At 70.1% G+C, this 57,671-nt stretch carries 44 protein-coding genes, 1 tRNA gene and 1 pseudogene (2 of these 46 only partly in view); 32 read left to right on the plus strand and 14 right to left on the minus strand.

Features of this window, described 5'->3' with window-relative positions:
- From AC3DE3_RS05160 to AC3DE3_RS05180, 5 genes are all read left to right on the plus strand, one after another.
- A protein-coding gene (locus AC3DE3_RS05160) for a crotonase/enoyl-CoA hydratase family protein (RefSeq protein ID WP_488369214.1) crosses the window boundary here: on the plus strand, positions 1 to 415 show its 3' portion. 386 nt of this gene lie to the left of the window's left edge; the window shows 415 of its 801 coding nt (coding positions 387-801); the start codon falls outside the window, past its left edge; its stop codon occupies positions 413 to 415.
- A 73-nt stretch (positions 416 to 488) separates the two neighbouring features.
- Complete coding sequence (locus AC3DE3_RS05165) at positions 489 to 3,071, plus strand: YbdK family carboxylate-amine ligase (protein WP_488369215.1); 2,583 nt, start codon at positions 489 to 491, stop codon at positions 3,069 to 3,071.
- A 66-nt stretch (positions 3,072 to 3,137) separates the two neighbouring features.
- Complete coding sequence (locus AC3DE3_RS05170) at positions 3,138 to 5,744, plus strand: glutamate-cysteine ligase family protein (protein WP_488369216.1); 2,607 nt, start codon at positions 3,138 to 3,140, stop codon at positions 5,742 to 5,744.
- The gene (locus AC3DE3_RS05175; protein ID WP_488369217.1) at positions 5,737 to 7,626 is read left to right on the plus strand and encodes an alpha/beta hydrolase family protein; all 1,890 of its coding nucleotides are present in this window, start codon (positions 5,737 to 5,739) and stop codon (positions 7,624 to 7,626) included. The genes AC3DE3_RS05170 and AC3DE3_RS05175 overlap by 8 nt, the downstream gene beginning before the upstream one ends.
- Positions 7,604 to 8,791, plus strand: a complete 1,188-nt coding sequence (locus tag AC3DE3_RS05180; protein WP_488369218.1) for a M20 family metallopeptidase — start codon at positions 7,604 to 7,606, stop codon at positions 8,789 to 8,791. The genes AC3DE3_RS05175 and AC3DE3_RS05180 overlap by 23 nt, the downstream gene beginning before the upstream one ends.
- A gap of 340 nt (positions 8,792 to 9,131) precedes the next feature.
- Here the strand turns inward: AC3DE3_RS05180 and selD are convergent, their stop codons facing one another.
- On the minus strand, positions 9,132 to 10,142 hold the full coding sequence (gene selD / locus AC3DE3_RS05185) for a selenide, water dikinase SelD (protein ID WP_488369219.1): 1,011 nt from the start codon (positions 10,140 to 10,142) through the stop codon (positions 9,132 to 9,134).
- Positions 10,143 to 10,213: 71 nt separating this feature from the next.
- Between selD and AC3DE3_RS05190 the strand changes: the two genes are divergently transcribed.
- The 3 genes from AC3DE3_RS05190 to selB all read left to right on the plus strand — a co-directional run bounded on the left by AC3DE3_RS05190 (position 10,214) and on the right by selB (position 13,448).
- Positions 10,214 to 10,309, plus strand: a tRNA-Sec gene (locus AC3DE3_RS05190).
- 113 nt (positions 10,310 to 10,422) lie between these two features.
- Positions 10,423 to 11,685, plus strand: coding sequence for an L-seryl-tRNA(Sec) selenium transferase (selA, locus tag AC3DE3_RS05195; protein ID WP_488369616.1), 1,263 nt, complete (start codon positions 10,423 to 10,425; stop codon positions 11,683 to 11,685).
- Complete coding sequence (gene selB, locus AC3DE3_RS05200) at positions 11,685 to 13,448, plus strand: selenocysteine-specific translation elongation factor (RefSeq protein ID WP_488369220.1); 1,764 nt, start codon at positions 11,685 to 11,687, stop codon at positions 13,446 to 13,448. Before selA ends, selB begins: the two co-directional genes overlap by 1 nt.
- A 55-nt stretch (positions 13,449 to 13,503) precedes the next feature.
- On the opposite strand, the gene nrfD is transcribed toward selB, so the two are convergent.
- From nrfD to fdh, 3 genes are all read right to left on the minus strand, one after another.
- Positions 13,504 to 14,475 (minus strand): NrfD/PsrC family molybdoenzyme membrane anchor subunit, encoded by a 972-nt coding sequence (gene nrfD / locus AC3DE3_RS05205; RefSeq protein WP_488369617.1) that lies wholly within the window; start codon positions 14,473 to 14,475, stop codon positions 13,504 to 13,506.
- Between the two features lie 149 nt (positions 14,476 to 14,624).
- Positions 14,625 to 15,593 (minus strand): 4Fe-4S dicluster domain-containing protein, encoded by a 969-nt coding sequence (locus AC3DE3_RS05210; protein WP_488369221.1) that lies wholly within the window; start codon positions 15,591 to 15,593, stop codon positions 14,625 to 14,627.
- A gap of 3 nt (positions 15,594 to 15,596) precedes the next feature.
- A complete protein-coding gene (fdh, locus tag AC3DE3_RS05215; RefSeq protein WP_488369222.1) occupies positions 15,597 to 18,902 on the minus strand; it encodes a formate dehydrogenase in 3,306 nt (1,101 codons plus the stop codon).
- Between the two features lie 96 nt (positions 18,903 to 18,998).
- Between fdh and AC3DE3_RS05220 the strand changes: the two genes are divergently transcribed.
- Both AC3DE3_RS05220 and AC3DE3_RS05225 read left to right on the plus strand, forming a co-directional pair.
- On the plus strand, positions 18,999 to 20,201 hold the full coding sequence (locus AC3DE3_RS05220; protein ID WP_488369223.1) for a hypothetical protein: 1,203 nt from the start codon (positions 18,999 to 19,001) through the stop codon (positions 20,199 to 20,201).
- Between the two features lie 9 nt (positions 20,202 to 20,210).
- Positions 20,211 to 21,227 carry an iron-containing redox enzyme family protein gene (locus AC3DE3_RS05225; protein WP_488369224.1) on the plus strand — a complete coding sequence of 339 codons (1,017 nt, stop codon included), beginning with the start codon at positions 20,211 to 20,213 and terminating at the stop codon, positions 21,225 to 21,227.
- A 185-nt stretch (positions 21,228 to 21,412) separates the two neighbouring features.
- Here the strand turns inward: AC3DE3_RS05225 and AC3DE3_RS05230 are convergent, their stop codons facing one another.
- From AC3DE3_RS05230 to AC3DE3_RS05250, 5 genes are all read right to left on the minus strand, one after another.
- Positions 21,413 to 21,583, minus strand: coding sequence for a CDGSH iron-sulfur domain-containing protein (locus AC3DE3_RS05230; RefSeq protein WP_260489221.1), 171 nt, complete (start codon positions 21,581 to 21,583; stop codon positions 21,413 to 21,415).
- 34 nt (positions 21,584 to 21,617) lie between these two features.
- On the minus strand, positions 21,618 to 22,286 hold the full coding sequence (locus AC3DE3_RS05235) for a HemK2/MTQ2 family protein methyltransferase (RefSeq protein ID WP_488369225.1): 669 nt from the start codon (positions 22,284 to 22,286) through the stop codon (positions 21,618 to 21,620).
- A 138-nt stretch (positions 22,287 to 22,424) separates the two neighbouring features.
- A complete protein-coding gene (locus AC3DE3_RS05240; protein WP_488369226.1) occupies positions 22,425 to 22,997 on the minus strand; it encodes a hypothetical protein in 573 nt (190 codons plus the stop codon).
- A 21-nt stretch (positions 22,998 to 23,018) separates the two neighbouring features.
- Entirely contained in the window at positions 23,019 to 24,107 is a 1,089-nt protein-coding gene (locus AC3DE3_RS05245) for an inositol-3-phosphate synthase (RefSeq protein WP_488369227.1), read from the minus strand.
- Positions 24,104 to 24,655 (minus strand): PadR family transcriptional regulator, encoded by a 552-nt coding sequence (locus tag AC3DE3_RS05250; RefSeq protein WP_488369228.1) that lies wholly within the window; start codon positions 24,653 to 24,655, stop codon positions 24,104 to 24,106. Before AC3DE3_RS05250 ends, AC3DE3_RS05245 begins: the two co-directional genes overlap by 4 nt.
- Positions 24,656 to 24,942: 287 nt before the next feature.
- On the opposite strand from AC3DE3_RS05250, the gene AC3DE3_RS05255 reads away from it, so the two are divergent.
- The 4 genes from AC3DE3_RS05255 to AC3DE3_RS05270 all read left to right on the plus strand — a co-directional run bounded on the left by AC3DE3_RS05255 (position 24,943) and on the right by AC3DE3_RS05270 (position 29,689).
- On the plus strand, positions 24,943 to 25,341 hold the full coding sequence (locus AC3DE3_RS05255) for a DUF5318 family protein (protein WP_488369618.1): 399 nt from the start codon (positions 24,943 to 24,945) through the stop codon (positions 25,339 to 25,341).
- A gap of 129 nt (positions 25,342 to 25,470) precedes the next feature.
- Positions 25,471 to 27,741, plus strand: a complete 2,271-nt coding sequence (locus tag AC3DE3_RS05260; protein WP_488369229.1) for a transglycosylase domain-containing protein — start codon at positions 25,471 to 25,473, stop codon at positions 27,739 to 27,741.
- Positions 27,742 to 27,833: 92 nt separating this feature from the next.
- Positions 27,834 to 29,501, plus strand: coding sequence for a glycosyltransferase family 87 protein (locus AC3DE3_RS05265; protein WP_488369231.1), 1,668 nt, complete (start codon positions 27,834 to 27,836; stop codon positions 29,499 to 29,501).
- Positions 29,498 to 29,689, plus strand: a complete 192-nt coding sequence (locus AC3DE3_RS05270) for a hypothetical protein (protein ID WP_260486041.1) — start codon at positions 29,498 to 29,500, stop codon at positions 29,687 to 29,689. Before AC3DE3_RS05265 ends, AC3DE3_RS05270 begins: the two co-directional genes overlap by 4 nt.
- 354 nt (positions 29,690 to 30,043) lie before the next feature.
- On the opposite strand, the gene AC3DE3_RS05275 is transcribed toward AC3DE3_RS05270, so the two are convergent.
- Positions 30,044 to 33,898, minus strand: coding sequence for an nSTAND1 domain-containing NTPase (locus tag AC3DE3_RS05275; protein WP_488369232.1), 3,855 nt, complete (start codon positions 33,896 to 33,898; stop codon positions 30,044 to 30,046).
- A 236-nt stretch (positions 33,899 to 34,134) separates the two neighbouring features.
- Between AC3DE3_RS05275 and AC3DE3_RS05280 the strand changes: the two genes are divergently transcribed.
- The 7 genes from AC3DE3_RS05280 (at position 34,135) to AC3DE3_RS05310 (ending at position 40,972) form a co-directional block, all read left to right on the plus strand.
- Positions 34,135 to 34,395, plus strand: coding sequence for a LuxR C-terminal-related transcriptional regulator (locus AC3DE3_RS05280; RefSeq protein ID WP_260486039.1), 261 nt, complete (start codon positions 34,135 to 34,137; stop codon positions 34,393 to 34,395).
- 159 nt (positions 34,396 to 34,554) lie between these two features.
- Positions 34,555 to 34,842, plus strand: coding sequence for a 30S ribosomal protein S6 (gene rpsF / locus AC3DE3_RS05285; protein WP_260486038.1), 288 nt, complete (start codon positions 34,555 to 34,557; stop codon positions 34,840 to 34,842).
- 105 nt (positions 34,843 to 34,947) lie between these two features.
- Positions 34,948 to 35,526 carry a single-stranded DNA-binding protein gene (locus tag AC3DE3_RS05290; RefSeq protein ID WP_260486037.1) on the plus strand — a complete coding sequence of 193 codons (579 nt, stop codon included), beginning with the start codon at positions 34,948 to 34,950 and terminating at the stop codon, positions 35,524 to 35,526.
- Positions 35,527 to 35,642: 116 nt separating this feature from the next.
- Entirely contained in the window at positions 35,643 to 36,095 is a 453-nt protein-coding gene (gene rplI / locus AC3DE3_RS05295) for a 50S ribosomal protein L9 (RefSeq protein WP_260486036.1), read from the plus strand.
- Between the two features lie 517 nt (positions 36,096 to 36,612).
- Positions 36,613 to 38,403: a replicative DNA helicase gene (dnaB, locus tag AC3DE3_RS05300; RefSeq protein WP_488369619.1), complete on the plus strand. Its 1,791-nt coding sequence runs from the start codon at positions 36,613 to 36,615 to the stop codon at positions 38,401 to 38,403.
- A 443-nt stretch (positions 38,404 to 38,846) separates the two neighbouring features.
- Positions 38,847 to 40,039, plus strand: a protein-coding gene (locus tag AC3DE3_RS05305) for an IS3 family transposase (RefSeq protein WP_488369234.1) whose coding sequence is annotated in 2 segments (ribosomal slippage) — positions 38,847 to 39,099 and positions 39,099 to 40,039 — 1,194 coding nt in all. Because the reading frame shifts where the segments join, the coding sequence is not laid out codon by codon here.
- 81 nt (positions 40,040 to 40,120) lie between these two features.
- Complete coding sequence (locus AC3DE3_RS05310; protein WP_488369235.1) at positions 40,121 to 40,972, plus strand: hypothetical protein; 852 nt, start codon at positions 40,121 to 40,123, stop codon at positions 40,970 to 40,972.
- Positions 40,973 to 41,210: 238 nt separating this feature from the next.
- Here AC3DE3_RS05310 and AC3DE3_RS05315 read toward each other — a convergent pair whose 3' ends face one another.
- A complete protein-coding gene (locus AC3DE3_RS05315) occupies positions 41,211 to 41,444 on the minus strand; it encodes a hypothetical protein (RefSeq protein ID WP_488369236.1) in 234 nt (77 codons plus the stop codon).
- 612 nt (positions 41,445 to 42,056) lie between these two features.
- Here AC3DE3_RS05315 and AC3DE3_RS05320 point away from each other — a divergent pair.
- Positions 42,057 to 43,184 carry a uracil-DNA glycosylase family protein gene (locus tag AC3DE3_RS05320; RefSeq protein ID WP_488369237.1) on the plus strand — a complete coding sequence of 376 codons (1,128 nt, stop codon included), beginning with the start codon at positions 42,057 to 42,059 and terminating at the stop codon, positions 43,182 to 43,184.
- 78 nt (positions 43,185 to 43,262) lie between these two features.
- Here the strand turns inward: AC3DE3_RS05320 and AC3DE3_RS05325 are convergent.
- Positions 43,263 to 43,721, minus strand: a pseudogene (locus tag AC3DE3_RS05325) (class I SAM-dependent methyltransferase); the annotation flags it as partial.
- 299 nt (positions 43,722 to 44,020) lie between these two features.
- On the opposite strand from AC3DE3_RS05325, the gene AC3DE3_RS05330 reads away from it, so the two are divergent.
- From AC3DE3_RS05330 to AC3DE3_RS05345, 4 genes are all read left to right on the plus strand, one after another.
- On the plus strand, positions 44,021 to 45,994 hold the full coding sequence (locus tag AC3DE3_RS05330; RefSeq protein ID WP_488369238.1) for a leucine-rich repeat protein: 1,974 nt from the start codon (positions 44,021 to 44,023) through the stop codon (positions 45,992 to 45,994).
- 486 nt (positions 45,995 to 46,480) lie between these two features.
- Positions 46,481 to 47,497, plus strand: a complete 1,017-nt coding sequence (locus AC3DE3_RS05335; protein ID WP_488369239.1) for a magnesium and cobalt transport protein CorA — start codon at positions 46,481 to 46,483, stop codon at positions 47,495 to 47,497.
- An 88-nt stretch (positions 47,498 to 47,585) separates the two neighbouring features.
- The gene (locus tag AC3DE3_RS05340) at positions 47,586 to 48,698 is read left to right on the plus strand and encodes a hypothetical protein (protein WP_488369240.1); all 1,113 of its coding nucleotides are present in this window, start codon (positions 47,586 to 47,588) and stop codon (positions 48,696 to 48,698) included.
- A complete protein-coding gene (locus AC3DE3_RS05345) occupies positions 48,695 to 49,267 on the plus strand; it encodes a GNAT family N-acetyltransferase (protein ID WP_488369241.1) in 573 nt (190 codons plus the stop codon). The genes AC3DE3_RS05340 and AC3DE3_RS05345 overlap by 4 nt, the downstream gene beginning before the upstream one ends.
- Before the next feature lie 46 nt (positions 49,268 to 49,313).
- On the opposite strand, the gene AC3DE3_RS05350 is transcribed toward AC3DE3_RS05345, so the two are convergent.
- Positions 49,314 to 49,946 carry a response regulator gene (locus AC3DE3_RS05350; RefSeq protein WP_488369242.1) on the minus strand — a complete coding sequence of 211 codons (633 nt, stop codon included), beginning with the start codon at positions 49,944 to 49,946 and terminating at the stop codon, positions 49,314 to 49,316.
- Positions 49,943 to 51,256, minus strand: a complete 1,314-nt coding sequence (locus AC3DE3_RS05355; protein WP_488369243.1) for a sensor histidine kinase — start codon at positions 51,254 to 51,256, stop codon at positions 49,943 to 49,945. The genes AC3DE3_RS05350 and AC3DE3_RS05355 overlap by 4 nt, the downstream gene beginning before the upstream one ends.
- 202 nt (positions 51,257 to 51,458) lie before the next feature.
- Between AC3DE3_RS05355 and AC3DE3_RS05360 the strand changes: the two genes are divergently transcribed.
- The 6 genes from AC3DE3_RS05360 to AC3DE3_RS05385 form a co-directional block, all read left to right on the plus strand.
- Positions 51,459 to 52,511 carry an FtsX-like permease family protein gene (locus AC3DE3_RS05360; RefSeq protein ID WP_488369244.1) on the plus strand — a complete coding sequence of 351 codons (1,053 nt, stop codon included), beginning with the start codon at positions 51,459 to 51,461 and terminating at the stop codon, positions 52,509 to 52,511.
- Entirely contained in the window at positions 52,508 to 53,305 is a 798-nt protein-coding gene (locus AC3DE3_RS05365; protein WP_488369245.1) for an ABC transporter ATP-binding protein, read from the plus strand. Before AC3DE3_RS05360 ends, AC3DE3_RS05365 begins: the two co-directional genes overlap by 4 nt.
- Positions 53,306 to 53,336: 31 nt before the next feature.
- Positions 53,337 to 54,026 (plus strand): phosphatase PAP2 family protein, encoded by a 690-nt coding sequence (locus tag AC3DE3_RS05370; RefSeq protein WP_488369246.1) that lies wholly within the window; start codon positions 53,337 to 53,339, stop codon positions 54,024 to 54,026.
- 178 nt (positions 54,027 to 54,204) lie between these two features.
- A complete protein-coding gene (locus AC3DE3_RS05375; protein ID WP_260486027.1) occupies positions 54,205 to 55,596 on the plus strand; it encodes an NAD(P)/FAD-dependent oxidoreductase in 1,392 nt (463 codons plus the stop codon).
- A 134-nt stretch (positions 55,597 to 55,730) separates the two neighbouring features.
- On the plus strand, positions 55,731 to 57,287 hold the full coding sequence (locus AC3DE3_RS05380; RefSeq protein ID WP_488369247.1) for a Mur ligase family protein: 1,557 nt from the start codon (positions 55,731 to 55,733) through the stop codon (positions 57,285 to 57,287).
- A gap of 56 nt (positions 57,288 to 57,343) precedes the next feature.
- On the plus strand, positions 57,344 to 57,671 hold the 5' portion of the coding sequence (locus AC3DE3_RS05385) for a dihydrofolate reductase family protein (protein ID WP_260486024.1). Its footprint extends 236 nt past the window's final position; only the first 328 of its 564 coding nucleotides appear in the window; it begins with the start codon at positions 57,344 to 57,346; its stop codon lies beyond the right edge, outside the window.

Genomic DNA, 57,671 nt, shown 5'->3' on the forward strand with positions numbered 1-57,671 from the left:
CCACGCGGTGTTCGGGCTGCCGGAGGTGCGGCGCGGGCTCATCGCCGCCGCCGGTGGCGCCTTCCGGCTGCCCGCCCAGCTGCCCCACCGGGTCGCGATGGAGATGATGCTCACCGGCGAACCGATCACCGCCGATCGCGCCCTCGACCTCCACCTGATCAACCGGGTCGTCCCGGCCGACCGGCTGCTCGACACGGCCCTCGAACTGGCCGCCACCATCGCGTCGAACGCGCCGCTGGCGGTCCAGGGGACCAAACGGGTCGCGCTCGGGATCACCGACGGCGGGCGACCGGCGGAGGTCGACAGGTGGAAGGTCAGCGACACGGAGATGATCACCGTCATGACCTCCGAGGACGCGGCCGAGGGCCCGCGGGCGTTCGCGGAGAAGCGCGCCCCCGTGTGGAAGGCCCGCTGAACCGGGTCCCGATGAGACCCATCCCACACGGCATCCGGATGTGAACTCCGTCCCGCGGCCCTACATTTCCTTCATGGGAGCAGGGTTGAGGACCATGGTCGTCGAAGAGGACCTGCACGTCCTCGACACGACGAGTCGGGAGCTGGCACCCCGTGCGGCGGAGTTGCTGGCGCGCAGGGGTGGACACGGCGCGGGTGAGGAACTGCGCAACTGCGTCGTCCGCGTCGCGACGGACCCCGCCCGGTCCGCCGCGGAGCTGAGATCGGCCCTGCATGCCGGGCGGGCGGGACTCAACGAGGCGGGGTTCGAGCTCGGGTTGGCGGTGGTGGCCGCCGGGGCCGTCCCGCTCGTGCCCCCGGGATCCGCTCTCGTCGACGAGAGCCCGAGGACGCGGCGACTCCTGGCCGACTACGAGTACCTGGCCCGGGATCAGATCTACTGCGGCGTCCGCATCCGGGTGGAGGCCCGTGATGCCGACGAGGCGGTCTGGGTGTCCTGCCGGGTCTCGCCGTACCTGCCGGTGTTCCTCGCCCTCACGGCGAGCTCGCCCTTCCTGCGGGACGGGTCGGACTCCGGCTACGCGAGCTGCCGGTCGGTGGCCGCCTCGCAGTGGCCCACGGCCGCGCCGGTCGCCGGGGTGTGCTCGGCGGCGGAGTTCGACGAGTTGGTGGCCGACCTCGTGGCGAGCGGGGTGGTGGTCGATGCGTCGATGGTGGGCTTCGGCGTACAGCCCGGGCCGGGTGGACGGACGGTGGAGCTGCAGGTGGGCGACGCCTGCCCCTCCGCCGACGCCACCGTCCTGGCGGCCGCCCTGTTCCGGGCGCTGGTCGAGCGTGAGGCGGCCGCGGTCGCGAACGGCGCCGAGGTCGCCGCCCCGGCCGAGACCAGGCTGCGCGCGGCCCTGTGGCGCGCCGCGCGGTCGGGCCTCGAGGGCGACCTCGTGGACCCCGCCACGTTCCGGGCCCGGCCCGCCGCGGACGTCGTCTCCGACCTGGTGGACTCCCTGACCGACGAGTTGACGCGGTCGGGCGACCTCGACACCGTGTGCACCCTGCTCGACAACGCGCTCTACAACGGCAGCAGTGCGTTCCGTCAGCGTCAGACCCTCCGCCGACGGGGGCACGCCCACGACGTGGTGGACCTGCTCGCGGCGGAGACGGCCGGGGTCAGCGGTCCCCGGTCGGCGGTCCCCGATGCCCACTCGCGGCTGTTCGGCGTCTACGAACCGATCGACGGTCTGGACGCCGACCCCAGCTGGGACGAGGCGGTCGAGGAGGGGGGCTCGCCCCGCCGGTCCTACGGCCCGCTGGTGTCGGCCCTGGAGCGGGCCGGCACCGTGCGGCTCCGGTCGCGACAGGTGACGGCCGAACAGGAGGCCTCGGTCGCCGGGGTGACGTTCCGGGTCACCGGGCAGGAGCGGCCTCAGGCGTTCCCGATGGACTTCGTACCCCGCATCATCTCTCCGGAGGTGTGGCGGATGCTGGCCGCGGGCACCGAACAGCGCGCCCGTGCCCTGGACGCCTTCCTCGACGACATCTACGGGGACCGGGAATTCGTGCGCGCGGGTCACCTGACGCCCGAGTCGCTGGACCGCGCCCCCGGGCACCGCAGCACGGGACGGGTGCAACGACCGGGGCGGACCCGGGCGCACATCTGCGGGATCGACCTGGTGTGCGGCGACGACGGCAAGTGGTTCGTTCTCGAGGACAACGTCCGGGTGCCGTCCGGGATCGCCTTCTCGCACGCGCTGCGGCAGATGACCACCTCGCTGTTCGGCGACCTCACGGAGGGGTTCGACCTGCACACGCCCGACCAGGCGTTCGGCATGATCCGGCAGACGCTCGAGGCGGCCGCGCCACCGGCCGCCGGGGACGACCCGCAGCTCGCGGTGGTCTCCTCCGGTGCGACCGACTCGGCGTGGTTCGAACACCGGCTCATCGCGCAGCGCACCGGCCTGCCCCTGGTCACTCCCGACCGGTTGACCTTCCGTGACGGAATCCTGCACCACCGTGCCGGCCGCGACCTGCACCGGGTGGACGTGATGTACGCCCGGATCGACGAGGACATGCTTCTCAGCTCCCCCGGGGAGGACGGCGTCCCCCTGCGCGACGGGCTGCTCGACGCGCTCGGAGCCGGACGCCTGACGATCGCCAACGCGCTGGGCAACGGGGTGGCCGACGACAAGGCCGTCTACGCCTCCGTCCCCGCCATGATCGACTTCTACCTGGGCGAGACCCCCGTCCTGGACCAGGTCCCCACGTACCTGTGTGCCGACCGGACCCAGCGGGACCTCGTGCTGGACCGGCTCGGCGAACTCGTGGTCAAGCCCATCGACGGGTACGGCGGCCTCGGCATCACCATCGGTCCGGAATGCTCCGAGGCCGAACTCGCCGCCCGCCGGGAGGACCTGCTCACCCGACCGGAGGGGTTCATCGCCCAGGAGGTCGTGCCCCTGTCCACACTGCCCACCTTCGACGGCACCCGGATGCAGCGCCGGCACGTGGACCTGCGCGCGTTCGCCCACGTCCGACGCGAGGGGGGCAGGACCACCGCGCACGCGGTCCCGGCCGGACTCACCCGGGTGGCACCGGCGGGGTCGATGATCGTCAACTCCTCACGTGGGGGCGGCGGCAAGGACACGTGGATCATGCGCTGAGTCCTGGCCCGTCCCGCGGAGCTGCTGCGGGTGCGGGCACGTCCGGGTTCCCTTAGCGTGGGAATGATGACCGACGCACAGCGATGGATCAGAGTCGAAGAGGAACTCCACCTCGTCGACACGAGGAGCCGGCGACCGGTTCGGCGGGCCGCGGACGTGCTCGCCGCTCTCGGCGACACGGGGCAGCGGGGGCAGGAGGGCCACGTCCGGCCGGAGCAACACGGGGCGGTCGTGGTCGCGGACGCGGGCGCCCACACCGGGATCGGCGACCTGGGCGACGCCCTCCGCCGGAACCGGACCCGGCTGGCCGAGGCGGCCAACGGGCTGCGGACCGGGGTGGTCGCGGCCGGGTCCCTGGCCTCGCCCGGCGTGGAGTTCGAACCCGCGCCGCAGGACCCCCACCCCGCGCCGGGCCGCGAGTCCCAGACCCGCGCCTCGGCCGGCTTCCGAGTGGTGGTCGAGACCGCCGACGCCGACGAGGCCCAGTACGCGGCCCGCCGGGTCGCCGCCCTCGCACCGGTGCTGCTGGCACTGTCGGCGAGCTCTCCCTACTGGGCCGACGGCACCGATTCCGGTTACGCCTCCACCCGCTACTTCGAGAGTCAGTGGTCACCCGCGCACCTGCCCGCGTACGCCGCCGACACCGCCGCCGAGGCGCTCGCCTGTGAGGACGAGATCATCGCCACCGGCGTGGTCGCGGGACGGGAGTCGATCGCGGTCGACGTCCGCCCCGCCCGGGACGGGGACGGAATCGAACTCGTGGCCTGCGACTCGTGTAGCACCGTCGACACCCTCGTCGTCGTCGCCGCCCTGTTCCGCGCGGCGGTCGACCGCGCCCTCGCCGCACGGGACGCGGAGCACGACCCGGGAGCCGACCGGTGGGACGGTCCCTCCGACGCCGTCCTGGCGGCGGCGTTCTGGCGCGCCGCACGCTCCGGACTGGAGGGCGACCTGGTGGACGTGGCCACCGGGCGTCCCCGGCCCGCCACCGAGGTGCTCACCGGACTGGTCGACGACCATGTCGACCACCTCCGGGCCGGAGGCGAACTCGACCTGGTGCTGGAGTTGCTCGACGGGGTCCGCGGCGCCGCGACCTCGGCGACCCGCCAGCGCGCGGCGCACCGCCGGCGGGGGCGCCGAAGTGACGTGATCGCCGTCCTGCTCGCGGAGACCGTCGGGCGGATCCGACCCCGGGAGATCAGCGACGACCGGGGGATGCGGAGCATGCTCGCCGCCTATTCGCCGCTCGGCGAGGCGGTGACCGAGGAGGTGCACGACGAGGCGATCGCCGAGGACGGCTCCCCGCGGCCCGAGTACGTGGACGTGCTCAAGGCCGTGTCCGACCTGGGCCCCGACGTCCTGTGCGAGCGCAAGGCGAAGGTGGACGACACCCTGCGCTCCATGGGCATCACGCTGAAGGTGTACGGCAAGGACGAACCTCAGGTCTTCCCGCTGGACTCCGTCCCACGGATCGTCCCGGCCGACCAGTGGGCGCGGATCTCCGCGGGCATCGAGCAGCGGGCCCGCGCGATGGAGATGTTCCTGCGCGACATCTACGGGGCGGGGGAGATCAGCCGGGCCGGCGTGGTCCCCGCCGAGGCGCTCCAGCGGGCCCCCGGGTTCCGGCCCACCGGGCGCGCGGTGCCCGAAGGCGTCCTGCACGCGCCGGTGTGCGGCGTGGACCTGGTCTCCACGGCACCGGGCGAGTGGATCGTGCTCGAGGACAACCTCCGGATGCCCGGGGGAATGGCGATGGCGGTCGCCCTGCGCGACCGCATCGCGGAGGGCTACCCCGAGTTCGGCGCGCGCTCGGAGGTCCACGACCCCCGCGACGCCCTCGCCATGTTGACCGACACCCTGCGGGCGGCCGCGCCCGAGGGCGTCGACGATCCCATGATCGCCGTGGTGATCGCCGACGACGAACTCGAGGCGTTCGACCTCAACAGCGTCACCGAGGCGGTCGGTGGCACCCTGGTGACCCCCTCGGACCTGGTGTGCGAGGACTCCGGCCTGTGGCGGGTCGAGGGTGGGGAGCGACAAAAGATCGACGTGCTCTACGTCCGTATGGACGAGGAGATGCTGCTGTCCTCCACGGGGGCTGACGGGAGCGCGCTACGCAGTGGCCTGCTGGGGGCGATGGCGGAACACGGTGTCGCCGTGGTCAACGCGCCGGGCAACGGCGCGGCCGACGACAAGGCGATCTACGCGTTGGTCCCGAAGATCATCGACTTCTACCTCGGCGAGAAGCCCCTCATCGGCCAGGTCGACACCTACCTCTGCGCCGACCCGGACCAGCGCCGTCAGGTCCTGGACCGGCTGGGCGAGTTGGTGGTCAAGCCGATCGACGGATACGGCGGGTCGGACATCACCGTGGGTCCGGAGTGCTCGCCCCGCGAGCTCGACGAGCGCCGGGACGAACTGCGCCGCCACGGCGACCGGTTCGTCGCGCAGGAGGTGCAGCCTCTGTCCACGCTGCCGACCTTCGACGGCCGCGAACTGCAGCGTCGACACGTCGACATGCGGGCGTTCGTCATGCTGCGGCACGGCGATGGGGGAGAGATCCTCGCCTCTGCACCGCCCGTCGCACTGACGCGCGTGGCCCCGGCGGGCACCATGGTCGTCAACGCCTCGAGTGGGGGCGGCGGAAAGGACACCTGGATTCACCGTGCGTGACACCACCGAGGTCGAAGTCGAGGTCACCGAGGAGGCGGAGTCCCGGGACATCGCGGGTCCTCCCGACGACGCCGCCGGGGGCCCCACCCAGATCCGCCACACCACCTCCCCCAACCTGTCGCCCGACGGGTCGATGCTGGCATGCGTGGTCACCGAGCGCTCCGGCTACCCGCGCGCCGTCCAACGGCCGCTCGGACCGGGCGGGCTGGACGGTGCCGGGCCGGAACGCGACGTGGTCCTGCCCGTCGACGGTCCGGTGCGCCGCGTCGCGTACTCGCCCAACGGCAGGTGGCTGGCCTGCGAGGTCGCTCCGGACGGCGGTGAACGCGAACGGATCTGGCTGGTCACCACCGACCCCGAGGATCACGCCGTCTATCCCGTCGACACCTCGAGCGACGCCACCGTGCAGATCGTCGGGTGGGACGGCGACCTGCTCGCGGTGACGGCCTTCGACTCCGAGGGCCTGGCCGAGGGCCGACTCGTGGACCCGGAGACTGGGGAGAGCACCGTGGTCGACCGCCGGATGGGCGGCGCACTGGTCCACGCGTGGGACGGTGCCGCGCTGTTCAGGGTGGGCGCTCGCGGGAACCGCGAGCTGCTGCGCATCGTCCCCGACGGCCGGTGGTGGCCCCTGCTGCCCGTCGACACCGGCTCCACCACCGACGCGGGGGTCATCCTCGACGCCGGGGACGCCGACCGCCCCATGCGGATGATCGTGCGCAGCGACCACTCGGCCGACCGGATGGGCCTGCTCGCGGTCGAGGCGGACGAGGACTCCACCGAGTCCTGGCCGGTGGCGTTCCGCACGGACGCCGATCTCGACAAGGTCGAGGTGAGCCTGGACCGCTCGACCGCGGTCCTGTTGTGGAACGTGCGCGGCGGCCTGTCGGAGATCGAGGTCCTCGACCTGCGGCCGGAACGCCCCCGTGTCATCGTCCGGCCGCCGCTGCCCGAGGTCGTGGTGTCGTCCCCGACGCTCACCGCCGACGGCCGGTTGCTCGCGCTCACCGTCCAGAGCCTCGACCAACCTCCCCGCACCGTGATGTACGACGTGGACAACCGCAGGTGGACCGGGCGGCCGCCCGAGCAGCCCGATCCCGCGCCGACACTGGTCGAGTTCCCCGCCCGTGACGGGCTCCAGCTCAGCGGCTGGCTCTACCGGCCCGACATCGGCGACGAACCGGGCCCGACCGTGGTCCACCTCCACGGCGGCCCCGAGGGGCAGTCGCGCCCCGGGTACAACGACATCGCCCGCCGCTACCTCGACATCGGCGTGAACTATTTCCTGCCCAACGTGCGCGGCTCCACCGGCGCGGGGCGTTTCTACAGTCACGCCGACGACCGCTACGGGCGGTTCTCGGCGATCGACGACGTCGAGGACGCCCTGCTGCACCTGATCGACGAGGGCATCGCCGACCCCGGTCGGGCGGTGGTCTCGGGCCGCTCCTACGGCGGCTACCTGGTCAACGCCACCCTGGTCCGTCATCCCGGGAGGTGGTGCGGCGGGATCGCCGCGTGCGGCATGAGCGACCTGCAGACCTTCTACCGCACCACGGAGCCGTGGATCGCCGCGGCCGCGTACCCCAAGTACGGCAACCCGCTCCAGGAACGGGAACTGCTGCGGGAGGCCTCGCCCCTACGGCGGTATCACCACGTCGACGTCCCGATGCTCTTCGTCCACGGCGCGCACGACACCAATGTGCCGCTCAGCGAGACCGATCAGGCCGTGGAGTTCCTGCGCCGGAGTGGCGTACCGGTGGACGTCCTGCTGTTCGAGGACGAAGGTCATGAATTCGTGAAATTGGCCAACCGGCAGCTTCTCGGCGACCGGGTGGTCCAGTTCTGCCAGGAGGTGTTCGATGTTCGGACGCAAGAAGAATGAGACCCCCGACCCGGCCGGGTTCGAGGGCAGGCTCGTGCAGTGGCGGCGGCACATCCACGCCCACCCCGAGCTGTCCTACGAGGAGCGGGAGACGACCGGGTACATCGAGTCGCAGCTCCGGTCGATGGGGCTCGAGCCCGAGCGGTTCGAGGTGGGAACCGGGCTGTGGTGCGACATCGCCGCTGCCGACGGGGCCACGTCGACCGACGTGGTGGCGCTGCGCGCGGACATCGACGCGCTGGCCATGAGCGAGGAGTCCGGCGAGTCCTTCTCCTCCGAGGTCGAGGGCGTCAGCCACTCCTGCGGGCACGACGGCCACACCGCGATGCTGCTGGGCGCCGCCGAGATGCTGGTCGCCGACCCCCCGCCCCGCCCGGTACGGCTGATCTTCCAGCCCGCCGAGGAGACGATGCCCGGTGGCGCCAAGGACTGCGTCGAGGAGGGCGTGGTCAAGGGGGTCGACCGCATCCTCGCTCTGCACTGCGACCCGCACCGCCGGGTCGGCGAGGTGGGTGTGACCGGCGGGGCCATCACGTCCTCCAACGCCAAGATCGGCATCACCGTCCGGTCGGCGGGCGGGCACACCGCGCGTCCGCACGAGACCCAGGACACCGTCTTCACCCTCGCCCAGATCGTCACGGGCGTCACGGGCGTGATCGACCGGCGGATCGACCCGCGGTCGGGCACCGTGCTCACGTGGGCCTCGATCAAGGCCGGCGGGTCCGCGCCCAACGTCATCCCCGACTCGGGCGAGATCTGGGGAACGCTGCGCAGCGCGGACCGGGACGTGTGGGCGACCGTCGAGCCGCTGGTGCGCGAGACCGTCGAGCGGATCGGCGCCCTGTACGGGGCGCGCACCGAGGTCGAGTACATCCAGGGTGTGCCGCCCGTGGTGAACGACGACGAGTGCGCCGATCTCGCCGCGAAGGCGGTCGAATCCGTGCTCGGACCGGACGGGGTGGGCACCGCCGAGCAGTCCAGCGGCGGCGAGGACTTCGCCTGGTACACCGAGGAGATCCCCGGCGTCTACCTGCGGTTGGGCGTGTGGGACGGAGAGTCCGAGGAGACCGACCTGCACCACCCGGGGTTCGTGCTCGACGAGCGCGCGCTGGCCCACGGTGCCCGCATCTTCGACGCGTTCGCCCGCCTCGACCGCAGCGACTGAGCCGGAGGGGCGCGGGTCGGCGGGCGCCGGTGCCCGCCGACTGCGGACGGCGGGCGGCGCCTCGACCGGGCCGCGCCGTGTCGGACCCGCGCAGGTGCTGACCGGTCCGCGCGCTCTTCGGCTTACGCGTCCTGAATGCCCGTTCCGGGCGGGGGTGCGTGCCGTGAATGGTCCATTCCCGGCGCGCAAGTCGGTGACCCCGCACGTCGATACCCCGCACGTCGATGCCGTTGTGGCACCGCGGACGCACTCCGTCCGGCAGCCCCGTCGGCGCCTTCCGGTATCCGCCCGCCTGCGCCCGCCTGCGCCCGTTAGCGCCCGTCAGCGCCCGCCGGCCCCGTCAGCGCACGGTGATGGCCGCGTCGCCGGCGGGCACGAGTTCGCCGATCACGGTGCCCCCCGGGATCTCCCCGGCCACGAGTAGCCCGCCGGAGGTCTGGGCGTCGGCGAGCAGGAGCAGCTCGCCCTCGTCGACCCCGGATGCGAGGTGCGGACGCACCCAGTCGAGGTTGCGTCGGGTCCCGCCGCTGACGAAGCCGTCGGCGAGCGCCTGCCGCGCACCCTCGAGGTAGGGAACGGCGGCAGCATCGATCACCGCGGAGACGCCGCTGGCCCGGGCCATCTTGTACAGGTGACCGAGCAGTCCGAACCCGGTGACGTCCGTGGCGCACTCGACCCCGGCGGCCAGGGCGTCGCGGGAGGCCACGTCGTTGAGTCGGGTCATCGTCTCGACCGCCTCTCGGCTCACCTCGCCGGTGTTCTTGTGCCGACAGTTGAGCATCCCGATCCCCAGTGGCTTGGTGAGCGACAACGGCACCCCGGCCCGGCCCGCGTCGTTGCGCAGGAGCCGGTCGGGGTCCGCCACGCCGGTGACGGCCATGCCGTACTTGGGCTCGGGGTCGTCGACACTGTGTCCGCCGGCCACGTGACAGCCGGCGGCGCCGGCCACCTCCTGCGCACCGCGCAGCACCTGCCCGGCCATCTCGTACGGCAGGACGTCCATCGGCCAGCACAGCAGGTTGATCGCCATGATCGGCGTCCCGCCCATCGCGTACACGTCCGAGAGCGCGTTGGCCGCGGCGATGCGCCCCCAGTCGTACGGGTCGTCGACCACCGGGGTGAAGAAGTCGGCCGTGCTGATGATGGCCCGGCCGCCGGCGATCCGTACCGCCGCCGCGTCGTCGCCGTCGTCGAGACCCACGATGAGCTCCGCGGCGGGATCGCGGACCGGCGCCCCGATGAGGTCCGCGACCACGTTCTCCAGTGCACCGGGCGGGATCTTGCAGGCGCACCCGCCACCGTGGGCGTAGGAGGTGAGCCGGGCGACGGGCGAGATGGGTTCGGTGGCCATGGTCCGACCCTAACGACGCGGCGCCGTTCGGTGGGCGCGGCCGGGGAACACCGCCTAGTCTCGTGGGGCAGGGAGGCGTCCGGGCACCTGGTGGTCCCCGCGGTCTTCAAAACCGACGTGGCCGAGTATCTCGGTCAGGCGGGTTCGATTCCCGTCCGCCTCCGCCACAACCTCACCGGCACCGATCCGAAAAGGGGAACGGAAGATCACCGAGCAGCCACGCGAGGGGTCGGGGGCGCCGTCGCCCGATCCGCGTCGTCTCATCCCGTCCACCGACGTCCTGCTCCGCGATCCCCGCCTCGCCGCGGCGGTCGACGGGCTGGGCCGCGAGCTCGTCAAGGGCGAGATCCGCGACGCCCAGGGCCGCGCCCGCGCGGGACTGCTCGCGGTCGACGGGATCGTCGACGCGGTGCTCGCCGCGCTGCCAAGCGCGCCCGTGACGCTGACGCCCGTCCTCAACGCCAGCGGCGTCCTGCTGCACACCAATCTCGGCCGGGCCCCGCTCTCGGACGCCGCCGTGCGAGCGCTCGCCGAGGCCGCGGGCACCAACGACGTGGAGTTGGACCTGGCGACGGGCCGCCGGGGCAGGCGGGGACGCGGCGCCCTCGACGCACTGCGGGCCGCCGTGCCCACGGCGGGAGACGTCCACGTGGTGAACAACGGCGCGGCCGCCCTGGCGCTCGCCGCGACCGCGCTGGGCGGGCCGGGGCGGACGATCGTCATCGCGCGCGGTGAGATGGTGGAGATCGGCGACGGGTTCCGCCTGCCGGAGCTGCTGGAATCCACGGGCACCCGGTTGCGGGAGGTCGGCACCACCAATCGGGTCAACGCCGAGGACTACTCCCGCGCGATCGACGACACCACGGCGTTCGTCCTCAAGGTCCACCCCTCCAACTTCGTGGTGAGCGGCTTCACCTCGACGGTCCCGCCCGCCGAGCTGCGGGAGCTCGGCGTGCCGCTGGTGGTGGACATCGGGTCGGGGCTGCTCGCACCTCACCCCACGCTGCCGGATGAGCCGGACATGACCACGACGCTGGCGGCGGGCGCCGACCTCGTGACGTCCAGCGGTGACAAGCTCCTCGGGGGCCCGCAGGCCGGGATCATGGCCGGCGACGCCGCGCTCGTGCAGCGCCTGCGCCGCCATCCGCTCGCCCGGGCGCTGCGGGTCGACAAGCTCACGCTGGCCGCCCTCGAGGCGACGCTGCGCGGCCCGCGTCCGCCCGTCGTCGCCGGTCTCGAGGCCGACCCGGCCGAACTGCGGGAGCGTGCCGAGCGGATCGCCGCACGGCTGCGCGCGGCGGGGCTGGACGCGGAGGCCGTCCGATCCGTCGCCGCCGTCGGTGGCGGGGGCGCCCCGGGCGTCGGCCTGCCCAGCGCCGCGGTGTCCCTGCCCGAGCACGTCGCCGAGAGGCTGCGCGCGGGACGCCCCGCCGTCCTGGGACGCGTGACCGACGGCCGGTGCCTCCTTGATCTGCGTGCGGTACCCGAGGGCGACGACGACGAGCTGGGGCGGCTCGTGCTCCGGGCGGAGGCGCTCGCCTGATGTTCGTCGTCGCCACCGCCGGCCACGTCGATCACGGCAAGTCGACCCTCGTCCGTGCGCTGACCGGCGAGGAGCCCGACCGGTGGGTCGAGGAACGCCGCCGCGGTCTGACCATCGACCTGGGCTACGCCTCCACCACCCTCGACGACGGGCGCACGGTCGCGTTCGTCGACGTGCCCGGCCACCGGCGGTTCGTCCCCAACATGCTGGCCGGGATCGGGCCTGTTCCCGCGGTGATGTTCGTCGTGGCCGCCGATGACGGGTGGATGCCGCAGTCCGCCGAACACCTCGACGCGCTCACCGCGCTGCGCGTCGAGCACGGGGTTCTCGTCATCACCCGCAGCGACCTGCTCGATCCCGCCCTGGCGCTCGCCGAGGCCCGCGACGCGATGGCCGGGACCCCGCTCGCGGACGTCCCGGCGGTGTGCGTCTCGGCCGTCACCGGCGCCGGACTGGACACCCTGCGCGCCGAGTTGGCCCGGCTGGGGACGCTGCTGCCGGAGCCCGATCGTGATGCCGACGTCCGGCTGTGGGTGGACCGGTCGTTCACCATCGGCGGCGCCGGCACCGTCGTCACGGGCACACTGCCGGCGGGGACGATCCGGGCCGGCGACGTGCTGGAGCTGGGCCCGAACGGTCCGCAGGTCACGGTTCGTGGACTGCAGTCGCTCGGGCAGCGGCGCGACGAGGTCGCCGCGGTAGCGCGGGTCGCGGTGAACCTGCGTGGGGTCGCGGCGGAGGACATCCCGCGGGGCAGTGCCCTGGTCGCCCCGCGTCGGTGGCGCCCGATCACGACTCTCGACGTGCGCGTCGACGGGCGGACGGACGCGCTGCCGGAGCAGGTGATGCTGCACGTCGGGTCCGCGGCGACGGCCGCGCGCGTGCGGCCCCTCGACGAGGGGCATGCCCGGCTCACCCTCGCCGCCCCGCTGCCGCTGCGGGTGGGGGACCGGCTCATTTTGCGCGAACCGGGCGCCGACCGTATTCCAGCGGGGGCCGTGGTGCTCGATCCGGCGCCGCCACCTCTGCGACGCCGCGGCGCGGCCCGACGTCGGGCGGAGGAGCTCTCGGCGACCCCGGAGAGTCCGGACCTGGCCTCGGAGCTGAGCCGACGCGGGGTGGCCCACGTCGACGACCTGAGAGCCTGGGGGATCACGGTCCCGTCCGTCGACCCGGCGCACCGCGGGTGGCTGATCGACCCGGACCACGTCGCGGCCCTCGCGGAGGCCCTCGTCGGGGCCGTACGTCGACATGACCGGGACGATCCCCTCGATCCCGGCCTGCCGACGGAGGCGGCCCGGCGCACCCTGGGCCTGCCGGATGCCGCCCTGCTCGGGGTCGTCCTCGACCATCCGGCGGCGGCGCCGCTGCGGACGCAGCGAGGTCGGGTCGTCGCAGGCGACGGGCCGGGACTTCCCCGGTCTGTCCGGGCGGCGGCCGAGACCCTGGCCGAGCGGCTCCGGGTCAGGCCGTTCGACGCCCCGACCGCCGACGACCTGGCCGAATTGGGCCTGGGGCCCCGTGAGCTCTCGGCGTGCGAGCGGGCCGGACTCCTCGTCGGCGTGGGGCCCGGGGTGTGGCTGGCCCCGGGCGCGTTCGCCGAGGCCGCGCGCAGGCTCGGGGAACTCCCGCAGCCGTTCACCCCGAGCAGCGCCCGCACCCATCTGGGCACCTCCAGGCGCGTCGTGATGCCGCTGCTGGAGGCGCTCGCCGACCGGGGGCTGAGCCGCCGCGAGGGCGACGACGGGCACGCCATCCTCTGACCGGTTGGCCGGCCGTCGGACCGCGCCGGCCGGCCGCGATCCCGCGTGGGCCCGCTTACCCCTGGTCCGCGTACGCCTGGTCCGCGTAGGCCTCGCCGCCACCGCGGGCGTCGCGCCGCTCCCGCTGCGGGACAACCACGTACTTCGGGTCCTGCGCCGACGCCATACCGGCGTGGAACACCGCCCACCGGGTGCACGCCGACCCCGCCGCCAGGGCGACCCCCGCGGCCGCGGACAGGAGGCGATTGCGTCGTCCGAGCACCGCGCCCGCCGCGCCTGCGACCGTGAGGAGCTGGGCGGCGCGGTGGTACGCCCCGGCCCGGCCTTCGTGGAGCGGCTCCGCGGTGATGCCCATCGACCGTTGCATGATCCGGTCGGCGGTGAGCTCGAGCGCCGCCCCACCCACCGCGAGCCGTCGGGCGGGACCCGTCTCGTGGAGCGGATTGAGCAGCAGGCCCACCCCGCCGGACGCGGCCGCGGCACTGCCGACAAAGACGAACGGCAGCTCCCGCCGCGCCGCACTCCAGCTCGGGAGGGACGTGTCGGTGAGCAGCACCGCCGTGTACGACGCGACCGCCGGAGCCACGAGCGCCGCGACGATGCCGGCCGGTCGCGAGGCGCGGGTGATGAGGTCGGTGGGCAGCCGGCGCGCCAGGCGGGCGGGCAGCAGCGGGACGATCTCCTGTCCCAGCGCCAACCCGGCGAACGGTCCGTACGCGGACAGGATCCAGGTGCCCACGCTCATGGGCGAGGTCAGTTTGAGCACCCGCAGCATGTGGTGGAACCGCTCCGGCCGGCCCAGATCGTTGACCAGGTAGTAGAGACTCCCGGTGATCCCGCCGAACGCGACGATCCGGGCCGAACGGCGTTGGCTGGGCAGACCGGCCAGGTCGGCCCCGGCCGCGAGGAGCGAGGAGCCGCCGGCCAGGCCGCCGAGGAACAGGTACGCCGCGATGTCGTACTCCCACGGCGGTGCCTTGACGATCGGTTTGCCGTAGTAGGAACGGAATTCCGCGCGAGGGACCATCAACTGCTCACGGCCGCCCCGGCCGCGTCGGCGGGTCCGGGTCTGCTGCCCGGGTGCGGGGGAGATGCCCGCCTTGTCGTCGTCGGCTCGGTTGTCGTCGGCTCGGTTGTGGTCGGCCCGGTTGTGGTCGGCCCCGTCGACGCTGCCCATCAGGCCCCGCCCCCCACGGCGAAGGCGGCCACCGCGCCGCCCAACAGGGTCACGGCCGCCAACGCGGCCTGGCGCCACATCGCCCCCACGTGCCGCGTCGTCACCACGGGATCCGGCGGCAACCCGTAGACCTCGGGATCGTCGAGCAGGAGGAAGAACGCGCCCGTGCCGCCGACGCCGTTGTTCGAGTCGTGCCCGTAGAGCTGGGCGTTCGGCTCGCCCGCCTCCACCAGCTGGTCCAGGCGGCCGGCGGCGCGCTCGCGGAGCTCGTCGAGGTCACCGAACTGGATCGACTCCGTGGGGCACGCCTTGGCGCAGGCGGGGGTCTGGCCCTCGGTGAGTCTGTCGTAGCAGAGCGTGCACTTCTGGGCGATGCCCACGGCGGGGTCGCCCGCGGGGCCCGATCGGCGCTCGATCACGCCGTACGGGCACGCGCTCACGCAGTACCCGCAGCCGTTGCAGATGTCGCTCTGCACCACCACGGTGCCGAACTCCGTGTGCATGAGCGCGCCCGTCGGGCAGACGTCCACGCACGCGGCGTGCGTGCAGTGCTTGCACACGTCGGACTCCATGAGCCACCGGAAGTCCGTGGGCTCGCCGGCGTCGGGGGACTCACCGGGCAGGGTAGGGGCCGGCATCCCCAGGTCGACGGGCGCGGACGGCCCGGCGTGCCCGCCCGCCGTGTGCCCGCCCCGCGCCGGGACCTCCTGCTCGATGAACGCCACGTGCCGCCACGTCGACGCGCCCAGTGCCTGGGTGTTGTCGTAGCTCATCCCCGACAGCTCGATGCCGTCCTCGGGGATGAGGTTCCACTCCTTGCACGCCACCTCGCAGGCCTTGCAGCCGATGCACACGCTGGTGTCGGTGAAGAAGCCCTTGCGCGGCGGTGGGTCCGAGTAGCCGTTGTCCTGTGCGGGGTCGATGTCCCCGAAGAAGGACCGCCCGAGATCGGACAAGAAGGCGGACATGGTTCAGCTCTCCGTTCCCGGGTCGGGGGTCACTCCGGCCCGGCGGCGGTACTCCTCGACGAACTCGAGCAGCTCCGGACCGCGTGGGCGACGTCCCGCGACGATGTCACAGCTCGTAGCCTTGGTCGCGGGGATGGACACGTTGGGGTCGAGTTGCTGTGGCAACAGGTCGTTGGCCGGGTCACCGATGCTCACACCGTTGCCACCCCAGTGATAGGGCAGGCCGATCTGGTGCAGGGTCCGGCCGTTGATCTGCAGCGGCGTCATCCGGCGGGTCACCAACACGCGAGCCTCGATCGCGGAGCGGGCGGTCACGATCGTGGCCCACCCGCCGTTGACCAGGCCCCGCTCCCGCGCCAGCTCCGGGCTGATCTCGCAGAAGAACTCCGGCTGCAGCTCGGACAGGTACGGCAGCGTCCGGCTCATCGCGCCCGCCGTGTGGTGCTCGGTCAGGCGGTAGGTGGTGAACACGAACGGGAATACCTCGCTGCCCGGCTGCCCGTGACCCGGCTGGGTCTCGTTGTACCGGCCGGGGCGTATCGCGCGGGCGGGATTGGCGTCGTGACCCGGGTAGATCGGGTTCGCCACGGGCGACTCCGGCGGCTCGTAGTGCGCGGGCAGCGGACCGTCGGCGAGCCCGCGGGGAGCGTAGAGCCACCCCACGCCGTCGTCCTGCATGATGAACGGCTGCGCGCCGCCGATGGCATCCGGACCCACCGCGCCCTCGGGCGGGGTGTAGTCGGGCGACTTGCCGGCCTCGAAGTCGGGCACGTCGTCGCCCACCCATCGGCCGGCGCCGTCGTCCGCGTCGGGGTCCCAGCGGATCAGTGCCTTGCGCTCACTCCACGGCCGGCCCTCCGGATCCGCGGAGGCACGGTTGTAGAGGATGCGGCGGTTCGCCGGCCACGCCCAACCCCACTCCGGGGCCACCGGTCCTTGCTCGTGCCGCGACTTCCGCCGCGCGGCCTGGTTCACGCCGTCGGCGTACACGCCGCAGTAGATCCAGCACCCGCACGCGGTCGAGCCGTCCGGCTTGAGCTGGGTGAACGCCGACAACGGCTCGCCGTCGGGGCCGCGGCCGTTGATCTCGGCGAGGACGGCTTCGGCGTCCGGCTCGTCCACGGTGCCCGGCTCCATGGGGTAGTCCCACGTCAGGTCCAGCAGCGGCCGGTCGCGGGGGTCGGTGGAGTCGGCCAGCTTCTCCTTGAGCCGCCGCCCGAGGTGGTAGTAGAACCACAGCTCGCTGCGCGCGTCACCCGGCGGCTCGACGGCCTGGTGCCGCCACTGGAGCAGCCGCTGGGTGTTGGTGAACGTGCCCTTCTTCTCCACGTGGTTGGCGGCGGGGAAGAAGAACACCTCGGTGCCGATGTCCTCGGTGCGCATCTCGCCGGTCTCGATCTCCGGACCGTTCTTCCAGAAATCGGCGGACTCGATCATGACGAGGTCGCGGACGACCAGCCAGTCGAGATTCGCCAGTCCGGCCCGCTGCATCCGCCCGTTCGCGGTACCCACCGCCGGGTTCTCGCCGACGAGGAAGTAACCGCCCCCGCCCTCGTTGATTTGTCGCTGCACGGTGACGGTCGAGTCGTGCTTGCCCGTGAGTTTGGGCAGGTAGTCGTAGGCGAAGTCGTTGTCCGCGGTCGCCGCGTCCCCCCACCAGGCCTTGAGCAGGCTGACGGTGTAGGAGCGCATGTGGCCCCAGAAGCCCTGCGCCTCGTCGTCGGTACCGATGTAGCTGTCGAGGTCCGGCTGCTCGCCGGCGTTCGGCGTGGGCAGGTACCCCGGCATGAGGTCGTACAGCGTGGGGATGTCGGTCGAGCCCTGGATGCTGGCGTGCCCGCGCAGCGCCATGATGCCGCCGCCGGGCCGGCCGATGTTGCCGAGCAGCAGCTGGAGGATCGCTGCCGTGCGGATGTACTGCACGCCGACGGTGTGCTGGGTCCAGCCCACCGCGTAGCAGAAGGCGGTCGTGCGCTCCCGTCCCGAGTTCTCGGTCAGCGCACGGGCCACGCGCAGGAAGTCCTCCGCGGCGACGCCGCAGGTCCGCTCGACCATCTCCGGCGTGTAGCGACTGAAGTGCCGTTTGAGGATCTGGAACACGCAGTGCGGGTGCTGCAGGGTCTCGTCGCGCGAGGGGTCCTCGGTCGTCGCCGACGCGCGGGCGCCGGCGGCACCGGGGGTCTCGGAGGCCTCGTCCTCGGCGTCGTCGTCATCGCGGCCCTCGTCGGGCATGTCGTTCTGGGCGCCCGCGTACTGCCAGGAGTCGAGGTCGTAGGTCCGGTCGTCGGAGTCGAAGCCGGAGAACAGGCCCGCGAGGTCCTCGGTGTCGAGGAACTCCTCGCCGATGATCGTCGACGCGTTGGTGTAGGCGAGCACGTACTCGGAGAACCATGCGTCGGTGGACAGCACGTGGTTGATCAGCCCGCCGAGGAACGCGATGTCCGACCCGGCGCGGATGGGGACGTGCTGGTCAGCGAGCGCGCTGGTGCGTGTGAACCGGGGATCGACGTGGATGACCGTCGCTCCTCGGCGCTTGGCCTCCATCACCCACTGGAAGCCGACCGGATGCGCCTCGGCCATGTTCGAACCCTGGATGACGATGCAGTCGGCGTTCGCGAGATCCTGCTGGTAGTTCGTGGCACCACCACGCCCGAATGAGGTTCCCAGACCGGGAACGGTGGAGGAGTGTCAAATGCGCGCCTGGTTCTCCACCTCGATGGCGCCGAGCGCCGTGTAGAGCTTCTTCATGAGGTAGTTCTCCTCGTTGTCCAGCGTCGCCCCGCCCAGGCTGGCGAAGCCGCGGGTGCGCCGGACGGTGTCGCCGTTCGAGTCCGTCTCCTCCCAGAACTGCTTCCGGGACTCGAGGACTCGCTCGGCCACCATCTCCATGGCCGTCTCGAGATCGAGTTCCTCCCACTCGGTCGCGTACGGCTTGCGGTGGAGCACCGTGGTGATGCGGTCCGGGTTGGTCACGAGCTGCTTGCTCGCCGATCCCTTCGGGCACAGTCGGCCGCGGGAGATGGGGCTGTTGTCGTCGCCCTCGATCTGGATGACCTTGCCGTCGGAGACGTAGACGTCCTGGGCGCATCCGACCGCGCAGAACGGGCAGACGCTCTTGACCACCTTGTCGGCGGTCGTCGTGCGAGGGGTGATCTCGAGAGAGCGGCGGGAACGGGTCGCGGAGCCGCGACCGAGCAGGTCGTCACCGGTGAACTGTCGCCAGACCGGCCAGTTGAGCGGCGATCCGCGGCGGGCCAGGTCGGGCCGCGACGCCCGCGGACGGCCGGGGTCGGGTTGTCGCTCCGACATCGGCACCTCCCACTCATGCGTCTGACCCATGTAACGCCAGCACGATGACCGTCGCAACCGATTTGGCGAAACCTCCCACGGACGAATGATGGAGGGGTGGACGAGCAGACATCGAACGAACCCGAGATCTGCGCGACCGTCGGTCTCATGGCCGACCCGGGCGTGCCCCGCCGGGTCGCGGTGGCGATCGCGGACGACCTCGCCGACGACCTGATGCGCGAGCTCGGGGGTCGGTGGCGGGTGGAGGTCGATCAGGAGACCCTCCCGCTCGGACCGGACGGCGAGATCCGGCTCACCGAGCACTCCCCGCGACTCCTGCAGCAGCACGACTGGGACTTCGTGCTCTACCTGACAGATCTCGCCACCCGTTCCGACGGGCAACCGCTGCTCTACGACGTGAGCGGCTCGGCCAGTGCGGCGCTGATATGTCTCCCGGTGTTCGGTGCCGTGGGAGTGAAGTCGAAGACCCGCGGACTCGCACTTCGACTGATACGTGCGGGTACCCACCGAGGCGGAATGGGCGCACCCGACACCGTCGGCTTGCCCCCGGCGCGGTGTGGAGGCCTCCTCAACAGGGCCCGGCTGCTGGGGGGCATGGTGCGCAACAACCGGCCCGCCCGGATGATGACGGCGTTGTCCGGCGTCGTGGCCGCCGGAGCGGGGTCCGGCGCGTTCGGCATCTTCTACGGGAGCATCGCCTCCCTCGCGGTGGCGCTGCATCCGCTCCGGTTGCTCCTGATCAGCGTGATGGGCGTGCTCACCCTGGTGGTCTGGCTCATCCTCCGCAACGGCCTGTGGACCCGCCGGGATGACGAGATCACCGCGAGCAGCCGGCGGATGGACAACGCGGCCACGGTCCTGACCGTCGGCACCGGCGTCGGCATCATGTACCTGGGCCTGTTGGCGGCCATGTTCGTGCTGGCGATCGCCGTGGTGGACGCCGGATACCTCGAGACCCAGCTCGGGCGGCCCGTCGCGATTCCGGACTACGTACAGCTGGCCTGGCTTTCCAGTTGTCTCGGCGCCTTCGCCGGCGCGCTCGGGTCCAATTTCGACGACGAGGACGCGGTCCGTGAGGCCACCTACAGCCTGCGCTGGCACGAACGTCGCAAGATGTTCGACAGCTACCAGAGCAACGACAGTGACAGCGAAGAGCAACAGGAACAGGTCCGGATCGAGCGCGAACACGACGACCGCATCGGGAACCGCAGCGACGACGGCGACGAGGGCGGAGACGAGAATCGAGGCCACCGCGGCGTGAGGCCGCACGAGGTGGAGGAGGACCGGCCGAAGGGGTAGACAAGGGGCATGACAGCTGCACCGACCGATGTCGCCCCCGCGCAGGACCCGTCCATGACCACGCCGATGCTCCCCAGCGGTTGTGGACCGCTGTCGGACGCGGTGATCGTGGCGCTCTCGACGGGGCGCACGGACGGCCTGCCACCGGTTCCGGCGGACGCCGACCCGCTCGGGCGCGATTTGCAGCTCGCGTTGTACACCCTGTACGAGCTCCACTACCGGGGCTTCGTCGGTGTCGACCCGGAGCTCGAGTGGGAGCCCGACGTCCTGCGGATGCGCAGGGACCTCGAGCGGCTCTTCCTCGACCACCTTCGTTCGGCGGTCGAACCGGGCGACGACCCCGTCGCCGAGATGGACGCGCTGTCAGTGGAGGCGACCTCCGGCACGGGCCCGTCCTGGTACTTCAAGGACGAGGGCTCCTGGGATCAGATGCGGGAGTACTTCGCCCACCGGTCGCTCTACCACCTCAAGGAGGGCGACCCGCACGCGTTCGCGATCCCGCGGCTCCAGGGCCAGGCCAAGGCGGCGTTCGTGGCGGTCGAGTTCGACGAGTTCGGCGGCGGTCGCGGCGAGCGCGTGCACCAGCAGCTGTGGGCGGACCTCATGAGTGCCGCCGAGTTAGATCCGACCTACCTCGGGTACATCGACAGGGTGTCGGCCGAGACGCTGTCGACGGTGAACCTCATGTCGATGTTCGGGCTCCACCGGTCGCTGCGCGGCGCCGCGATCGGACACTTCGCGGCCATCGAGATCACCTCGTCGCCGGGGTCGGCGCGTCTGGTGGCCGGGTTGCGGCGGATGGGCGCCCCCGAGGAGTGTGTCCACTTCTATGCCGAGCACGTGGAGGCCGACGCGGTCCACGAGCAGGTCATGCGGCACGACGTGGTGGGCGATCTGGTGCGGCGCGAAACGGAGCTGGCCGCCGACGTGGTGTTCGGCATGCGCACGCTGGACTACCTCGACGATCTGGCCGCGGAGAAGATGCTCGCCGCGTGGAAGCGCGGGGAGTCCTCGCTGTTGCCCTGACAGCCTCTCGGCCACCGTCCCGGCGAGCAGCCCGTCCCCACCGCTCCGGAAAATCCGCTACTCCGAGTCGGGATCCGCTATGCGCATTGGAGTAGCAGATCCCGATTCCGAGTAGCGGATTCGCGGCGAGCGGTGAGCGGCGGACGGGCCGGGGCCGGGGCCGGGGGGTTGGGCCGGTGCCGCGCTCAGTCGTCGTCGGGGGACGTCCCGGTCGACCGCACCTTGCGCCGGTGGCTCGTGTCGCACAGCGGGTAGGTCTTGCTGCGTCGACACGTGCACACCGCCACCATGAAGCGGTCCGAGCACACGCGCTCGCCGTCGGGGGTCGTCAGCTCGACCGGGCCCTCGACGAGCATCGGGCCACCGGGCACGATCCGCACCCGCCTGGCGTCAGCGGCGGTCAACGCGGATCACCACCAGCTCCTCCTCACGTCGACCGGGCGCGAGCAGGCCGGCGGCCTCGAGTCGCTCGGCGTATGAGGTCATGACGGGGCCGAAGTCCACGATGCGGGTGGCGACCGGCCGCGCGGTGAATCCGGCCTGCTGGAGTCTGCGGATGGTCTGCGGGGGGTCGGAGAACTCCGAGTGCACGATGAGCATGCTCCCGCCGGGCGCGACGAGGTCCGGGGCGAGATCGCACAGCTGGTCCAACACCACCCGGCCGTTGGCACCGGCGTCCCACGCCCGGTTGGGACCGGTGCCCTCGAGCGGGGCGTCGGAGGGGACGTAGGGCGGATTGGAGACCACCACGTCGAAGGGCCCGGCCCGACGGGCGTCGTCGAGGGTGCCGAGCCGGACGTCCACCCGTACCCCGGCCCGCTCTGCGTTGCGTGTCGCGCACGCCACGGCGGCGGGGGAGATGTCGTAGGCGAGTACCTCCCGCGCGCCCTTGATCGCGGTCTCGATCGCGAGGATGCCGCTGCCTGTACAGATGTCGAGGACACGCTTTCCCGCGACCAGATCGCACTGGTCCAGCGCCTCGCAGATGAGCCAGGAATCGTCCTGGGGCGCGTAGACACCGTCGTCGACCTCGATATGGGCGAACCGGGTCTGGGTCATCGGGGCCTCCGGTTGATCTTCGGGACAGTTGTTGCCCAGTCAATCTGCGCAGCGCCCCACCTGCAACCGGATGAGGCCCCATCGGGTGCCGGGCGGGCTGCCCGGGAAGCGGGCGATGCTGGGGAAGCGGGCGGGCCCCTACTGCCAGTAGAGTCCGCCGGGCACGTCGCCCCCACCGGTGAGGCGGCAGGTGAGCACGGCGCCGTCGACGCCGGTCACCGCGAGACCCTCCTGTGCGCACGGGCCGCCGGGTCGGGCCTGTCCGGTGGCATCCGCGACGGCGCCCCCGCCGGGATCGGCACCGGCGCCGGCCTGCGGCAGCCACAGTGGGCCGGCCCCGCCGGGGTCCTCGGTGCAGAACAGTGCGGACCCGTCCTGAGCCTGCGCGACCTCTCCGAGCATCTGGCAGGGCCCGCCGGTGCCCACGACGTTGGCGGGCAGTTGTGTCGCGGGCGCCGCGGCGACGGGCGGAGCCGGTGCCGGAGGTGCCGAGACGGGCTCCGCGGTGTCGGAGGCCGTCGTGGTGGGAGCCGGGGTCGATGACGACGACGAGGTGCTCGTCCGCGTCGTCGGCGAGGGGACGGTGCCGTCACCGGAGTCCGCGGAACAGGCCCCGAGGACGACACCGGCCGCCATCGCGAGTGCGATGACGGCCGGGGCACGGCGACGCCCGGTGGTGGTCTGGGGGTGGTTCGTCGCTGTGCGGTTCATACGATCCCTCTGCTGCGCTGGTCAGGCCCCGATGATGAAGGCCTCGAGCTCGGCGCGGGCCTTGTCGTCCGCCATCTGCTCCGGCGGCGACTTCATCAGGTACGCCGAGGCTGGCAGGATCGGTCCGCCGATACCGCGGTCCTTGGCGATCTTGGCCGCGCGGACGGCGTCGATGATGATGCCCGCCGAGTTGGGCGAGTCCCACACCTCGAGCTTGTACTCGAGGTTGATCGGGGCGTCACCGAACGCGCGTCCCTCGAGACGAACGTACGCCCACTTGCGGTCGTCGAGCCACTCCACGTAGTCCGAGGGGCCGATGTGGACGTTGCGGTCGTGGATCTTGTCCTTGAGCGATCCCTCGAGGTTGGAGGTCACGGCCTGGGTCTTGGAGACCTTCTTGGACTCCAGGCGGTCGCGCTCGAGCATGTTCTTGAAGTCCATGTTGCCGCCGACGTTGAGCTGGTACGTGCGGTCGAGCGCGACGCCGCGGTCCTCGAACAGCTTGGCCATGACGCGGTGGGTGATGGTGGCGCCGACCTGGCTCTTGATGTCATCGCCGACGATCGGGACGCCGGCGCTGCGGAACTTCTCGGCCCAGACGGGGTCGGACGCGATGAACACGGGCAGGGCGTTGACGAACGCCACGCCGGCGTCGATGCAGCACTGCGCGTAGAACTTGTCGGCCTCCTCCGAGCCGACGGGCAGGTAGCTGACCACGACGTCGACCTCGGCGTCGCGCAGCGCCTGCACCACGTCGACGGGCTCGGCGGCGGACTCCTCGATGGTCTGGCGGTAGTACTTGCCCAGGCCGTCGAGGGTGGGTCCGCGCTGGACGCTCACGCCGGTCGGCGGCACGTCGCACAGCTTCAGGGTGTTGTTCTCGGAGGCGTTGATCGCCTCGGCGAGGTCCATGCCGACCTTCTTGCCGTCCACGTCGAACGCGGCGACGAACTCCACGTCACTCACGTGGTAGTCGCCGAACTTGACGTGCATGAGGCCGGGGACGGTCTGGTCGATCGCGGCGTCTTTGTAGAACTCGACGCCCTGCACGAGCGAGGACGCACAGTTGCCGACGCCGACGATCGCGACGCGCACCTTCTGGTCGGTCATTGGGGTTCTCCTTGTGATGGGTTCTCTGTCCGGATGAGTTCGTTGATCCAGCGCAGCTCGCGCTCGCTGGTCTCCAACCCGAGCAGCGTCAGTTGCCGGGCGTAGCGCAGCTCGGAGGGTCCGGTGCGGGTGGCGGCGTCCCGCTGGCCCTCGCGACGCTCCTCCAGCACCCGGCGCCGTCCCTCGAGCAACCGCACCCGGGCGGGGCCTGGCGTGCGGTCGAAGAACGCGAGGTGGACGCCGAAGCCGTCGTCGGTGAACGACGCCGACGCCGGCTCGTCGAGCAGGGCGGCCAGCGAATCCTTGCCGCGGGTGGTGATGCGGTAGGTCTTCCGGCCGCGTCGCGCGGTGGCGGGCGGGCGCGTCGCGGTGGCGGCCGAGGAGTCCTCGACGATGTCACCCTGCTGCTGGAGGCGGCGCAGAGTGGGATAGAGGGAACCGAAGGACACGGTCCGGACCGTCCCGAGCATCTCCGAGAGCCGCTTGCGCAGCTCGTAGCCGTGCATCGGCCGCTCGTCGAGCAGCCCCAGGATGGCCAGTTCGAGCACTCCGTCTCCCCCTTCCCGCGAGTCGTACCTGCGCGTCGTGCGCCTCGTGTCATGCGACGGACACCGACTGTACACCCGCTGATGTATCAAGCCGATATACCGAGGTGTGGCATCGATCCGACGTCGCGGGCCTCGCCGCGACATCCGCGGGGCTCGGTCCGGCCCGGGCCCGGGACGGGGGCCGTAGGCTGGACTGCGTGGACCAGGCCGACTCCCGCTCCCCGCGACCCGGCCCCCCGCCGGGGCCCGAGGACCCCACCGGCCGTGCGGCGCTCCGGCGTCGACGGGTGGTGGACTTCGCCCTGCGTCGTCGCGGTGTCCTGGGGGGCCTGCGCGAGGGCGCGCTCTCGCTACGCGAGGTGTGCGACGCGGACGTCTACCTCCTGCGCGCCGCCGGTTTCCACGGCGTGGAGACCGAGACTGTCTGCCCGGTCTGCCGCAAGGAGAACCTCACGGAGGTCTCCTGGGTGTTCGGTGACGACCTCGGGACCGCGTCCGGCTCCGCCCGCGGGCAGGACGAGATCGCCCAGCTCGCGCTGACCCACGACGGGTTCACCGTCCACGTGGTTGAAGTCTGCCGGAGCTGCTCCTGGAACCACCTCATCCTCTCCTATGAGGTGGGGCTCACCCCGGGCACCGGAAAGGGCGTGCGACGGGCGGCGCGGGAGCTCCGGCGGCACCACTGACGCCACCGGGAGCGCCCGGCGGGGGCCGGGGAGTACAGAATCCGTCGCGATTTCGTACACAATGGTCGCCAGAGCACCGCAACCGGGGGACTCCCGGGCCAATCGGGTCGGCTCGCAGGAGGGTAGAACATGACGCAGAGTGGCAGGACGAGTCGATCCGCCGACAAGGACCGGGGAACCAACCCGGACCGGCCCGGCTGGGCCCGTCGCCATCCGGTCTGGACGACGGTGATCCTCCTCGCCGTCGTCGTCCTCGTGATCCCCCTGGCCATCGCGGGCGTGATGTACAACCGCACCGAGATCCCGAGCGCGGGCAGCGTCCGCACCGAGCAGATCTCCGAGATCTACTCCAGCGACGGCACCACGATGATCGGCCGCATCGTCCCTCCGGAGGGCAACCGCACGCTCATCGAGCTCGACACGGTGCCGGTGCACGTGCGCAACGCCGTGATCGCCGCCGAGGACCGCAGCTTCTACACCAACGAGGGGTACGACCCCACCGGCATCGGCCGCGCGGTGATCGGGCAGATCACCGGTGAGTCCGGCGCGGGCGGCGGCTCCACCATCACCCAGCAGTACGTCAAGAACACGATGGTCGGCGACGCGCCCACCTACGAGCGCAAGGCCAAAGAGATCATCATCGCGGCCAAGATGACGAACGAGTGGTCCAAGGACCAGATCCTCGAGGCCTACCTCAACACCATCTACTTCGGCCGCGGCGCCTACGGCATCGCCGCCGCCTCCACCGCGTACTTCAACAAGCCGGTCGAGGCCCTCACGATCGAGGAGGGCGCACTGCTGGCCGGTGTCATCCAGTCGCCCTCCGCGCTGGACCCGCTCAACAACCGCCAGGCGGCGGAGGGGCGCTGGAACTACGTCATGGACGGCATGAGGGAGATGGGCGCGATCGACGCCCAGCAGCGTGGAAACGCGGTGTTCCCCCAGGTCGTCGAGGACCCGCAGGCCATCGAGCAGAACGTCGGGGACCCGAGCAACGGGCCCATCCGCCGCCAGGTGCTGGCCGAGCTCGCCCTGGCCGGGATCGACGAGCAGATGCTCAACACCCGCGGGCTGAAGATCACCACGACGATCGACCCCCGGACCCAGGCCGCCGTGGTCGACGCGGCGCGGTCGAACATGCAGGGTGAGAGGCCGGAGAACCGGACCGCCATCGTGTCGATCAACCCCAGGACAGGCGGGGTGATCGGGTACTACGGCGGCGAGGAGGCCGAGGGCTGGGACTACGCCAACGCCCCCCTGCAGACCGGTTCGACGTTCAAGATCTTCGGTGTCGCCGCGGCCCTCGAGCAGGGCATCGGTCTGGGTACCCAGATCTCGTCCGCGCCCGTGACCACGGGCAACGTCACCGTCACCAACGTCAACGGTCAGTCCTGCGGCTCCTGCTCGCTCTCCCAGGCGCTGCTGATGTCGCTCAACACCTCCTTCATCCGGCTCCAGCGGATGCTCGACAACGGCGCGAACGACGTCCGCGACATGGCCCACCGCGTCGGCATCCCCAAGCAGATCCCGGGCCTGCCGTGGGAGACGCTGAGCGAGCAGGGCGAGGATCCCTACGACGGCCTCATCCTGGGCCAGTACCCGATCCGCGTGCGGGACATGGCCACCGGCCTGGCGACCTTCGCCGCTGAGGGCGTCCACCGGCCGACGCACTTCATCGAGAAGGTCGAGACCGCCGACGGCGAGGTGCTCCTGGACAACTCCTCCGTCGAGGGCGAGGAGGTGGTCGACGCCGACGTCGCCAACAACCTCACCTCAGCGATGCAGCCCATCGCCGCCTACTCCAACGGGCACTCACTGGCCGGCGGACGGCCCTCGGCCTCCAAGTCCGGCACCACCCAGCTCGGCGACAGCGGCTACAACAAGGACGCCTGGTTCGTCGGCTACACCCCGTCGATCGCGACCGCCGTGTGGGTCGGCACCGACGACAACCAGCCGCTGCTCAACGCCTGGGGCGGGACGATGTACGGCGCGTCACTTCCCGCCGACATCTGGAAGTCCGCGATGGACGGTGCACTGTCGGGCACGGACTGGGAGAGCTTCCCCGAACCCGGGTACATCGGGGGCCAGGCCGGCGCGTCCCAGTGGGAGTCCTCCGGCAGCAGCTCGGGCACCACGGGTGGGACCGACTCCGGTGACTACACGCCCGAGCCCAGTGCCGCCCCGGCCCCGGTCGAGCCCGCGCCGGCACCCCAGGCGCCCGGGCCGCTCACGCTCCAGGTCCCCGGACTGCCGGAGATCGTCATCCCGGGAGCCGGCGCCCCGGCCCCGGCCCCCGCGCCCGCCCCGGCCCCCGCACCGGAGCCCGCACCGGTCCCCGGTGGCGGCGGCGCCGGAGGAGGCGCCGGTGGAGAGGCCGGGGGAGGCGACGCGGGCGCCTGACGCTCGGTGGTCACGTCGCCCGATGGCTGCCGCCGCCCCGCGCCGAGTGGCGATCGCCGTGGGCCCGGGTGCGAAATGCCGTGGACTAGGGTGTGACCGTGCAGAGTAACGGCCACATCTCCCCGCTGCCACTCGACGACGACCTCCGATCACTGGGGCCGCACGAGCGGGTTCGCCCGGGTGACGGGGCCGCCGAAGAGGCCATCGCGGCGTGGGGCGGGCCGGTCGGTCGGCACGCGGTGGTGGGTCGTCAGCGGGTCTGGACCCCGCTGCGCGTGATCATGTTGTTCGCCGTGATCTTCCTGGCGTTCGGCTTCTTCTCCAAGGCCGCCTGCCTGGAGACCACCCATCCCGGCGACGGCTCGCAGCCGGGCCTCAACTGGGACGGCCGCCAGTACTACAAGGCGTGCTACGCGGATCCGCTGCCGCTGTACTCGGCCGAGGGTTTGAACACCGGTGCCCTCCCGTACAAGTACATGTGGGTCGCCGACAACGGTGAGGTCCGCTACATGGAGTACCCGGTGTTGTCCGGGATGTTCCAGTACGTCACGGCGCAGGCGGCCCAGGCCTGGCACGCCCTCGTCCCCGGCGGCCTCATCGAGGTGGCCAAATACTTCGTCCTGGGCAGCGTCCTGCTCGCGTTCATGTGGATGATCGCCGTGTGGGCCACCTACCTGTCCGCGGGGCGCAGGCCCTGGGACACGCTGATCATGGCGGCCAGCCCGCTCATCATCTTCCAGGCCTTCACCAACTACGACCTCATGGCGGTCGCGTTCGCCTCCGTCGCCCTGTTGCTGTGGGCACGTCGTCGCCCGGTCTGGGCGGGGGTCGTGCTGGGGCTCGGCGTGGCCGCGAAGCTGTACCCGCTGTTCCTGTTCGGCGCCCTGCTCGTGGTGGCACTGCGTCGCAGACGATTCGTCGAGCTGGGCAAGGCGGCCGCGGCGGCGGTGGCGGCCTGGTTGGCGGTGAACCTGCCGGTCATGATCCCGTTCCCCCAGGGCTGGCGTGAGTTCTTCCGCCTCAACTCCGACAGGCCCGCCAATCCCGAGAGCATCTACGCGGTCATCCAGACCCTCACGGGCTGGCAGGGATTCGACGCGGCCCGCGCGGCGAGCGAGGCCCCCGCCACCCTCAACCTGGTGTCGCTGGTGTTGTTCGCGCTCGGCTGCATCGCGGTGCTGGTCATCGGACTCACCGCGCCCGTCACCCCCCGGGTCGCGCAGCTGGCGTTCCTCATCGTGGCGTTCTTCCTGCTCACCAACAAGGTGTGGAGTCCGCAGTACTCGCTCTGGCTGGTGCCCCTCGCGGTGCTCGCCGTTCCCCGCGTGCGGCTCCTGCTGCCGTGGATGGCGTTCGACGCCCTGCTCTGGGTGGCCCACATGTCGTACTTCCACGGTGTGGACAACAAGGGGATCGGCGCGGAGGTCTTCCACCCGCTGGTCGTGGTCCGCGACCTGCTGGTCGTGGCCGTCTGCGCGGTGATCATCCTGGAGATCTACCGGCCCCACCTGGACCGCGTGCGCATGACTCACCAGGGCACACCCGACGGTGCGGACCCGCTGGCCGGGGTGCTCGCCGATCCGGACGAACCCCTGGTCACCGCGCCGCGTGCCGCCGTCGAATTCCCGTCTACCGCTGGCGCCCGGCCGTCTGCTGGTGCCCTGTCCGCGGCCGGCGAGGCGTCACCCGCGACCGTTGCCCCGGCGATGACGCCGACCGACACTGCTGACGCCCCCCGAGAAGAGGACTCCGTCTCATGAGTACGAGCTCGATGATCTGGATGTTCGTGTGCATCTTGATCGGATTCATCTGCATGGTCACCGCCGCCGGCGGCTACCGGGCGGGGTGGCGCCAACCGGTGTGGATCGGCTGGACGGTGGCGGCGTTCCTGTTCCTCACCGTGATCCCGGTGTCGCAGGCGCTGACCATCGGCCTCCAGCACGGCTGACCGGCCCGACCCCGGTCAGCGGCCGCCGGCCCTGGCCGGCCTCGCCCGGCCGGCCTCGCCCGCGGGAGAGTGGGCTGCTCGGCCGATTCGGAGCCCGTGCGGACACTCCGCCAGCACACCCCTCGCCGGATACGCTGCCTCACTGACCTACGCTGCGGGAATGTACGCCTCAGAGGGGGTTGTGCTGGGGCGATGGACCAAATTCGGCGCGTAAGCCAACGAGCCAGCGCATCCCGGGCCGGTTACGCTGCCCGGCTGCCCGGCCGGCCGCGCTGGCGCAGTGCCGGGCCGGCTGCTGCGCTGGCGCAGTGCCCGGCCGGTCGGTGCCCCAGGCAAGCCCGCAGCGGGACCCGCTCAGCCGCACAGGTCGAACGGCTCGGTGTCCGGGAAGTGCCGGTCCCACTCCTCATCGGTGAGCTGCACGCCGCCGGCGCAGGCCTCGCTCACCACCCGGTCCGGGTCGAGCTGCCACATCCACATGGCGCCCTCGACGCCCACCGCCAGCAATCCACCCGTGGGTGAGGCGCTGCGGCCCTGGTAGAGCAGTGGATCGGTGGTCGACCCCAGCACCGCCCACGGCCTCGGCTCGGCCGGGTCGGACACGTCCACCACGGTGACCTGCCCGGTGCTCGAGGTGATCAGGAGGAGATCGTCGTCGGCGGAGAAGGCGGTCCAGTAGATCTCCCCGGGCGGCGCGGTGAACGAGGACAGCTCGCGGGGCGTCGAGGCGCCGGAGACGTCCCACAGCCGGATCGTCTTGTCGCCCCCGGACGTGGCCAGCAGTGGCGAGTCGTGCGCGTACCCGGCTGAGGGTGAGGCGCCGATCCCGGTGGTGAGCCGGTGCGCGACGGCCGGCCGGTCGGGGTCGATGGTGTCGAGGATGACCGTCTCGGGCCCGAGAGTCGGCACGACGAGTTGGCCGGAATCGGCGGAGAACTCGGCGACCACACACGGGTCCGGCAGCGGTACCGTCACCCGGAGTTCGGGACGGGTGGGGTCGGTGACGTCGACGAGCCCCAGGTCGGGACTGGTGTCACTGCACACGGCGAGGGTGCGCCCGTCGGGGCTGAGCGGGCTGGCCACCACCACGCCGGAGGTGACGGGCAGGCGGGCGACCGACCGGGTGGCCGGCCCGAACGGCGCGGTGAACACCTGCACGCCGCCGTCGGCGAGCCCGGCGTAGACGACGCGACCGTCCGGGGACATGGCCAGGGATCCGGAGAACCGGGTGCCGGCGTCGGGGATGACGCGGCCGGTCTCGCGCGGGACGGGGCCGGTGGTGTCGACGACGGTGTGGTGCAGTTCCGCGGCGGTGACGCCGAGGACCCCGGTGGTCCGATCCGCCGAGGACGCTGTCTGGAAGATCGAGTTGGATTCCGACGCGGCCCCCAGGCGGTCCAGCGGCCAGAGCCGGACCAGGCCGTCGACCGAGTAGGTCGCGAGGTGGTCGGAGTCGGTGAACCGGACGCCTGTCGCGACCTGGGAGGCGGGCAGTTCGGTGAGCATCTGACCGGCGCGGTCGTAGACGCGGACCCGCTCGTCGGATCCGGCGGCGGCGAGCCGGCCCCGGTCGTCGAAGGTCACGTCGTTGACGTAGGCGTTCCACCCGGTCAGCGGGGGCAGTGGGCGGGCGCTCTCCAGTGCCCCGGCGCCGCTGCCGTCGACCTGCCAGCGCTGCACCGTCCGGCCGGTGGTGCCGGCGGCGATCCGGGTGCCGTCGACGTTCACGGCGAGGGACATGGGCAGGGCGTCCGGGCCGGTGTCGAGGGCGGGCCCGCGCCGGCCGCCCCCGTCCGCCCCGGCGTCGAGCAGCGTCTTCACCCCGGCGGTGCGGTTGGCGAGCAGCAGGGTCTGCGAGTCCGGCAGCCAGGCCAGCGACTCGACGGGCTTGGCGACCTCGGCGCCGGGGTCCGGGACGGCGATCCGGGCCCGCTGGTCGGTGACGGCGGGCGCCCCGCCTCGCATGTCCAGCGGCCATCGCAGGACGCGGCCGTCCCCGGTGCCGGCGGCCAGGGTGGTGCCGTCGGGGGAGAAGGCGACGGAGTGGAACGGCCCGGCCTGCTGTTCGAGGACCGTGAGGACCTCGGGGGCGGCGGGATCGCGGAGGTCGACCAGCTGGACCCCGCCCTGCCCCGCGACCCCGAGGACGGAGCCGTCCGGAGAGAGGTCGGCGGCGTACAGTTCCTGGCGCTCCCCGGCGCCCGGGGCGAGCGTGGCGAACGCGTCGGGGTCCCCGGCGCGGAAGATCCGCAGAACCCCGTCCGAGCTGATGGAGGCGACGCCGGCGCCGTCCGGCAGCGCGACGACGCGTCCACTGCCGGGTGCGGCCTCGAACCGCAGCGGCACGTCGGCGCGGCTGGTGTTGAGCAACGCCGACCGCGCCTCGGTGGTGGGTCGGATCCGGTAGGCGGCCAGGGCCAATGCGCGGCCCAGGCCCGGGTCGCGGGCGAAGGCGGTGGTCGAGGAGACGGATCCGGAACGGGACAGGGCGACGTCGCGGGTGTGCCGGGCGTCCGCGCCGGCCCGGAGTGCGACACCACTCGCGACCAGGGCCAGTACGGTCACCACCGCCAACGACGCCGCCAGCACGGTCAGGGTACGGATGCGTGTGCGGTCCCGCCGGGCCACGGACCGGTGATGGGATTCGGCGGCGGCGAGGAACTGCCGCTCCGATTCCGCCAGGTGGGCGTTGGATCCGTCCTCGTCGTCGTCCCTCCACCTCACGTAGTCGGCGGTGGCCGAGGCGGGGGGCAGCGCGGACTCACTGCGCCCCGACCCCTCCCAGTCGACGGCGGCGGAGCGGATACGGGCGAGGGTCCGCAGGCCCTCGCGATCCGCGTCGATCCAGTCGACCAGGCGCGGCCACGAGGAGAAGAGGACCTCGTGGGTGGGGGTCACCGCCTCGCCGTCCACGGTGAGCAGGCCCGCGTGGGCGAAGGGGGTGGCGACGACGAGGAGGTCCTCGGACAGCTCGGCGAGCGGGGCGTGGCGGCGGACGGGACGGGCGGAACGGACGTCGACCAGCCGGAGGAACAGGGTCCTGCAGGCGGCCCGGCCGGCCGGATCCAGTTCCTGGTAGACGGACTCGGCCGACGCGCGGACGGCGCCTTCCACTCCCCCGGAGGAGTAGTAGTCGTCCACGGTGATCCGGCGCCGGCGACTGCGTTCCCAGCACACGAGCAGCACGTGGGACAGCAGTGGGAGCAGGGAACGCTCCCCGGCGCCGCCGTCGGCCGGGGCGACCGCGTCGAGCAGGAGGTTCACCAGCGAGGGCTCGACCGTGTAACCGAGGGAGCGTGCCGGCGCGACGATGATCTCGGCGAGTTCGTCGCGGCTGGGCGGGCCGATCACCACCGGGTCGTCGAGCGCGTCACGCAGGACGGGCTCGGCGAGGGCGGCCTGGAAGAAGTCGGCCCGCAGGGCCAGGACCGTGGGGCGGCGGTCGGCGGCGCGGCCCGCGAGCAGGGCCAACACCTCGGCCCGGCGCGCGCCGCTCACCTCGTCCGCCCAGATCTCCTCGAACTGGTCCACCGCGAGGTGGCCCGCGGAGTTCGCGAGCTCGGCGGTGACCTCGTCCGGGCGCACGATCGCCACGGTCGAGCCCTCGTCGACCCAGCGCGGGGCGAGTCCGGCGGCGAGCAGCGAGGACTTGCCCGAGCCGGACGCGCCCACAACCAGCAGTGGTCGCATCCGCGACGCGGTGAGGCGGGACCGGATCTGCTCGATCTCGGCCGAGCGGCCGTGGAAGAGGGCGGCGTCGTCGCTGAGATAGGACCGTAGGCCGACGTAGGGACTGCCCGTGTCATCGGGCTGGGGCACGGCCGTGCGGGGGGCCGGACGGTGGTCGGCCGGATCGGCCCCCGCCGGTGCGGTGGGGTCCGTGGGCGCGTCGGCGTCGCCGCCGGGTCGGGTGCCGTTCCGGCCGCGGTGGGGGGTGGGGCGGGGTCCCGGACGCATCCGGACCCGCTCGACGGCGGCCCGCCACTCGTCCGGGTCCCCGGCGGAGCCCGTGTCCCCGTCGACCCCGAGAAGTCGCAGCATCTCCACGAGCGTCGACTCACTGGCGCGCGTCGGGACGTGTTGTCCGGAGAACCAACCCGACGCCGTTCCGAGGGTCAGCGAGGGGACCAGCCGCACGACGTCGCGGACCGAGAGTCCGGCCGCCACCCGGAGAGCGGTGAGCGCGGCACCGAGCTCCTCCCGAGTCATAATCTGAGAAACGGCTGATCGTCCAACGGCGGGCTCGTCGGCCCCGCGGGAGGTGTTCACGGTCAACATCGTACGGCCGGATGAGCGGCGTACGGAAGGGATTCGAAGGTCATGTGCTGGGGTTTCATACGAACGTGGGACGCAGCCGTACGGAGTTGTATGGACAACTCGGGGGATGTTCACCCCGTCACCGGGCGGCACCAGAATGAGTCGGAGTTCATAGAACGGAGGACGCCATGACCGCCACGATTCCCTTCCGGCCCCCTGCTGCGCGACCGGAACTCAGCGACCGGGAGGTGGAGGTGCTCGTCGCCTGGCTCGTCTCGGACAGCAAGCGCGAGGTCACCGAGCGGCTGTTCCTCGCCGACTCCACCGTCAGCACGTACATCCAGCGGGTGAGGTCCAAATACGAGGCCGTCGGTCGGCCCGCGCGTACCAAGGTGAGGCTGCTGCTACGGGCCCTGGAGGACGGCCACATCACACTCGACGACCTCTGACGGGTCGCGGGGCCGTCGACGGCGGTGGCGTCGCCGTCGGTGGGGATTTCACCTCCCGAGAACACACGGGGTAGCCTTGAGCGGTTGCTGACGCAACGACCCTCCTGCCACGGAGACACCGTGGCCGAATCTGTAGTCCACAGGAGGTGATGAGGTCCCATGCGTCAATACGAAGTGATGGTCATCCTCGATCCGAGTCTCGACGAGCGCACCGTTGCGCCGTCGCTGGACACGTTCCTCAACGTGATCCGGCAAGAGGGCGGTTCGGTTGACAAGGTCGATGTCTGGGGGAAGCGCCGCTTCGCCTACGAGATCAACAAGCAGACCGAGGGCATCTACGCCGTCGTGCAGATCAAGTCCGAGCCGGACGCGGTCAAGGAGCTGGATCGTCAGCTCGGTCTGAACGAGAGCGTCCTCCGCACCAAGGTGCTCCGCGCCGACAAGTGACCCGGAGTGTCCGACCGCCCCGGTAATCTGGGCGCGGTCGGTCGGCCTTCGATCACCATCCACCTCAGGCTGTAATACGCCGGCTTCAACACGGAGGACAAGCGCATGGCACAGGGCGACACCCCTATCACAGTGGTCGGGAACATCGTCGCGGATCCCGAGCTGCGGTTCACGCCGTCGGGTGCCGCGGTGGCGAACTTCCGGATCGCCTCCACGCCACGCCGCTTCAATTCGCAGACCAACCAGTGGGAGGACGGCGAAGGCCTGTTCCTCACCTGCAACGTCTGGCGCCAGGCGGCGGAGAACGTCGCCGAGTCGCTGCAGAAGGGCATGCGAGTCATCGTCAACGGTCGGCTGCGCCAGCGGTCGTACGAAACCCGTGAGGGCGAGAAGCGCACCGTCTACGAGGTGGAGGTCGACGAGGTCGGCCCGTCGCTCAAGTACGCCACCGCCAAGGTGACCCGCACCAACCGCGAAGGCGGCGGGGGCGGTGGCCAGCAGGGCGGCGGCTTCCAGGGTGGCGGACAGCAGGGCGGCGGCGGATTCCAGGGCGGCGGTCAGCCGCAGGGCGGATACGGCGGCGGCCAGGGCCGTGGTCAGCAGAACGACGACCCGTGGGGCAGTGCCCCGCAGGCCGGCGGTTCCGGTGGCTTCGGTGGCATGGACGACGAGCCCCCGTTCTAGAGCGAGTCGATTTCCCCGGGGGCGCAGCGCGCGTCCCACCCCATAAGCATGAGACATGACCTCGCGACATCCCGGCCCCGGTCGGGTCCGTCGGAGGAAAGAAAGGTAGACGGATCATGAAGCTGATCCTCACCGCCGACGTCGACAAGCTCGGTGCGCCGGGCGACATCGTCGAGGTCAAGGGCGGATACGGTCGTAACTTCCTGCTCCCGCGCGGGCTGGCCATCGTGGCCACCCGGGGCGCCGAGCGTCAGGTCGAGTCCATCAAGCGGGCCCAGGAGGCCCGTGAGGTGCGCGACGCGGACCACGCCAACGAGCTCAAGCAGAAGCTCGAGTCGCTGGCCGATGTCAAGGTCGCGGTCAAGACCTCGGACACCGGCAAGCTGTTCGGCTCGGTCACCGCGGGCGATGTCGCCTCGGCCATCAAGGCTGCGGGCGGCCCGACCCTCGACAAGCGTGCCGTCGAGATGCCCAAGGAGCACATCAAGTCGACCGGCGCGCACAGCGTCGTCGTCGACCTGGGACACGACACCACCGCGCGCGTCGCGGTCGAGGTCGTTCCCGCCTGATTCACCGCGAAGGGCCCCGGTCGTCACAGTGACGATCGGGGCCCTCGCTTTTGTGGACGGCCTGTGGATAACTAGTTGTAATGCCTAGGGTCCGGACGGTTCTCAGATCGGTGCCGTTCATCTTTCGTTATCCATTGTGTCCATGTTTGTGACGTGGTAAGCGGCGTTCTCCACCGACGCGGCGACCTGCGACAATGTTGGTGACCTGCGGTTTTGCAGGAAGTGGCCTGGGCATTCCACCGGTTCTCCACAGTGATACGCCCATCGGCCCTGCGTAACTCACATCCATCCACAGTTGTCCACAGGTGCTCTCTCGCAAATGTGGATAGACCTGTGGATAACTGGTCGGACAGGGCGCCGGGCGTGTCGGTCCGGTGACCTACAGTGAAGGGGTCGCTCGGCGCCTGAACCGGGGTGCCCGTACGGGGTCGGTGCGTGTTCGGGGTCGGTGGCGGTACGAGTTCTACAGCGGAGAGGAGCGGTCATGGCGCAGGGGGGATTCAGCGGTCCCGGCGAGATGCCGCCTCCGCCGGACGAGGGGGGCGGCGGCGAGTTCGGCCGCACCCCGCCGCAGGACCTCACCGCCGAGCAGTCCGTGCTCGGCGGGATGCTGCTGAGCAAGGACGCCATCGCGGACGTGGTGGAGGAGATCCAGCCGGGCGACTTCTACAAGCCCGCGCACCAGGCGATCTACGACGTCATCCTCGACCTGTACGCCCGCGGTGAGCCGGCGGACGCCGTCACCGTTGCCGCCGAGCTCGACCGCCGCGGTGACCTCCGCCGTGCCGGCGGTGCCCCGTATCTGCACACGCTCATCTCCACCGTCCCCACCGCGGCCAACGCCGGGTACTACGCGCAGATCGTGGCGGAGAAGGCGGTGCTGCGCCGCCTGGTCGACGCAGGCACCCGCATCGTGCAGTTCGGCTACTCGGGTTCCGAGGGCGCGGACGTCGCCGAGGTCGTGGACCGCGCCCAGGCGGAGATCTTCGAGGTCACCGAGCGGCGCACCACCGAGGACTTCGTGATCATCGAAGAGCTGCTCCAGCCCACGATGGACGAGATCGACGCGATCCACACCGCGGGCGGGCTCGCCCAGGGGGTGCCCACCGGATTCGCCGACCTGGACGCCGTCACCAACGGCCTGCACGGTGGCCAGATGATCATCATCGCCGCCCGACCCGGTGTGGGTAAGGCGCTCGCGCTCGATACCGTCCTGCCCACGCCCGACGGGCAGACCTCCATGGGTGAGGTCGCCGTGGGGGATCGCGTGCTGGGTTCCGACGGGCAGCCCACCGAGGTCGTGGCCGTGACCGAGGTGTGGCAGGACCGTCCGTGCTTCACCGTCCGGTTCAACGACGGCACCGAGTTGGTGGCCGACGCCGAGCACGAGTGGCGTATCGAGATGGGTGGCACCGAGCAGATCGTCACCACCAAATCGCTCGACACCCTCATGCTGGTCTGTGACTTCGGGATCGTCGTCCCCGAGCATCCCGGCTCCGGCCGGGCGGCCCGGGTGATCACGGATGTGCGCGGCGCCGAGAGCGTCCCGGTGAAGTGCATCGAGGTGGCCGCTGCCGACCACCTGTATCTGGCGGGCCCCACCGCGATCCCCACGCACAACTCGACCATCGGCCTGGACATCATGCGGTCGTGCTCCATCAAGCACGGCCTCGCCTCGGTGGTGTTCTCGCTGGAGATGAGTCGTACCGAGATCGTCATGCGTCTGATGAGCGCCGAGGCACGCGTCAAGTTGTCCGACATGAAGTCAGGCAAGATGAGCGACGAGGACTGGACCCGGATGGCCCGGCGCATGGGCGAGATCTCCGAGGCGCCCCTGTTCATCGATGACTCTCCCAACATGACGATGATGGAGATCCGCGCCAAGGCCCGCCGGCTCAAACAGAAGCACGACCTGCGGCTGATCGTGGTGGACTACCTGCAGCTGATGTCCTCGGGCAAGAAGGTCGAGTCCCGTCAGCAGGAAGTCTCCGAGTTCTCTCGTCAGCTCAAGTTGTTGGCCAAGGAGATCGACGTCCCCTTGATCGCGATCTCCCAGCTGAACCGTGGCCCGGAGCAGCGAACCGACAAGCGGCCCCAGGTGTCCGACCTCCGTGAGTCCGGATCACTGGAGCAGGACGCCGACATCGTCATGCTGCTGCACCGGCCGGACGCCTCCGAGCGCGACGACCCGCGCGCCGGCGAGGCCGACCTGATCCTGGGCAAGCACCGTGGTGGTCCCACGTCCACGATCACGGTGGCGCACCAGCTCCACTACTCGCGGTTCGTGGACATGGCGCGGGGCCTGTAGCTGCTCCTGCCGGGCGCCAACTAGTCGTCCGTTCGAATTTCAACGGCGCGCCGAACCTGCATGGATCCCGCGGTGCCCGGATGTGGTGAGTATGGCTCGACGGTGGAGGTACGGTCATCGCGGTGTCATGTGTCGGTTGCCAAACAGTTTGTCAGTTTGCCAAACCCGTGTCAGTAGCGTGCCACTAATTTGTCAGTGGTGGCCTTCGGGACGGCGGCGCCGATCAGAGTGCGTTCTATAACTGCCGGGCCCGGCGTTCATCTCCGTGGCTGAGGGGCCTGACGGGTATCGGCGTAGTCGCTCTCGTTCAAGTCCGAAAGTGCTCGTGTGTGAGTTTGAAGTAGTTGCGTCACCCGATCCCAGTCAGCGTCAATATCGAAATCGGCGAGGGTGGGGTGTACCAAGGATCTTGGACAGCCGCTTGATGCGAGAGGATCAAGAGCATGGCACCACGATCACGTCGGAAGTTCAGCCCGCAGTTCAAGGCTGAGGCGGTGCAGTTGGTGATCCAGTCCGACCGCTCGATCGCCGAGGTCGCCGGGGAACTGGAGATCAACCCCGGAACGCTGGGCAACTGGGTCAATAAGCACCGCCAGGACAACCCGGAACCCGAACCGGGATTGAGTCCGGCCGACCATGGCCGGCTGGCTGCGTTGGAAGAGCAGAACCGCAAGTTGAAGATGGAAAATGAGTTCCTAAAAAAAGCCGCGGCCTTCTTCGCCCGGGAGCAGGACTGAACGAGAAATCAGCCCTGATCGAAGCGGAGAAGGCGAACTTCCCGATCGACTGGATGTGCGCCCAGCTTGGCGTGGTGCGCTCGTCGTTCTACGCCTGGCGCGAGCGCGCCGGGAAGGTCACCGCCACTCAGGCCCGCCGCCAGGCGCTGGGGGTCGAGATCGAGCGGATCTTCAACGAGCAACGTGGCACTGCTGGGTGCCGGCGCATCGCTGCCATCTTGAACGACGAAGGACACCCGGCGTCGGTGGGGTTCGTGGCCGATCTGATGCGGGAACTCGGGCTGGCGGCGATCCAGCGTAAGGCGTACAAACGCACCACCGTCCCGGACGACAAAGCGCAGGTGTTCAGCGACAAACTCGACCGCGACTTCGCTCCAGGAAGCCATCGCCCCGGCCAGGCGCTCGTCGGCGACATTACCTACCTGCGGACCGGGCAAGGCTGGCTCTATCTGGCGACGGTGATCGATCTGGCCACCCGCAAGGTGATCGGATGGCAGACCGCCGAGCACATGCGAGCCAGCCTGGTCGTCGATGCTCTGGAGATGGCGCGCACGCAGGGCGGCGCTGCTCACGGAGCGATTTTCTATTCGGACCACGGTTCGCAGTACACCTCAGATGAGTGCGTCACCTACTGCGCCAACAATGGGTTTACCCAGTCGATGGGCCGGACCGGGGTGTGCTGGGACAACGCCGCCGCGGAGACGTTCTTCGCCACCTTGAAGAACGAGATGTACCACCAGCAGGTGTTCGCCACCCGCGCTCGGGCACGGTTCGCTGTCGCCGAGTACATCGAGGTGTTCTACAACCGTCGCAGACCACACTCCAGCATCGGCTACCGCACCCCGGCCCGGGCCTGGAACGATCACGACGCCGCCCAGGACCTATTCCGAGCAGCCTGACAGTTCAGAAATCACCGCGGCACTGTCCATATTCCTTGACACAGCCCAGTCGCGCTTGAACCGATCCCGGTGCCAGACCGTGTGAGCAAGTTCCACCCCGCGCTGGCCCAGGTCCGCGCCCGCACGACAGGGAAGCAGAATTCGCCATTGCATCATCGCGGTCACCGGATTCTTCACGCGATCGCCTCGGCATGTTCGGCCCGCGGCTTCGAAGTGGCCGCCGCGGTCAGTCGGGACCGCTATGGCAACCGCACCCAGCAGAGGCCACCACACGACCTGGACATCACAGTTTCGGGTCACACCTTCACTGTCTCGGTGACTGAACCCACCAAGCGGGTCGCGCACGAGCCCACGTCGGCAGAGCTGCGGCAGGCCGAGAAGTACTCCTGGACCACGTATCCGAAGTACGACTACGTTCCTGCCGGGCTCTTGAAAGTCGAGGTGGGCGGCGGTGTTGCAGTGCGGCAGGGGACCTGGACGGATCGGGATGACTCTTTGACCGACGTCGCGCAGGTCCTGCAGGAAGTCGAACTTCGTACCGCCCACGCTGAAGCCCGGCGGCTCGAACGCGAACGACAAGAGCGCGAGAAGCGACAGCGGTGGGAACAGGCGATCGACGTTGCCCGCCAGCGCTACGCCGAGCACCACCGCGCAAGTGTCCTGTCCGCGCAAGTGGACCGCTGGCGGCGGACTCAGGATCTGGATCAGTACCTGGCGGCGATGTGCGCCCGCGCGCAGACACTTCCCGCTGGGGAGCACCATGACGCATACCAGTGGATCGCCTGGGTACAGCAACATCGTGATGCCATTGATCCGCTGACGAAAGCTCTCGCGATGCCGCCGATCCCTGACCCGAAGCCGGAAGACCTCAAGCCGCACCTCGGCGGCTGGAGCCCGTACGGGCCGGAATCAACATTCGGTTGGAGGAGCTGAACGCGAGACCGCCCCCGCGTTCGGCTACGAGGCCGTTGACCGGAACCGGGCCTACCACATTCACAAAGCTCCGATCGATCCAGAGCTCGCCGTGAACAACCCCAGGGACTACAGCGGGCTTCGCGACCCGCGCTGACCCGCCCCAAACCGCCGAGAACGGGGCCTGCTGAACCGCAGGCGCCGCCCTCACAGACCTGCTCGCTCCCCCATCGGGCCCAATTTCAGGCGGGGGAGCGCTCTAGTTCGGGTCCATCGTGGGGTTGCCGTTCTCGTCGAGGTATCGGGGCGAGGTTTGGCCCGTTTGCTTGTCGAACCAGATTGGGTTGCCATCCTCGTCGTAGTAACCGCAGGTCGCGGCGGGGCCGACGCACCCGTCGGCCCGCGGCGGATCGACATACTGGGGCACCGGGGCTGCTGCTGGGGGCTGGGGGGCGCAGTTCACGGTGTCGGTGACGATGGATCCGTCTGACATGACCGCAGCGTTGGATTCCCAGCACTGGACGAACCGCGGTGGTCCGTAGGGGTCGAAGTCCTCTGGGCTCATGAACGGCGGTCGAACCGGGACCGCGGCGGCGGGAGCAGCTGCCGGTGTCGTCGGATTCGCCTGAGTTGCAGAGCTTGGCGGGACGCTGGCTGGGCTGCTCGAGGTCGAGCTGCTGGCTGTCGTCGATGAGCTCGACGGAGTCGAACTGCTGACGGTCGTGCTAGTGGTGCTCTCCGTGGGCTGCTCCTCTCCGCTCGAGCTGCAGCCCGCAAGACCCGCAGCCAGCAATAACGACGCCACGGCCCCAATCATCGCCTTCATGCTCCACCCTCCGTTAAGAATAGGTTTAAGTTTACGGTTGAAAGGGTAGCCCACCAACCCGCCCGGCAAAGTTTCGTCCAGAACTACCGAGACAACACCTGACGACACGGCCTGGACGTACACACCGCAGGGATCGCCAGGGCGCTCAATGCGGACCTGTTCGCCGACATGGGTCTGTCCCGGCTGTCCTGATTGGGAGGGTTCGTGCGCGCGGCCAGCACCCCTTGGCGGAATGCGGACCGGCACCGCGCTGTCGTAGCTGGGTGGGAGAGTTCGACCATGACCACACAGTCCGAGAGACCGGGCCTCTCCCTCGAGGCGATGCGTTCCGGTCCGTTCGTGCCTGGCCGCAACGCCGACCCCGCGGTGGTGGCGCTCAAGCACGCCCACATCCGAGACCGGCATGTCGCGCCTATCAACGCTCTGGCAGACCGGGTCGCCGACGCCGAAGGCATCGCGCGGGGCCGGGTGCCGTACGTGGATCCGCAACTGGGCGGCATCGACGCGACCGTACTGGCGCTGCTGGACAACCCCTCGACCAAAGCGGAAGCAGGGACCGGATCCGGGTTGCTGAGCTTAGAGAACGACGACCTCACCGCCCGCAACTGCGCCAAGGTCTACAACGCCTTCGGACTGACCCCCGACAAGGTCGTGCACTGGAACGTCGCCCCCGCCCCAATCGCCGGCGCCAAGAACGGACGGTCCTCGGCGCCCGAGCGCGTCCGCGGCGCCCGCTGGCTTCGCGAGCTGCTCGAGCTCCTGCCGAACCTGCGGGTGATCCTGCTGATGGGCGACATGGCCCGAGACGGCTGGACGAAGTCAGGACTGGCCCCCGCCGGGGTTGTCATTCCCGCAGACGTGCCCCACCCGTCCGGCAAGGGGATGGCCAACACCGACGCACACCTGCGCCTGCATCGAGGCATGGTCGCCACGATGACCGCCCTCGATGGGCCCGGCCGCACTTTCCCGCCCGAGCCAGCATCAAGCGCCAAGCGGGCGCCACAGCCCACTCGTCGGCCGGCCCGGGCAGCCACGCAGGCATCCAGCCCGACTCCGGTGCCCGTTGAGCCTGAGCTGTCTGACGGTGAGCTGTGGGGATGGTGGCCTACGTTCGAGCACTACTCCAGCTCTGGCTCCAACCCGTGGGGCACCTCGCGCAGCAAGCGTCGGGTCGAGGCAGCGATCGACCGCCACACCGGGCACCCGCGCAAGGCGAGACCGATCGCCCGCCTTACACCGGCTGGGTGGGTCCTGGAGGCCAAGCGGGGCAAGGGCACCACCACCGACATGAAGCCCCGCCAAGCCGGCCTGTACGTCAAGGCCCGCGGCGGCGGCTCCTGGGGCAACCAAGGCGACGTCCCGCCCACCGTCGAACTCACCCGCCCCACCACCGACCTGGATCGTTGACGACCTCTACTAGGTCCGGGCGAGACGGAGTAGCGCTCTAACGGCCAGTCTGTAACGCGAAAGGCGGCCATCGGGTCCCTATCCGCGTCTGGCAAATAGCGCAGCGAGCGGCCGCTGCCCGGGATCGAGTCGACGTTCCCGATGGGTCACTGTGAACCCTGCACGGCGGACGGTCTTAATCAGCGTGTCCAGGGGCCAGTAGAAGGCCGGCGCCACTGCATGGGGGAACTCCTCAACTTTGTTTCCATCGAAGAACGCAAGCAGTAGACGGCCTCCTGGTGCCAGTGCCCCACGCATCGTCGCCAGCGCATCGGGCACGACCGTGGGGTCGAGGTGGATCAGCGAGTACCAGGAGAAGACTCCACCCAGGGGGTACGGCAGGTCGCTCAAGTCGTCGACAGTTCCTTGCCGAAAGGGCACCTTCGGGTAGGTGCGCTGCGCGTGGTCTATGAACTCTTGCACCGGGTCGATTCCTTCGGCTGTGACGCCGAGTTCTGTTAGGTAGGCGGTCCAGTGTCCGGGTCCGCATCCGATGTCGACTACGCGTCCTGCGCAGCCGCGAGCTCAGAGGGCAACTAGCGGTCGATCCTTAGCTGCCGTCGTATACTAACCTCCGCACCAGCGCTCTAGATCCGGTGGTTCCTATTCCATCGGCCACCGGAACCCATTATCGGTGGCTCTGAACCTCGGTGGCCGGTGACTTATCGACGTCGATAGATCGGAACCCCCTGATCTATTCCGCTGCGCCGCACGCCAGTTGAGTTACTTTGCGCTGGTCTTGCGAGACAACGGCTAAGGTAATCGTTGTTCACTACAGACGAAGTCGGAGCGTACTGATGCGTAGCAGCGTGCCCGTTTTGGGTCCTTCACTATCTCGGCGGGCCGCCACTGCGATCCTCGCACTAATTCTGGCGGCCGGCGGTCTGCTCGCCCAGCCTGGCGCATCCCACGCGCAAGGGTACCGCTCGGTCGACGGAATCTACTACAACGCATGGTCAGGTGAGGCGACCGTTGTCGCTTTAGACGGATTTAGTCCTCGCCCGACCGAACTGAAAATCCCCTCCATTGTAAATATCGACGGAGCCGATTACTCAGTCACGACTATCGGTGCCGAGGCATTTAAGAATGCCGGACTGAACTCGGTCGAACTTCCCGATTCCCTCAAGGTGATCGGTTCATATTCTTTCTGGAATAACAATATAACCTCCATACAGATTCCCGACTCGATTACCGCGATCGGTAGCGGGGCTTTTCTTGATAACTCAATCGAGGTGTTGGATATCCCTGATAGCGTTTCTCATATCGGAAATAGCGCATTTTCGAATAACGAGGTAGCCTCAGTTCGTATCCCTGAGTTAATCGAAACTTTGGGCGCTAATGCGTTCTCGAACAATAATCTCACCTCGGTCCGGATTCCAAAGTCTGTCATCAATCTCGGCGACAGGACATTCTCGGAAAACTCGCTATACACGGTCACCATACCTGATTCGGTCAAGGCTATTGGCAGCGGAACGTTCCGTAACAATGCTCTAAGTTCGGTAGAGATTCCAATGTCAGTAACTGTCATCGGTAACGACGCATTCCGTGACAATTATCTGTCCACGGTTAAACTGCCTTACTCGCTCACCACGATCGGCAGCGGCGCATTTTGGAATAATGCTCTTACTTCGATCCAGATCCCGGGCTCTGTCACGTCTGTTGGGGACAGTGCATTCCGAGACAACTCGCTAACTTCGGTCCGTATTCCGGACTCGGTCACCTCCATCGGTAGCGATGCGTTTGCGAGTCCCGTGATATCGAGCGCGGGCGCACGACTGACTTCAGTTGATATCGGCAGGTCGGTAGCAAGAATTGGCGAGGGCGCGTTCGCTTACAACTCACTTACCTCGCTGATCGTCCCAGACTCGGTTACTTCCATTGGCGACAGGGCATTCATTGGCAACAAAATTGCTTCCGTGAGGCTTGGCAGTTCGGTCACTGATATCGGGGCCGGCGCTTTCGAGAACAACAGCCTCTCCTCTGTTGAGATTCCTGACTCTGTCAAGACCATTGGCCACACGGCGTTCCGGGGAAATCGGCTTACATCTGTAACGTTCGGGTCTAGTGTTGCATCAATAGGCCTCTCGGCCTTTGGGCCATCCCCGTTCGGTGGTAGTTCTAACTTGACTTCTGTGCGGTTCACCGGCCCCGCTCCCACTACTATCGAAGGCGCTACCGACCCAAACCCGTCGCTCGGTAGTGCCCCGGGCTTGATCGTTCGTGTTCCGGCCGCGTTCGCCGAACCCGGCACACCTGGTTACTATCCCACCCCTACTTGGCGTGGATACAGGACTCTGGTGGAGGGGCACACTTGGTTAGTAAACTTTGAGTCCGCCGGTGGAAGTGCGGTTGCGCCTATCAGCGTCGACCATGATGGGATCGTCTCCGAGCCGGCCGCTCCGACCCGCAGTGGCTTCAAGTTCACCGGCTGGTACACCAATTCCGCAGCCACCTTGCGGTATGACTTCGCCACTCGAGTGACCGGAAACGTCACCCTCTACGCGGGCTGGGAGCGCTTGCCTGTCGGTACTTGGTTGGTGAACTTTGAGTCCGCCGGTGGAAGTGCGGTTGCGCCTATCAGCGTCGACCATGATGGGATCGTCTCCGAGCCGGCCGCTCCGACCCGCAGTGGCTTCAAGTTCACCGGCTGGTACACCAATTCCGCAGCCACCTTGCGGTATGACTTCGCCACTCGAGTGACCGGAAACCTCACCCTCTACGCGGGCTGGGAGCCGACTGCTGTCAATGGCGCTGGGAGTTTAGGATCCTGAATCTGCGCACAAGGCCCCGAGGTTGAACGGGCCGATAGGCGACGGCAACCGCTAACCCGACTAGCTCCGGCGAGGTGCTTCGTCGCGAGCACTAGTGTGGTTCGCCGCAACACCGGCAAGAACGCTCACCGTTGTCGTGCATGACGACCCAGCATTAGTCGGAGGTCCACCAACTCAAAGCAGCGCTTACGCAGCTTGGGAAATTCATCCCAGTGCTCGTCGCGCTCGACGCTTCAAATACTAACTTTCTGGTGGGCAAGCGGGTGGTCTGCGCACGGGCGGAAGAAGCTGCAGACCCGCCGAGTAGTTGCGGGTCTTGTCAGAGACTGTCAGTCGCGAGGATTCTGCCAAACTGGTGACAATCGCGAAGTGACAGCTAGGTGACAAAGTGCAGGTGAACCAAGAGCGTACTGACAGGCCGTGTGAGAACCGACATCATGGCTGCCATCGGGGTGCGTCGACGCCGGGACGAAAGAGTGGGCACGGATGACGACGGTAGACAACGCGGTATATAAGGACGGTCGTCGTACCGCGGACCCATCGAGCCTCGATGAGACCTTCGAGTTGATGCGGCAACGTGCCGGGATGGCCTGGATCGGTATGTACAGGGCCGATCCTGACGAGATCAAAGCCGTGTCCGAAGAGTTCGGCTTGCACGAGTTGGCGGTCGAGGATGCGCTGCGCGGTCACCAACGAGCCAAGCTCGAGCGCTACGGCGACGTCCTGTTCGTGGTGTTGCGCCCGGCCCGATACATCGACGCGGACGAGACGGTCGAGTTCGGTGAGGTGCACATCTTCGTTGGACCGGATTTCGTGGTGACTATTCGGCAGGCCGAATCCCCGGATCTGCGCCGGGTGCGACGACGGATGGAAGGCGATCCCGAGCTCTTGGGGCTCGGACCTCAGGCGGTGCTGTACGGAATTCTCGACGAGGTCGTAGACCAGTATTTCCCGGTGGTGGCAGGTCTTGAGAACGACATCGACGAAATCGAGGATGAGATCTTCTCAGGCCACGCGGATGTGTCGCGTCGGATCTATGCGCTCTCCAGGGAAGTGATCGAGTTCCAACGTGCGGTCCAACCGCTGGTCGGGATGCTCGAAGCGCTACAGCTGGGGGCGGAGAAGTACTCCATGGATGAGGAGCTGCAGAGGCGACTTCGCGATGTGGACGACCATGCGATCCGCATCAGCGACCGCATCAGTGGTTTCCGGGCGCTGCTGAACAATGCTCTGACGGTGCAGGCGACCCTGGTCGGCCAGCGGCAGAATGACGAGATGAGACGACTGACGGAATCCAGCCTCGCGCAGAGTGAAGAGGTCAAGCGGATCTCGTCGTGGGCGGCGATCCTGTTCGCGCCGACCCTGGTGGGCACCGTCTATGGAATGAACTTCCAGAAGATGCCCGAACTCGGCTGGGAGCTCGGGTACCCCTTCGCATTGCTATTGATGCTGATGATGGGTCTGGGGTTGTTTGGTGTGTTCAAGCGGAACAAGTGGCTCTGAGCTCGGCCGGTCTCGAGGTAGCGCTCCGGTCGGGTGATCGCGCCATGCGGCATTGACCGTTCCGGGCCCGGCGAGTAGGACGTTGGGCATGGGCACTGACGGAGGTCAGCGGGGAGTTCAGCGGGGCGCCATGCCCGTCCCGCGGGAACGAACCGTGGCGTTCGGATTCGAGGACGTCGCTGACGAGCGTGCCGATTGGCACTCGGTTCGTACCCGCCTGGAGGAGGTGAACGCCACCGGCGCCACGATCTCGGTGGGTCGCGGGGACTGGCTGGCCTTTCCGTTCAGCGCGGCCCCCGAGTGGGAATCCTCCGTCGTGGCCAGGACCGGACGTGATTTCGTCCGGGAGGCGCTGGCGGGACTCGACGGACTCGCCATCACCCTGGTGGTCGATGCCCTGGCTCCCCGGGCGATCGAGCGGGATCCGGCCATCGCCGGCCGGACGATCGATGGGGAGTCCTCGACGGACTTCCTGGCGGTCTCCGCCCTCGACGGTGGCTACTTCGGCGCTCACCTCGTGGATATCTGCCGCGAGGTGGCCCGCCGGTACCGGCCGGAGAGGATCAGTCTGACGGAGCTCATGTTCGACGATGCCACCTTCGGTACCGAGGACCTGTCCCACTTCACCGAGCACACGGGCCGGCCGGGGTTCCCCACGCGCGAGAACGAGGAGATCGACGTCCACCACCCGGCCATACACCGCTGGCGCGCCGAGTCCCTGGCTCGAGTGATGCGCCGGGTCTCTGAGCGGGTCGCCGAGTTCGATGTCCCGGTGGAGATGGACGTCCGCGTCAACTGGGAGGACCCCGACGGCGACAGGCCGGACTCCGGTCACGACTACGGTCTGCTGCTCGGCTCCGTGGACCGCATCGCGGTCTGGAACTACTTTGCACTGGGCAATCGGGATCCGAGCTACGGCGCCGTCCTCGTCGCATCCCTTCGCCGTCGTTTCGGGGACCGAACAGTGATGTCGACCGGATTGTGGAGTCGGGGAGCTGCCGTCGTGTCGCCGCGGGACCTGAGTGCCGGCCTGAGGGCGGTCGCGGCGGCCGGGGCGCACGCGGTGTCGGTCATCCCGGCGAGCATGATGGATGAGGACCACTGGGAGGTCCTCGCGGAGATCTGGGCCGAGCCCCCGGTCACGCGGCCGACCGGTTTCCCCGGAGAGCTCCGGACCGACCAGGAGGGGGCACGACGATGATCGAGGTGCGCCCAGCCGACCGGTTCGACGACGTCGCAGTCCTCCTGGGGCCGAAGAAGAACCCGGATGCCTCTGTCTGTTGGTGCCTGAGTCACCGACTGGACGCGAAGACCAACAGGTCGCTTGTCGGTCGTGCTCGCGGCGACCTCGTCCGCGACCTGTGTGGGAGGGACATCGCACCGGGCGTACTCGCCTATCTGGGCGACGAGCCCGTCGGGTGGGTTGGGGTCGCCCCGCGACGCGAGCTGCCCGTAGCGCGATCCCGGGTGGTGCCGACGGTCGACTCGGTGCCGGTGTGGTCGATCTTCTGCATCCGGGTCCGCCCCGGATACCGCGGCAGGGGGATCGCCCACGCCCTCGTCTCGGGGGCGGTCGACTTCGCCCGCGAGAACGGAGCCCCCGCGGTCGAGGCGGTGCCCGTCGACAACGGTGCGGAGAAGGTCGACCTGACCATGGCCTTCGTCGGCTTCCGCACCCTGTTCGAGTCAGCAGGCTTCGTCAAGGTGGCCGATACCTCGTCGGTGTCGTCGGGCCTTCCACGGATCGTGATGAGGCGACCGCTCGGGTGACCGCGTCGACGAACTCACAGCGACACGAACTCCCGGAAACCCGGCGTCACAGCACCCCGAGCTCACGTGCCCGCGCCACCGCCGCGGTCCGCGAGGTGACGCCGAGCTTGTCGAAGACGTGGACGAGGTGCGTCTTGACCGTCGCCTCCGACACGTGCAGTGACGCGGCGGCCTGCCGGTTGGTCGCCCCGGTGGCGACGGCCCGCAGGACCTCCGACTCCCGCTCGGTCAGCACCGGCCGCGGGTCGCGCATCCGGCTGATCAGCCTCGCGGCGACGGTGGGGGACAGGGCGCTCTCGCCGGCGGCGGCGGCGCGCACCGCGCCCAGCAGCTCGTCGGGGCCGGCGTCCTTGAGCAGATAGCCGCAGGCCCCGGCCTCGATGGCGCCGAGGATGTCCGCGTCCGTGTCGTGGCTGGTCAGCACCAACACCTGAGGAGGGTCGGCGAACCCTCGGATCGCTGCGGTGGCCAGCACACCGGCGGTGGCATCCCCCGCGAACCGCAGGTCCATCAGCACCACGTCCACATCTCCGATCCTGCACCGTTCCACGGCAGCATCGGCCGCTGACGCCTCGGCGATCACCTCGATCTCGGGATCGGCGGCGAGCAGCGCACGGAGCCCGGTTCGCACCACCGCGTGATCGTCCGCGATCAGGACACGCGTCCTCGTCGTCGTCATCTCTCGTCCCCCGAGCGGGTCCCCGGCGCCGTCTCCCGCACCGGCAGTACGGCGCGGACCACCGTGCCCGACCCCGGCTCGGACTCGACCTCGAACCGCCCGCCCAGGTTGCCCACCCGCCGCGCCATGCCGTCGAGCCCGAATGAGGCGGCGGTGCGCGGGGCGGCGATGTCGAAGCCGCGGCCGTCGTCGGCGATCTCCAGGGCCACGGTGGTGGGGGAGCCGGACAGGGTCAGCGTGATCCGCTGCGGCGCACCGTGCCGCACCGCGTTCGTCAGGGCCTCCTGCGCCACCCGGACGAGTACCGCGGCGAGCTCCGCCGGCGGCTCGGGGGCGTGCTCGGTGGCATGGTCGGTGGCGTGCTCGCCGACGTGATTGTCGGCGTGATCGCTCGCGTGCTCGGTCGTGACGGACACGTCGAGCCCGGGATTCTCGGCCCGGCACCTGGCGGCGACACGGCCCAGCGCCCCCGCCAGCGACACGCCGTCGAGCGGCGCGGGCCGTATGGCGGCGATGAGACGGCGGGTCTCGGTGAGGTTCTCACCCGCCACCTCGCGGGCCAGGCGGATCTGGTCGACGGCGGGGCTCGAGGGCGCGGTGCGCTCGGCCGCGTGCAGCAGCATCCCGATGCTCGCGAGCCCCTGCGCGACGGTGTCGTGGATCTCCCCGGCCAGTCGCGCGCGCTCGGCCTCGCGGCCCACCTCCCGTTCCCGCGCGGCGAGCGCCGAGCGGGTGGCCACGAGCTCGGCGATCACCTCCCGCCGGGCCTGGGACTCGCGGTGCAGGGCCCGCACACCGGCGCCCAGGCCGAGGGCCACGAGCGCTCCCACCGTCGGGCCGATGACCCCGGCGGGAGTGAACCCGTTATGCAGGCCCAGGGCGACGACCGCCACGGCGGCCAGCGCCGCCACCGCCGCGGTGCCCGCCCACACGCCGAGCAGGAACTGGACCAGGAAGAACAGAGGAAATGCCAGGTAGGCGGCCTCGGGAACCCGGACCACCAGGCACGCCCACAACGCCAGGACCGCGACCAGCCAACCGACCCGGACGGCGGCGGTCGTCGGGCGACGGCGCGCCCACACGGTCCCCGCGACGTACGCGGCCGCGAACCCCACCGCGGCGCCGACCGCCAGCGGATCGGGCATGCCGGAGGTGTCCCGATGCGCGCTGACCAGCGTGAGGGCCAGCAGTGCGGCCACCAACGTGTGCAGTGCCACCTGGAGCTGCGCGAACACCACCCGGACCCCCGCCGACTCGGGTGGGAGCTCGGCGGCGGGCGCGGCGGCGGCGGGCGCGGGCGCGGAGGTCACCCGGTCGACGCTAGTCGTCGCTGTAGACCTCGGCATCCATCGAACGGTGGAGGCCGGCCCCACCGTTCGTCCCCGCGGGACCACCCTCGTGGCCGATCCGGTCCGGCGTCCGCGGGACGAGCCTGGAGGCAGACCTCCACGAGAGTCAGTCCTCCACGCTAGCTGGACCCTCACGACTGGCAGACCCCACGAAAGGGACCCCATGTTCTTCGCACTCCGCGAACTCCGCACCGCGCGGTGGCGATTCGCCCTCATCACGGGCGTCGTGCTGATGCTGTCCGTCCTGGTGGCGGGCCTGCTCGGCCTGACCGCCGGGTTGGCACACCAGAGCGTGTCCGCGCTCAGGGCGCTCGGCACGGACGGCTCGGGCTTCGTCCTCCCCGCCGACGACTCCGGCGCCGTCGACCTCGACCGCGCCGCACTCACCGCCGGCCAGGTGGCCGCCATCGGCGCGGAGGACCCTGCGGCCGTGCCGCTGGGTATCGCGAGGACGACGCTGGACGACGGCACCGAGACCGGGGTGTCCGTCGTCGCCGTGGGACTGGCCGGCCCCGTGGGATCGGTGGCGCCACCGGCGCCGGGGGAGGTCCTGGTCTCCGACGGTGTCGACGACGAGGTGGGCTCCGACGTCGGCGTGATCCACCTCGGAAGCAGCGCGTTGGCGGTCGCCGGACACGCCGGTGATCTCTGGCATTCACACACCCCCGTCGTCGTCACCGACCTCGACACCTGGCACGCACTCGCTCCGCGCGGCGGGGACGCCACCACCATGGCCGTGGCGGCGGACGCCGTCCGGGACGCCGTCGCCGGCGACGCCGCACTCACGCTGGTCGACCCCGACGGACTCGTCGCGGCACTGCCCTCACATCGGGCCGAGAACACCTCGCTGAGCACGATGACCACCATGCTCCTCGCCGTCACCGCACTGGTCGTGGGCGCGTTCTTCGCCGTCTGGGGGATGCAGCGCCGACGTGACGTCGCCGTGCTCAAGGCGCTCGGGGCGTCCACCGCCGCGGTCGTCCGCGACTCGGTCGGCCAGGCCGCCGTCGTCTTGGCCGTGGGCGTCGCGGGCGGGGTCGGGATCGCCGCACTGTTCGGCCTGGCCGTGGGTGGCACCGTGCCGTTCGTCGTCTCGGCCGCGACGACCCTCGTGCCGGCCGCACTGCTCGCCGTCCTCGGCCTCGCGGGTGCCGCCGTCTCGTTGCGGCCCGTGCTGACCGCCGACCCCAACTCCGCCCTGGGGGCGGCCCGATGAACTGCTCCGAGTCCCACACCTGCAGCACCACCACGTCGTCGTCGTCGTCGACCTCCGCGACCACCGCGCCCGTCCGGACCGCACTGAGGCTGGAGAACGTCGTCCTGACCTTCCCCGACGGCCACGGCCGGGTCACCGCCGTCGACGACGTCTCACTCGCGATCGGGCGGGGCCGCAGCCTCGCGGTGACCGGCCCCTCGGGGTCGGGGAAGTCGAGCCTGCTCGCCGTCGCCGCGACACTCGTCAGGCCGGACGCCGGGCGGGTGTGGCTGGAGACCCGGGACGGGGCGGTGGATCTCGCCGCGGTGGACGCGCGCCGAGGGGCCGAACTGCGCCGACGCGAGATCGGCATCGTGTTCCAGCAGGCCAACCTCATCGAGTCCCTCACGGCGCGGGAACAACTCGAGGCCATGGCGTGGCTGGGGGCGCGGCCGTCGCGGGCCCGACGGCGCCGCGCGCGCGATCGGGCCGACGACCTGCTGGACATGGTCGGTCTGAGCGATGCCGCCGGCCGGTCGGTCGGGGCGCTGTCCGGCGGGCAGCGGCAGAGGGTGGCCGTGGCGCGCGCGCTGATGAGCGGACCGTCACTCCTGCTCGCCGACGAACCCACGAGTGCGCTCGATTCCGAGTCCGGGCGGGTCGTCATGGACCTCCTGCTCGACACCGCGCGTGAGCTCGGCGTGGCGCTGATGCTCGTGACGCACGACGCCGCGATGGCGGCCCGGTGCGACGCGGGGGTCCATCTGGTCGATGGAGCGGTCACGACCACGTCGCCCGATAGAAGTTTTTCCTGATTTTCTCATCGTTGGTCCCTACGCTGGGGCGATGAGCCTCGACGACGGCAATGCCCGGCGCGTCCCCGGGGTGTCCGCATGGCGAGCGCCGGCGGCGGGCGCCGCGGTGCTCCTGGTTCTCCTGGGGGTCTTCGTCGGGCTGGCACTGGCCGCCTCCGACGGGAGCGTGGCGGTGGACCAGCCCGTGATGATGTGGGTGCACGGGGCGACGACACCCTGGCTCACGGCCGCGGCGGAGACCGCGAGCTATATCGGTGGTCACGTCGTGCTGGTGGCCTCCGTCGTGATCGCCCTGCTGCTGTGTGTCCTGCGCAGGTTCGGTGGCGCATTCCTCGTGTTGGCCGCCGTATACGGCTCGTCCAGACTCAACGTCGCCTTCAAGGCGGCGTTCGAGCGGACACGCCCGGATTTCTGGGAGCACATGTCGGCGGAGAACACCTTCTCGTTCCCCAGCGGGCACGCGATGGGGTCGATGTCGATCGCTGCCCCTCTCGTCGTCCTGGCCTGGGGTACCCGCTTCCGGTGGGCCGCGCTCGCGGTGGCGGTGGTGTACGTCGCCGCGGTCGGCGCGTCCCGCGTCTACCTGGGGGTCCACTTCCCCAGCGACGTCCTCGCGGGCTGGAGCCTGACCGTGCTGTGGGTCGGGATCCTCGTGATGGTCCTGGTGCTGGTTACCCGCCTGCTCCGCCGGTACGCCCCCGCGCTCGCGGAATGGGTCTGAAGCCGGTCCGTCCGCACCGCGGTGAGTCCCGTTGGAGCTGATCCGATGTCACGGGGGATGCGCCGGGCTCGGGACGGTTCTGCTGCTCGGGACCCCGGCCGGGTCGTCCGGTCTAGGCTTGGCTGAGGTGAGTCCCACCGGGATCGGAACCCGGACAGCTACGGGTCGAGGAGGCGCTATGGCCGTGAACTCTCAGCAGGTGACGGGTGCCCACGCACCGGGGGGTGGGCGCCACCGCGTGGTCATCATCGGGTCCGGATTCGGCGGGCTGGCCGCAGCGCGCGCGCTCGAGAAGGCGGACGTGGACGTAACCCTGGTCGCCAGGACCGGTCACCACCTCTTCCAGCCGCTGTTGTACCAGGTGGCCACCGGCATCCTGTCCGTCGGCGAGATCGCGCCGTCCACGCGGCTGGTCCTCCGGGACCAGAAGAACGCCACCGTCGCCCTCGGTGACGTCGACCGGATCGATGTGGCCACCCGGACCATCCACGCCACCGCCGGTCACGTGGACTTCGAGCTCGAGTACGACAGTCTCATCGTCGCCGCCGGAGCCAACCAGTCCTACTTCGGCAACGACCACTTCGAACGCTGGGCACCCGGCATGAAGTCCATCGACGACGCGCTGGAGCTGCGGAGCCGGATCATGGGCTGCTTCGAGCAGGCCGAGGTGACGGAGGACGAGGCGGAACGTCGTCGCCTCCTCACCTTCGTCGTGGTGGGCGCCGGCCCCACCGGCGTGGAGATGGCCGGACAGATCGCTGAACTCGCACAGCGGACCCTGAAGGACAGTTTCCGGCGGATCGACCCGGCCCGGGCCCGCATCATCCTCGTCGACGCCGCCCCGGCCGTCCTCCCGCCCTTCGGCGCCAGACTCGGTAACGCCGCCCGCAGGCGGCTGGAGGAGTTGGGTGTGGAGATCCAGCTCAACGCCATGGTGACGGACGTGGACTACAGCGGGATCGAGGTCAAGGACCCGGACGGATCCCTGCGTCGGATCGACACGACCTGCAAGATCTGGTCGGCCGGCGTCCAGGCGAGCCCACTGGGCAGGATGCTCGCCGACCAGACCAGCGCCGAGGTGGACCGGGCCGGCCGGGTCCTCGTGAACAAGGACCTCTCGCTACCCGGGCACCCGGAGATCTTCGTGATCGGCGACATGATCAGTCTCGACAACCTGCCGGGCGTCTCCCCCGTCGCCATCCAGGGCGGCAAGTACGTCGCCAAGCAGATCGTCCGCGAGGTCGAGGGGGGACGGTCCCCGGCCGAGCGCCCGCCGTTCAAGTACTTCGACAAGGGGTCGATGGCCACGGTCTCGCGCTACAGCGCGGTCGCCAAGATCGGGCCGTTCGAGTTCCACGGCTTCGTCGCCTGGGTCCTGTGGCTGGTGGTGCACCTGGCCTTCCTCATCGGATTCAGGAACCGCGTCATCACCCTGCTGTCCTGGGGAATGCACATCGGTGACCACCGCTCGCACCTGAACTCCACCGCCCGGTGGGTCTATGCGCGTCAGGCCATCGCCGAGGCGCAGGAGCGAGACCGGCGCGACGCCGAGCGCGCGTCCGGCGGCTGACGCTCCGGCCCACCGGTCCCGGTCGAGGCCGGCCGCCACTCCTCCACCTCGTGCTGCCCGCGTTCTCACCGGTCGCGGGGGGCTGCCCGGGGTGGGACCGTGGCAGCCGACGACTCCACGCGGAAGGAGAGCGGGTGGGCAGAACACCGGGCGACATCCCGTCGCTCACGGATCCGGGGTGCCACACGGTGCGGACGCGGTCCTCGCTCACGGTCGGGGACCTCGCGCGTCACCTCGGCGCGCCACTGGTCGGCGATCCCTCGGTCGGCGACGCCGTCGTCCTCGACATCACGGACGACTCCCGCACTGTCGCGCCCGGTCACGCCTACCTCGCCGTCGGGGGCCTGCGCCACCACGGCCTGGATTTCGACAGTCAGGCTGCGGCCGCGGGCGCCGTGGTCGTGATCAGCGACCGGCCGTCGTCCGTGCTGCCGACCCTGGTCGTCGACGACCCGCGGGCGGTGAGCGGCCCGCTGTCCTCCTGGTTCCACGGGTGCCCCTCCGCCCGACTCCGCGTCTTCGGTGTGACGGGGACCAACGGCAAGACCAGCACGTCGCACTTCCTCGAGGCGGGCCTCGCCGCGGCAGGCGAGACCACGGGGCTGATCTCCGGCGTCGCGATCCGGGGCCCGGGCGTGGATCTGCGGCCCGTCCGCACGACGCCCGAGGCGCCGATCCTGCACCGCACCCTCGGCCGATTCGTCGACGGCGGCGCCACGGCGTGCTCGATGGAGGTGTCCTCGCACGCGATCGACCAGGGTCGGATCGAGGGGCTCCGGTTCCGGACGATGGCGTTCACCAACCTCGGACACGACCACCTCGACTATCACCACGGGATAGAGGACTACTACCGCGTCAAGGCGTCACTGTTCACCGCGGAACACACCGATACCGCCGTGGTCTGCGTCGATGACGCCTACGGTCGCAGGCTGGCCGCGGAGTCGGAACCCGTGACGTGGACGTGCTCCGTCACCGATACGCCGGCCGACGTCCATGCGAGCGGGGCCACCAGTGACCGGACCGGTTCCCGTTTCACCGCGCACACACCCTTCGGCGCGGTGGTCGTCCGACTCCGCGTCCTGGGCCCGCACCAGGTGTCCAACGCGCTCGTCGCGCTGACCGCTCTCCTCGCCGACGGCATCGAGCCGGCCGCCGCGGCGGACGGTATCTCCGCGCTGCGCCGCGTCCCGGGGCGCTGTGAGCTCGTCGACGCCGGACAACCGTTCACCGCGATCGTCGACTACATGCACAACGAGCCCGGCCAACGCGCGCTGTTGCCGTACCTGCGGTCGCTGACCGGCGGGCGGCTGATCCTGGTGGTCGGGGCGACCGGCGGCAGGGACCGGACGAAGCGGCGCCCCCTCGGCCGCACGGCGGCGACCTTCGCCGACCTGGTGATCGTCACCGACGAGAGCCCGGAGGACGAGGATCCCGCCACCCTGCGCGCCGAGGTTCTCGCGGGCGCCCGGGACGCGGGTTCCGCCGAGGTCGTCGAGGAACCGGACAGGGACCGGGCCCTCGCACTCGCCGTGGCCGCCGCGGAAGCGGACGACGTGGTGGTCATCGCGGGGCGGGGCAGTGAGAGCAGCCGGCGTTTCGGTTCGCGACCGGAGCACTTCGACGACCTCACCCGCCTGCGGCAGGCCATCGCCGCGGGCGGAATCGGGAAGCGCGGGAAACGCTCAGCCTAGAGACCGCTGACGGCACTACGCTCTCCCTCAACGCTGACGAGTTCCGGAGGGCGGACATGGGCACGCTGACATTCACCGCGACCGTCTCCGTCGACGGTTACGCCGCGGACGCAGACGGAGACTTCAACTGGTCCGCCCCGAGCGGGGAGGTGTTCCGGTTCCACGTGGAACGCCTCGAGCCGGTGGTCCACGAGGTGCTCGGGCGGCGCACCTACCAGCTGATGGAGTACTGGCAGGCCCCGCCCGAGGACGATTCGTGGAGTCCTGACGAGCACGAGTTCGCGCGACGGTGGAAATCGATCCCGCGGACAGTGGTCTCCTCGACGCTGACCGTCGAGAATCTCGTGTCCGAGCGCGATCGCCTGGTCCCTCGACTCGGCCTGG

It is taken from the genome of Dietzia sp. IBK-p2-16D, assembly GCF_057773085.1.

Excerpts from the sequence above, each read along its gene's own strand:
- AC3DE3_RS05235 (WP_488369225.1), bottom strand. The coding sequence starts at position 22,286 with ATGACCCAGACCCGGTTCGCCCATATCGAGGTCGACGACGGTGTCTAC.
- AC3DE3_RS05275 (WP_488369232.1), bottom strand. The coding sequence starts at position 33,898 with ATGACTCGGGAGGAGCTCGGTGCCGCGCTCACCGCTCTCCGGGTGGCG.
- AC3DE3_RS05320 (WP_488369237.1), top strand. The coding sequence starts at position 42,057 with ATGACCACACAGTCCGAGAGACCGGGCCTCTCCCTCGAGGCGATGCGT.
- AC3DE3_RS05335 (WP_488369239.1), top strand. The coding sequence starts at position 46,481 with ATGACGACGGTAGACAACGCGGTATATAAGGACGGTCGTCGTACCGCG.
- AC3DE3_RS05365 (WP_488369245.1), top strand. The coding sequence starts at position 52,508 with ATGAACTGCTCCGAGTCCCACACCTGCAGCACCACCACGTCGTCGTCG.
- AC3DE3_RS05370 (WP_488369246.1), top strand. The coding sequence starts at position 53,337 with ATGAGCCTCGACGACGGCAATGCCCGGCGCGTCCCCGGGGTGTCCGCA.
- AC3DE3_RS05315 (WP_488369236.1), bottom strand. The coding sequence starts at position 41,444 with ATGTCAGACGGATCCATCGTCACCGACACCGTGAACTGCGCCCCCCAG.
- rplI (WP_260486036.1), top strand. The coding sequence starts at position 35,643 with ATGAAGCTGATCCTCACCGCCGACGTCGACAAGCTCGGTGCGCCGGGC.
- dnaB (WP_488369619.1), top strand. The coding sequence starts at position 36,613 with ATGCCGCCTCCGCCGGACGAGGGGGGCGGCGGCGAGTTCGGCCGCACC.
- AC3DE3_RS05180 (WP_488369218.1), top strand. The coding sequence starts at position 7,604 with ATGTTCGGACGCAAGAAGAATGAGACCCCCGACCCGGCCGGGTTCGAG.
- AC3DE3_RS05245 (WP_488369227.1), bottom strand. The coding sequence starts at position 24,107 with ATGACCGACCAGAAGGTGCGCGTCGCGATCGTCGGCGTCGGCAACTGT.
- AC3DE3_RS05345 (WP_488369241.1), top strand. The coding sequence starts at position 48,695 with ATGATCGAGGTGCGCCCAGCCGACCGGTTCGACGACGTCGCAGTCCTC.
- AC3DE3_RS05375 (WP_260486027.1), top strand. The coding sequence starts at position 54,205 with ATGGCCGTGAACTCTCAGCAGGTGACGGGTGCCCACGCACCGGGGGGT.
- AC3DE3_RS05280 (WP_260486039.1), top strand. The coding sequence starts at position 34,135 with ATGACCGCCACGATTCCCTTCCGGCCCCCTGCTGCGCGACCGGAACTC.
- AC3DE3_RS05225 (WP_488369224.1), top strand. The coding sequence starts at position 20,211 with ATGACAGCTGCACCGACCGATGTCGCCCCCGCGCAGGACCCGTCCATG.
- AC3DE3_RS05330 (WP_488369238.1), top strand. The coding sequence starts at position 44,021 with ATGCGTAGCAGCGTGCCCGTTTTGGGTCCTTCACTATCTCGGCGGGCC.
- AC3DE3_RS05260 (WP_488369229.1), top strand. The coding sequence starts at position 25,471 with ATGACGCAGAGTGGCAGGACGAGTCGATCCGCCGACAAGGACCGGGGA.
- nrfD (WP_488369617.1), bottom strand. The coding sequence starts at position 14,475 with ATGGTCCCTCGCGCGGAATTCCGTTCCTACTACGGCAAACCGATCGTC.
- AC3DE3_RS05270 (WP_260486041.1), top strand. The coding sequence starts at position 29,498 with ATGAGTACGAGCTCGATGATCTGGATGTTCGTGTGCATCTTGATCGGA.
- AC3DE3_RS05210 (WP_488369221.1), bottom strand. The coding sequence starts at position 15,593 with ATGTCCGCCTTCTTGTCCGATCTCGGGCGGTCCTTCTTCGGGGACATC.
- AC3DE3_RS05170 (WP_488369216.1), top strand. The coding sequence starts at position 3,138 with ATGACCGACGCACAGCGATGGATCAGAGTCGAAGAGGAACTCCACCTC.
- AC3DE3_RS05350 (WP_488369242.1), bottom strand. The coding sequence starts at position 49,946 with ATGACGACGACGAGGACGCGTGTCCTGATCGCGGACGATCACGCGGTG.
- AC3DE3_RS05340 (WP_488369240.1), top strand. The coding sequence starts at position 47,586 with ATGGGCACTGACGGAGGTCAGCGGGGAGTTCAGCGGGGCGCCATGCCC.
- selD (WP_488369219.1), bottom strand. The coding sequence starts at position 10,142 with ATGGCCACCGAACCCATCTCGCCCGTCGCCCGGCTCACCTCCTACGCC.
- AC3DE3_RS05290 (WP_260486037.1), top strand. The coding sequence starts at position 34,948 with ATGGCACAGGGCGACACCCCTATCACAGTGGTCGGGAACATCGTCGCG.
- AC3DE3_RS05240 (WP_488369226.1), bottom strand. The coding sequence starts at position 22,997 with ATGAACCGCACAGCGACGAACCACCCCCAGACCACCACCGGGCGTCGC.
- rpsF (WP_260486038.1), top strand. The coding sequence starts at position 34,555 with ATGCGTCAATACGAAGTGATGGTCATCCTCGATCCGAGTCTCGACGAG.
- AC3DE3_RS05360 (WP_488369244.1), top strand. The coding sequence starts at position 51,459 with ATGTTCTTCGCACTCCGCGAACTCCGCACCGCGCGGTGGCGATTCGCC.
- AC3DE3_RS05165 (WP_488369215.1), top strand. The coding sequence starts at position 489 with ATGGGAGCAGGGTTGAGGACCATGGTCGTCGAAGAGGACCTGCACGTC.
- selB (WP_488369220.1), top strand. The coding sequence starts at position 11,685 with ATGTTCGTCGTCGCCACCGCCGGCCACGTCGATCACGGCAAGTCGACC.
- AC3DE3_RS05230 (WP_260489221.1), bottom strand. The coding sequence starts at position 21,583 with ATGCTCGTCGAGGGCCCGGTCGAGCTGACGACCCCCGACGGCGAGCGC.